Raw genomic sequence first — 54,759 nt, forward strand, 5'->3', positions numbered from 1 at the left:
TTTTTCGACGATTTCTTCCGCACTGCGACCTCGAGCGGGATCCGTCAGGCCGTCATCCTGGCCGCTGGGCTCGACGCGCGGGCTTACCGGTTGCCTTGGCCGGCAGGCACCGTGGTGTTCGAGGTGGACCAGCCCGAGGTGATCGTTTTCAAGGGCACCACGTTCGCTCAGATCGGCGCCGAACCGACCGCCGAACGCCGCGCGGTCGGCGTCGACCTGCGTGATGATTGGCCTACCGCCCTGCGCGACAACTTCTTTGACGCCACCGCCCCCACCGCGTGGATCGCCGAAGGCCTGCTGCCCTACCTGCCGCCGGATGCCCAGGACCGGCTTCTCGACAACATCACCGCGCTCAGCGCGCCCGGCAGCCGCCTGGCCACTGAAAACATCACTGACATGCGCGTGTTCACCGACGAACGCGCGCGGGCTTTCCGCAGCGGTTGGCGCAAGCACGGATTGGATTTCGACGTCGCCGACCTAGTGTGGGTCGGCGAGCGCCGCCAAGCCAGCGAGCATCTGACGGGTACTGGCTGGCGGGTCACGCAGTACCCCACCGAAGAGCTGTACGCCTCAAACGGGTTTGCCCTGCCCGATCATGAACTGCTGGCTGAGTTTCGGCGCACGATCAGCTACCTGAGCGCAGAACTGGGCTGAGGCGCCTCAGGCCGAACGCTTCTGGCTGGCAAGGTTTTCCAGGAGATCGGCGGCGTTTCCGACGCTCGCGTCGGGTTTGGTCATCCGAGTGGCGAACTCGCGGGACCGGGTGACGCATTCCGGGGTGAGAATCTGGCGCAGGTCGGCGACCAGCGATTCGCGGGTCGTGTTCGCAAATCGCCGGGCGGCACCGACCTTCAATCGGCTGACTCGAGCTCCCCAGATCGTCTGAACCAGGTCCATCGAGAGAATCAATGTGGGAACTCCAGCGCGCAGGCCTGCGGCCGTGGTGCCCGTGCCCCCGTGGTGCACGACCGCGCGGCACGCGGGAAAGATTGCGGCGTAGTTGATCTCGCCGACCACTTTGACGTTGTCGAACTGTGGCACGTCGCTGAAGTCACTCCAACCGGAGCACACCAACGCCCGCTCACCCAATTGCGCGCAGGCTGCGCCGATCATTTCGACCGTGTCGGCAGGAGATTCGACTCGCATGCTGCCGAAGCCGAAGCAGATCGGCGGGGTTCCCGCGGCAATCCATGACGCGACTTCCTCGTCGGCGTCCGTCGTCAATTCCATCGTCAGCGCGCCGACGAAGGGCCGCTGCCCATTCCATTTCGCCCATTCGGCTTCAAGCCCGGGGAAGCAGGCCTTGTCATAAGCCTGGATTTCCAGCGTTCCGCGATCGGCGATCCGGCGCGAGGCGGGACGCGTTGCCTTCGGAAGCCCTAATGCATGGCGCTGCGCGTCCTCGAGATGTTTTGTCATCCGCCACGTCAGCCAGTTGGACACGTTCATGGCGGAGCGGACCAACGGCGGCGGCATGCTCGGGACGAGCTGCCCGTTGGCACGTATCGGGACGTAGTGCAAGGTGGCCAACGGCATGTCGTGGTACTCGGCGACGTTGGCCGCGGTTTCCATGAAACTCTCGCCGGTGAACAGCACGTCGGCCCCGTCGGCCAGCGGCGTCAGTGTCGCGCTCATGTGCACCCAACTCCGGATGACGGAGTCGCGAAGTTCGCGCCACATCCTGATCAGATCGGGGATTTTCCAATAATTGTGGAAGGCAGCCGCCCAGAAGTCGCGGTAGGTGTCCAGCCATTCCTGCGTGTTCAGCCCATAGGCGACAGCGCTAAGGCCGGCCGTTTCGGCGAAGCCAACCAGGTCGGGCGAGACGGCCATATGCACGTCGTGCCCTCTGCGTAGCAGTTCCCGGCCGACAGCGACTGACGGCTCGATATCCCCCCGAGTTCCATAATTTGCCAAAACAAATTTCATTAAGGATCCCGGATCTTCAGTTGTGGTATGTCTGGCCGACCTCAGGGGGCATCGGGTGGGTGGCGCTGGCACAGCCTAGCGTGCCCCGGTAGCTCATTCGAGCGGGTCCGGAGTGTGCACCATTAATCACATCAGCACCACGAGCGTGGGAATCGCACTGAAGTATCCGCCTAAAGCCCCGCGCCGCGGGCAATGCGATCGGCACGCCAACACCACGCGCGCATCGGGATATCAACCGTGTCGGCACCGGGAAAGCGTGCCTGCAGCGCGGCGCGTGCGTCGGCGAAGGTCTGGGCGCGGTCGTCCGGCGAGGCGATGATGGCCCGACTGTAGGTCCCCAACATCGCGATGGCGTCCTCGACTGTCATCGTCCGCACAAACCGGAAGACTTCGCGCGCGATGTTGTGGAAGATCTGCGGCTCGGGAAGGTCGAAGTGCAGACGCTGCTGGAATCGGGCGGCCGATTGCACCTCTTCGAGGTCTTGGCTGGGCAGCCGGCCGAGGTCACGCACCCAGTCCACCTCGCGGTCTCGGCTCGTCCAGATCAGGCCGAGGCGGCCGCCGTCGCGCAGCACCCGACCGATCTCGGGAATGGTTCGATCGTGATCCATCCAGTGCCACGCCGACGAGACGAACACCGCGTCGGCGGCAGCATCAGGAAGGGGGATCGACTCGCCGCGCCCCTCGAGCGCACGGACTCCCGGGGATCGCTCCGCAAGTACCTTGCGCATTCGCGCATCGGGCTCCACCGCGATAACTTGTGCGGCTCTGTCCACCAGGGTGCGGGTGAACAGTCCGGTTCCCGCCCCTACGTCGACGGCCACCTCGCAACCGGGAGGCACCAGCCAGTCCACTGCTTCCTGCGGGGCCTGGGGCCGCAGCCCGTCATAGTCTTCCGCAATCGATCCGAAGGACATTGCGCGTTCTTGACGATCAGTCACACCGCCACGTTAAACGGCTTTCCTGTGTCGGAACTTTGTGATTTTGCTGCCTGCAGGAGTGGCCGGCGAATCCGGAACGCGATCGGGGTTCGCTGGAGCACAATGATGTGCACCAGCTGCTGGCTGGATTTTTCCGGGGAGGAGAACCGACATGACCAAGACAACCGCGGTGCCGACTCGCCGCCCAGCGTTGCTGCGGCGGTGCGCGGTTGGCGTGTTTGCTCTTGTGTTGGCGAGTTTGCCGACGACCGGGCTCGCCGCGCCGGCGGTCAGCCGGGCCGACGGAGAATGCGCGCCGGGGTGGGCCTGGAGCGTCGAGTTGAACCAATGCGTTTTCGTGCTGCCGGCCGCCAATGGGCCCGGAGGGCCGGGCGGTCCCGGGGGACCTGGCGGCCCCGGCGGTCCCGGGGGACCGGGTGGGCCTGGCGGCCCCGGTGGACCCGGGGCGCCGGGTCGGCACTAGACATTTCACATGACCGCACCGCGACGCCGGGGGCTCAACAGCGCCATCACCCGAGTGTGGAGTTTCCTAGCCCCGGTTTACGACCAGCCGATTTTGCAACAGTGGGTTTACCGCCCGCCGCACGACGAGGTGATCGCACGACTGCGTGACCACCAATCGCGCAAGATCGCTGACATCGCCTGTGGCACAGGCATTCTCAGCGACCGTATCGAGCGTGAACTACACCCCGAGGCGATCTACGGGGTAGACATGTCCGACGGGATGCTCGCCCAGGCCCGCGCCAGATCCGATCGGGTGCAGTGGTTGCGCGGCCCGGCCGAGCAGCTGCCCTTTGACGATGGCGCCCTCGACGCGGTCGTGACGACCTCGGCGTTTCACTTCTTCGACCAGCCTGCGGCGCTCCGGGAGTTCCATCGGGTACTGGCGCCCGGCGGACTGGCGGCCGTCTCCGCGCTGAGCACCCGGCAGACGCTGCTGCAGTCACGGGCAGCGAATAGGTGGAAACCGCAGCACAATGCGTCAGCGGCCGAGGTGCGAGCGATCTTCGAAAGCGCCGGGTTCACCGTGAGCGACCAGCACCGAATCCCTCGACCCGCATGGATCCGGTTCGTGTCCGACGTGATCACCGTCGGCATCAAGGGCTGAGGGCTGGGTCAGGAAATCAGCACGGCGGGGGATCGGCATCCCACTCGGTCAATGTCCAGCCTTCTGACGGATTTCCGGTGAGCACCACGTGGCCGACGTTCGGCAACGACTTGGTTTTCACCAGCGACGGGTCGGGATTGCGCACGTTCATCTGCACCCAAAACATGATCGCCGCGCTGTGTGAGAACGCCACGGGATTCTGCTGGCCGCTGTCGTAAATGCGTTGGACGGCTTCATCGAAGCGCGCGTCGAACTCGTTGCCGTCCACGGAGCCGGGGATTCGGGCGCTGCGGTCACCCTGCAGCCAACGCGTCGGGGCGGCGAAGTAGGTCTGCGCGATGGTGGCTTCGGGAGCGCCTTCGAACTGACCGGCCTCGATTTCGCGCAGCCCGGGCAGCACGGTAATGGGTTCGTCCAACGCCTGCGCCGTCGGTGTGGCCGTCTCCTGGGTCCGGATCATGCTCGAGGCGTAGACGCCGTCGTAGTGGTTCGGGGCCAATTGCGGGGCCACCAAAGTCGCTTGGCACCACCCCCTTGGTGAGAGTTCCGGACCGGGGGTCGAGGTGTCGATCAGGCCCGACGCGTTGGCCGCCGACTGCGCATGTCGCACCAGCGTCAGCGTGATAGTGCGCGGCCCGGCGGCCCGTGCCGGCGCGCAGCCCGCGGCCAGCATCGCGACGATGCCGATGGCGACGAAACGTCGTATGGTCACCGCGATTTCACCAGCGCGCGCAGACGCCGACAGTCATCCGCAGTTTCACGCCAGAAGTGTAAAGCGTTCCAGACAACTGCGCCGCGCGAGCCGCCGGGTTAGCACGACGCCCGCCTCGCCAAGCGGCGAAACGGGCGTCGTGATCAGTCGGGGTCAGCTATTTACAGCGGGATCCAGACTCCGAAGAAGTCGAAGCCCCACTGGTTGAATCCGGGATTCCACACGGGTGTTTCCTGGTAGCCCCAGTAGTTGATCGGGCCATTGTCCCAGCGTCCACCGGGCGGCGGGAGCGGCCGTCCCCAGTCCGGCCGGGGTGGCTCGCCGTAGCCCCAAGGGCCAGGTCCGTCGCCCCACGGGGCTCGGTTGAAGTAGCCACGCTGAGCATCGCCGTGCCAAGGACCGCCGGGTCCGCCCGGGCCACCGGGCCCACCGGGCCCACCAGGTCCACCCGGACCATTGAAACCGGGGCCGCCTGGGTGTCCAGGTCCGCCCGGTCCGCCGGGCCCACCGGGAGGTCCACCGGGTCCGCCCGGACCGTGCTCGCCAGGCCCACCGGGACCACCGGGACCACCGGGCCCGCCGGGTCCACCGGGAGGTCCACCGGGTCCGCCCGGACCGTGTTCCCCAGGTCCGCCGGGTCCACCTGGCCCACCCGGGCCGGGGCCACCTGGGCCGCCGGGTCCACCGGGTCCACCCGGATCATTTGGCCCGGTCGGCGCGTGCACGCCTCCGGACGCTGGCGCGCCATGGCCGGCCGGAGCCGGCGGCGGTGATCCTGGAGCGGCATTGGCCAAACCCGCGCCCATACCCAGCGCTGCCGCGCTAAAGGCGCCGGCGAGCGTTGCCGCCGCAATCAGTTGCTTGAGTTCCATATTTCCCCCCACCACTCATCTACTAGTGGACATATCGAATGCTGACCCCCAACTCGCTCGACACTAGATAGCTCACCTATGAGTTGGCTGTGACGTACCCGTGCGGACGCTTTGGCGATCCCTCAGCATTCGATGCGGCGCGAGCACCAGCGGCTCGACTTTGCGCGATGTGGCCGGCTGAGTCTGTGCGAACCGGTGTTCGGCGAAAGGCAATACTTCTGTGCGCGTGGGTGTTTGACACAAACCGCAGCCACGCATCGTATTGCTTGGAAGACGAACTGTAACATTTACTGTTGCTTACCTCAGAGGAGTTTCATGAAAGCCCTGTTCGTGTGGAGAGTCATGTGGTGACCGAGTCCAATATCCAGCCGGACGACGTGGATTCAACGGCGTCGAGACCGTACTTTCTGCGCGACGAAAGCCGTTACGTGCCAACGGCAATGGCGCGCGGTGGATGGGGCCCGTCAATGAGCGGACACGTCGTCGGTGGCATATTGGCCCGGGTGCTCGAAAGCACGGTCGATGACCCGCAGTTACAACCTGCGCGGCTGACGGTGGACCTGCCCGCACCCGCCGCGCTGGAGCCGTTCGAGGTGCACACCCGGGTGCAACACGAACGTCGGCGATTACGCCTGGTTGAGGCGCTTCTCATCCAGCGTGGCGAACCGGTCGCCCGGGCCAGCGCGCTGTTTTTGCGGCGCGGACCGCAGCCCGACGGCAGTGTCTGGTCACAGCCACTGCAGATGCCGCAACTGCCCATCGAGCATGACGGTGAATACCCGACACTGTTCCTGCGGACCTATGGCTGGGGCGGCGAGCTGCAGAATCCCGACTCCGACTGGGACACGACCGGACCGAAATACACGTGGCTTCATGAAACACGCCCATTGATCGACGACGAGCCTCTCACCGCATTCGCCCGCGTGGCGCTGTGTGCCGACGTCACGGCCGCAATCGCCAACTGGGGCACGAGGGCGTTGCAGTTCATCAACGTCGACTACACGCTCACCCTGAGCCGACTGCCCGAAGGGCCACATATCGGGCTGGCCGCACTCACTCACTACAGCGATGACGGGGTCGCCAACGGCTCAGCCGTTGTCCTAGACCATCTGGGGCCAGTCGGCAGCGCCGTGGCCGTCTCCATAGCGCACTCCGGATTTCGACCACCCTCGGACTTGCCGCCGGCCGGATGACGACCGGCAAGGACGTCACCTACTGGACGCTGATCGCCGATGCGGCTCAGCGCCAACCGAATCGGCCGGTTCTCGCCGACGACTACGGCCGGAGCCTGAGCGCACGTCAGCTTCACGATGCCGCATCCGCGACGGCCGCCGCGTTCGCCGAACGTGGGGTCGGCGCGGGAACGATGGTGTCCTGGCAGCTGCCGACCACGCTCGAGGCCGTGGTGGTCATGGCGGCGCTCACTCGACTCGGTGCGGTGCAAAATCCGATCATCCCGATACTGCGGGCACGTGAGGTCGGCTTCATCACCGAGCAACTGGCTACCGAATTCCTTGTGGTGCCCGAGCTTTGGCGGGGATTCGATCACGGTGAGCTTGCTCGGGAGTTGGCCTCGGTCAAGGGCTTCGAGGTTATCACCGTCGACCTGGCGACACCCCCGCTCGCCGGTGAGCTTCGGCTGCCTCGTGCCGGCGCTGATGCCCTCCCGCCCGCACCGGCACCCGACGGTGAGACCCAATGGATCTACTACTCGTCAGGAACGACCGCGGCGCCCAAAGGGATTCGTCACACCGACAGCACGGTGATCGCCGGCTCGCGAGGGCTGGTGACCGCGATGGGTATCACCGCCGGCGATGTGGATCCGATTGCCTTTCCGATCGCCCACATCGGCGGGGCCGCGATGGTGGCCGCCGCGCTGATGACCGGTATGCGCCTGGCGTTGTTCGAGGTGTTCGACCCGGTCGCGACTCCACTTGCCATCGCGGCACACCATCCGACATTCCTGGGCACGGCCACGCCGTTTTTCGTGGCCTTCCTGGAGGCGCAACGAGCCCATGGTGATCAGCCGCTCTTCGGTGCCCTGCGGGGTTGCATCGCCGGAGGCGCACCCATCACCGCCGAACTAGGGCGTCAAGTCCGCGAAACCTTCGGAACGGCCGGCGTCGCCAATGCGTGGGGGATGACCGAATTCCCGGTGGCGACCTCACCACCTCTTGACGCCGCGGCCGAGGTGCTCGACTACACCGTCGGCGCACCGGTACCGGGGGTTAGCGTCCGCGTCGTCGATGGTGAGCTACGGCTCAAGGGACCTCAATGCTTCCTCGGCTACGCAGATGCCGCGCTCGACGCCGACGCGTTCGACGAGGATGGCTGGCTGCGCACCGGCGATCTCGGCCTGATCGACGCCGACGGCAACGTCCGCGTCACCGGCCGAATCAAGGACGCGATCATCCGCAACGCGGAGAACGTCTCGGCCCTCGAGATCGAAAATGTGCTCGCCACCCATCCCTCCGTCGCCGACGTCGCGGTCATCGGCGTGCCCGACCACAGCGCAGGCGAGCGGGTGTGCGCGGTGGTGGTGCCCACTTCGGACGAGGGCGTGTCATTGGAATCCCTGGTGCAGCACTGCCATTCGCTAGGGCTGAGCCGCTACAAGCATCCCGAAAGCCTCGTCATCGTGGACACCTTGCCGCGCAACCAATTCGGCAAAGTCATCAAAAAGGATCTGCGCGAGACCTTCGGTCGACGCGATCTGTGACGTCAATTGGAATCTGCACACCGGACACATCGGTACCAAATAGGATGGGATGTAGATGTTTTCAAATGCGATATCGCATGCGCTAGCGCTTTTGAAGACGATGTGGCCCGGCGCTCTGCGATGCTGATGTGGCACGTGTGACTGGCGGACGCATGTCGGCGGTGCAGATCACGACGTCGACTACAAGCCCTTGGGCGCGTCGCGCACCGCCTGCACCGCAGCCGCGTCGCCGTCGAACTCGACCTGGGCCTGCCGCCCGACAGAGAACAGCAGCAGCTCCTCGGGCGCACCGGTCACCGTGACCGCCGGGCCACTGCCCGCGATCAGCACCGTCTTGCCCTCCAAGCTGCGCAACGCGACCCGGCCGGGCACCTTGCTGAGCGTCATTCGCGCCATCAACGGCAGCGTGCGGCGCAGGCTTTTGGCCAGGGCCGGTTCCAGAACGCGCGGCGTCCAGCTCGACTGCGCGCGGCGCACGTCCTCGTGATGGATGAACATCTCGCCGATATTGGCCACCGGGTCGAGCAGTTTCAATGGTGAGTAGACCGGCGGGCCGGACGCGACTTTGTCCAGCAGCGCATCCCAATCCGTCTGCCCGGCCACCTCGTTTTGCACCTTGGCGGTGTGGCCGGCGAAGCGCGGGATCAGGATGCCGGGGGAGGCGTCGAGACGATACTCACGAATCACGAGGTGGGCGGCCAAATCTCGGGTGGTCCAACCGTCGCACAAGGTGGGGGCATCCGGCCCGAGGCTGCGCATGGTGTCGACGAGGGCGGCACGTTCGCGTTGAGCAACAGACACCCGAATTCCCTTCACCGGCGGCCATGACCTCTACAGGGTAGAACCCGGCAAGAACCCTCGGGGCACCGGTGAGTCAGCACCTCGGTAGATTTGCATCCCATGAGCGCAGGTGTTGAGCAGTTGGAATTTCAGGCCGAGGCACGACAACTTCTGGATTTGATGGTCCATTCGGTCTACTCCAACAAGGACTCGTTTCTGCGGGAGTTGATCTCGAACGCCTCCGACGCACTGGACAAGCTCCGGCTTGAAGCGTTCCGCAACAAGGACCTCGACGTCGACACCTCCGACCTCCACATCGAGATCGACGTGGACAAAGGCGCCCGCACATTGACGATCCGCGACAACGGCATCGGCATGACCCGTGACGAGGTCATTGGTCTGATCGGAACCCTCGCCAAATCGGGCACCGCCGAGCTGCGCCAGCAGCTAAAGGAGGCCAAGAACGAGGCCGCCTCGGACGAACTGATCGGTCAGTTCGGTATCGGCTTCTACTCGTCGTTCATGGTGGCCGACAAGGTCGAGCTACTGACCCATAAGGCCGGCGAAAGCGAAGCCACCAGGTGGGAATCGAGTGGCGAGGGCACCTACACCATCGAATCCGTGGAAGACGCCCCGCAGGGAACCGCCGTCACCTTGCACCTCAAACCCGAAGACGCCGAAGACGAGCTGCACGATTACACCTCGGACTGGAAGATCAAGAGCCTCGTCAAGCAGTACTCGGACTTCATTGCGTGGCCGATCCGGATGCAGGTCGAGCGACGCACCCCCGCCTCCCAAGAAGGCGGGGAGGACGGTGGCGAAGAGGTCGTCACCATCGAGACCGAGACCCTGAACTCGATGAAGGCGCTGTGGGCCAGGCCTAAAGACGAAGTGTCCGACGAGGAGTACACGGAGTTCTACAAGCACGTCGCGCACGCCTGGGACGACCCGCTCGAGGTCATCGCGATGAAGGCCGAGGGCACCTTTGAGTACCAGGCCTTGCTTTTCATCCCGTCGCACGCCCCGTTCGACCTGTTCAACCGGGATGCCAAGATCGGGGTCCAGCTGTATGTCAAGCGGGTGTTCATCATGGGCGATTGTGACCAGCTCATGCCGGAGTACCTGCGGTTCATCAAAGGTGTGGTCGACGCACAAGACCTGTCGCTCAACGTCTCTCGCGAGATCCTGCAGCAAGATCGGCAGATCAACGCGATTCGTCGCCGGCTGACCAAGAAGGTTCTGTCCACGATCAAGGATCTGCAGTCCGAGCGTCCGGAGGACTATCGCACCTTCTGGACCCAATTCGGCAGGGTTCTCAAGGAGGGCCTGCTGTCGGACGCCGACAACCAGGACACCTTGCTGCAAATCTCCTCGTTCGCGTCGACGCACAGTGACGAGGAAGCCACCACCCTCGCCGAGTACGTCGAGCGCATGAAGGAGGGGCAGGAGCAGATCTTCTACGCCACCGGCGAGACGCGGCAGCAGATCCTGAAGTCACCGCACCTCGAGGCCTTCAAAGCCAAGGGTTACGAGGTCCTGCTGCTCACCGACCCCGTCGACGAGGTCTGGGTGGGCACTGTGACCGAGTTCGACGGCAAAGCGCTGCAGTCGGTGGCCAAGGGCGAGGTGGATCTCGACTCCGGCGAGGACAAGAGCGACGCCGAACGTGAGGAACAGGAGAAAGAATTCGCCGACGTGCTGACCTGGTTGAAGGAGACCTTGATCGACCACGTCAAGGAGGTCCGGCTGTCGACTCGCTTGACCGATTCGCCGGCCTGCCTGATCACCGACGCCTTCGGAATGAGTCCGGCGCTCGCGCGCATCTACCAGGCCTCCGGGCAAACCATTCCCATTGGGAAGCGGATTCTCGAACTCAATCCGGATCATCCGCTCATCACCGGGCTGCGCCAAGCGCATCAAGATCGGCCCGACGATTCCACAGTCGCCGAGACCGCGGAATTGTTATACGGAACCGCGCTACTGGCGGAAGGTGGCGCGCTGGACGATCCGGCGCGATTCGCTGAACTCCTCGCGAATCAATTGACTCGCGCGTTGTAAGCAGGCAAAACGCCCCCGTCGGTTGAAATTACGTGCGATTGAACCTCGACGCGAGGGGATAATCACATCGCATGGCCACGTTTCGAGCTATCGACCCGCATGGCGAGATAGTCGCAGCGAAGGATTTCGACAGCGCAGAGGCTGCACACGCATGGTTTATCGACACCATGGGGGATAGTTCTGAGCTGGGTTGGCGCATGGAAGTCGATGACAACGGCGCATGGGCGTTCTTCGATGACACCGGAGGTTTCACCGCCCCGGCGAGCCGTCGTCCTCCCAGCTAGTCACCGCTTGGCGGTGTCGCCGCCGTGTGTCAGGTGGACGGGGAACTGGTCGCCGGGCTCGGGCCAGGGCTGACGCGTCAACATGTCCTCGACGTTGACGTAGCCTTCCTCGATCACGCCGGTCTTGGCGTCCGCGATGCGATACCACTGCCGTTGGATGTGAATCGGTTGCCCTTCCAAGATGACCACCCGGACGTCGCCCTCGTCGAAGTGGCAGCGTCGCTGCAAGGCCTCCAACAGTTGCTCGTTGTGTAGATGGCCTTCGCCGAAGTTCCAGCCGACCAGGGGGCCGGCGACGATTTCGCCCTCGCGCATCCGGTAGTCGGCTTCGTTGTCGACGGCGCGAGGCAGCAGCCCATTGAGCGCGCGACCGTGAGTGTGCATCGATCGAAAGGCGCCGGCCTTGTCGATGGTGATCTCGGCAGTCGCCGGGTCGTAGAGCTTGGCCAGTTGCTTGGCGGTCAGCGCGGAGCTTTTCACGACGTTGGCTTCGATCTTTTCTTCGGCACCCGCACGGAAGCACCACACGCTGGTCGCCCAGTTTCCGGCGTAGTAGCGCATCGCGGGCAGGAACGAAAACTGCTGGGGGAAAAAGTTTCCCAGGATTGGCACCACGGCGAGCCCGAGCAGAAGGATGGCGAGCAATAGCGGTGACTGCAGGTCGGTCACGTGAATCGCACTGTAGTGCCCGAATAAATAGAACAGCGAGAAGATCAAGAACACGTTCCACTCCAACGGAACTCCCATCGGGAGGTTGGAAATGATGTTGAGGTGGAAGATCACCATGAAGGCGATCAGGTACCACGCCCAGTGGTGACCGTCCGCAAAGAAGACCAGAACCAAGGGCACCAGGAATTCGGCCGTGGTGCCGCCGACGTGCGCCATGGCCTTCGGCACCCACGAGGGACGCAGGTCGTTGACCGGGTCGCGGTAGAGCCGGTGTTTGACCCGGTTGAACAATTTGCTCCGCAGTAGTGGGTGGTTGCTCGTCATCACTGCCACGACGTACGGGAAATGATGGTTGAGCTTGGAGGTCGCCGCACCCCACCACAGTGCGAGCATGATGATCTTGAAGCTTGCGATCTGATCGGTGAAACCGAAGAAGAATACGAACAGGGTCAGCCAGTAGTGTTCGCCGCGGGCCGCAAGGAACACCGTTTTGTCGCGCAGGCCCAACACTGCCAGGGCGATGATCGCGGGCACCAGCAAAACCGGATTGAGCAGACCGACATCGCCGGCCGGGGTGACGGGGCCGCCACGTCCCGCGGACAGCAACGCCCAGGTGCCGGAGACCAGCACGATGACGTAGAGGGCCACGTCGATGATCGTGCGAGAATCGCCCCGCGTGAAGGGAACCACACGCGGCCAGGGTGGCAAGCGAATCGTCTTGGGCCGCAGCCAGAATAGGAAGCCGCCAATCGGAGGCCAGAACCTCGCCGTGAGTGGACCGGATCCGCAGCCCAGGCCGAGCACCTCGAACAGCAGGGTGAAGACGACGACCTTCTGATACACGATCGGCTGCGTCCACCACATCCCGATTTGATCCAGCCCGCCCAGGCCGGGGGTTAACGAGATGACCGCTGCGGCCCCACCCGCATATGCGGCGATCTTGAGCACATAGAGCAGATAGATCGCCGACGGGGTGCCGAAGCCGTGGTCCACCCAATGCCGGGTCACCACTTGCATCCTCGTGGACCGGGGCAAAGTGGGCCAAGTGTCGTGATCGACGTCTGGAAGGTCCGGCGTGATGAATCCCATGATGCCCCGTTCCGCGTTGAACCCAGTAGGCGAATTATCAATGTATCGCAGCACGTCGACGGCCAACATTGCCTTGCGCCGACGTCGCGAATCCGCGGCAGCCACTTCGCGTGGCGATCTGGACGAAGCGCGCAGAGGTGTCGTTTCGAGGATCAGCTTGCGGCAGAGTTAGATGGCGTGTTCGACGAAGAAACCCAGGCGAAAATGGCTGCGAACATACGCAATTGGGATGCTCGCGCCCCGATCCACGTGGGTAGTGACTTCTACGGAATCGGCGATCGTGACCCGATGAGCTGGTTTGCTCCTTTCGAGTGGAGTGATCTCGGAGAGCTGCAGGGGCGCGAAGTCCTCCACCTGCAATGCCATTTGGGCACGGAGACAATGGCATTTGCGCTCAAAGGTGCTCGCACCACCGGGCTGGATTTCTCGGGTGCCTCCGTGCACGAGGCGCAACGCATCGCGGGCCAGGCCGGCCTACCAATCGAGTACATTCACGCCGACGTTTACGACGCCGTTGCGGCGGTGGGATCGCAGCGGTTCGACATTGTCTATACCGGCAAGGGCGCCCTGTGCTACCTACCGGATCTGGCGGTATGGGCCCAGACGATATCCGGCCTGCTGAAACGCGGCGGCTTCCTGTACCTGGTGGAGTTCCATCCGCTGTTCAATGCGCTTGGTCCTACTCGAAAGCCTGGTGTGCCAGACTATTTGATCATCAGGCACGACTACCTTGGTGGGCGTGGGGTCGTCGAGCGCGACAGCACTCACAGCTACACCGACGGTCCAGCGCTAGCTGGTGACACCGTGCACTACGAGTGGTCACATGGCTTGGGCGAAGTCATCACCGCGATCACGCAAGCCGGTCTGGCCGTCGAAAGCCTGACCGAGACGGAACTGCTGCCTTGGCGCCGCTGGGCGCTGATGGTGCAAACCGGTGACGGGTGGTGGGCAATGCGCGAGAACGAGCCCCGATTTCCGGTCATGTACGCCCTCAAGGCAAGCAAACCTCGTTGATGCCCCCGCATCAGGCGACGGGCGGGCCAAGGATCAGGCAGCCGAATTGCGCAGCGAGCTCGGGGATCTGCGCAGCCGGGGTGTCTTTTACTCGGTAAGCAATCTGTTCAAACCCTCCCGGTGTGAGGATGGCCAGGAGTCTGCTTTCCGCCGGGTCGACGTTCCTCCAGCTGTGCGGCGAATTACGGGGCACCGTGATGCGGGTCCCCGGAGTCGCATCAAAGAGTTCGTCGTCGACAGCGATTCGATATCGCCCGGAAATAATCAGGAAGTGCTCGTCCTCGTTGCGATGCAGGTGGGTCGGGACCGCGCACCCCGGGGCGGCCACCGACTCGATGATCGCGTACGCACCACCGGTGGTGCGGCTGTCGACGCGAATTGCTTGTCGCTCACCCTCGGCACCGTCGAGCCAGATATCAGGATTCATTGGCGGATTAGTTCCCCTCGGAAAGGAAACGATAGAGCAGTTCCCCGGTATCGAGCAGATGAGTGGTGACCAGCGACTGCGCTGTCTCAATGTCGTTCTGGCGCACGGCTTTAAGCAGCGCGGCGTGTTCGCGGTCGGATCCGCGCTTGTACGACGGCAGTCCGAACTTGAGCCGGAGATAGCGTTCGCCGCGCCCATGCAGCGTTGCGATCATTTCGAGCAGTTGGGGCCGCGCGGCGGGAACGTACAGGCTCAGATGAAAGACCTCGTTGCGGGCAACGTACAGCGACGGATCCGTTTCCTCTGAGGCCGCCTTACAGAGCGCTGCGGCGTGCCGCAGCGAGGCGGGCGTGTGAGCGGGTATGGCCAGTCCAATGGCGAGGCTCTCGAGCGCGGCGCGAATCTCGTAGATTTCTCGCGCTTCACCGGCAGACAGCGGCGCAACGGTGGCACCCTTGTTGATCTCGGCCTTTGCCCAACCTTCGCTTTCGAGCTGGCGCAAGGCCTCGCGGACCGGTATCGCACTGACCGAGAATTGCCGCGCGATCGCATCCTGGCGCAACGGCGTGCCTGGTGCGAGGGTGCCGTCGACGATCGCCGCGCGTAGCGCGTTCGCGATCATCCGCGACGTGCTGCCCCGCTCTGCCAACGACACCGACGCCGGTAGCGCAGCCGCCGGCTTCGGCAGGGAGGAATGGCCCGTTGCGTCTCGCATCACTATATTATATATAATGTGACGCACGGCATCGGGACAATCGCAAAGAAAACCGGGCTCGGCGCCGCCGCGAGTTTATGAGCAACTGTCTGCCGGTCGGAGGCGCGAGATGAGTTCAACCACAGAGCAGGCGGTGCCCGTGCGCCATCGGACGCCGCTCAATCGTTCTCAGATCGTCGGATTCTGGGGGGCTTGGACCGGCTGGACCCTTGATGGCATGGATTCGTTCATCTACGCGCTGGTGCTCACGCCCGCGCTGACCGAACTGTTGCCGCACTCGGGGTTCGCCGCAACCCCGGCCAATGTCGGGCTCGCGGGATCGATCCTGTTCGCCCTGTTCCTCGTGGGCTGGGGTCTTTCATTCATCTGGGGCCCGATCGCCGACCGCTTCGGGCGAACCAAGGTGCTCGCGGCGACGATCTTCATCTTCGCGATCTTCACTGGCCTTTCGGCCATGGCACAAAACGTCTGGGAGCTTGGCAGCTTCCGTTTCATCGCGGGTATTGGGATCGGCGGGGAATGGGCGCTCGCGGGGACTTACGTGGCTGAGGCGTGGCCGGAGGACCGGCGCAAGATGGGCGCGGGATATTTGCAAACCGGCTATTACGCCGGCTTCTTCTTGGCCGCGGCACTCAACTACACGATCGGCGTCCAATTCGGCTGGCGTGCAATGTTTTTGACCGGCGCGGTGCCGGTTGTCGTGGCGATTCTGATCCTGCTGCGAGTGAAGGAGACCGAGAAGTGGCAGCGGGCCGAGGAGGACCGCACGCCACGGGTAAACCCGTTGCGCGAAATCCTCGGCGCGCGCTACCGGCGTCGCACGTGGGTGGCATGCGCGCTGGTGACGATTGCGATCGTGGGCTTGTGGGCGGGCACGGTATACGAACCGACGGCCGTGATTCAGCTGGCGCAGAAAGCGGGTCTGGGCAAGAGCGACGCGACGAAAACCGCGTCGTTTGCCACCGGCCTGTTGTCGATCGGGACCATCCTGGGTTGTCTTGTCTTGCCCGTGATCGCGGAGCGGATCGGACGCAGGAAGACGGCCGCCTTCTATTTCGCGGGGATGGCGATAGCGATCACGGGCAGCTTCGGCTGGGCGTTCTACCTGCCCCATGGCCTTGCGCCGTTTATCGCGTGGTTGTTCGTGCTCGGCTTCTTCGGCGGCAACTTCGCGCTCTTCAGCCTCTGGTTACCCGAACAATTCGAAACGCGGGTGCGTGCAACGGCGTTTGCGTTCTGCACGTCGTTCGGCCGTTTTGTCGGTGCCGGCGTGAACTTCTTACTCGGCGCGGCAGTACTGCACACACATACGCTGGGCTGGCCCGTTGCGCTGACGGCGGTCGTTTTCGTGATCGGGATCTTCATCATTCCGCTGGCGCCGGAGACCCACGGCGAGGTGCTGCCACCGTAGGGGAGTCGTCGGCATACTGGGTGGGCCAATCGGAGGTCAGCGCATGGGTTGGCACCTTCGCTCCGGTTGCGCGGGTGACGCCGGTCCACTCGGCGAGCGCGTCGTCGGCCCAGCGGGCCCAGCGGATAACCGCCTGGTATTGGCCCATAAGCAGCTTGCCGCCGATCGCGGCGACGGGCAGGCGGTCCGGGAATGGGCCGCCGGTGGTTTCGAATTCCTTTGTTCTACTGAGAATTTCAGCGAGCCGGGCCTCGGCGTCGGTCCGGATCTCCTGTACCGTCGCGCGGAACTGACTTACGTCGCCGGCGTCGGCGAAGGCCACCTTGATCATCGCTTCGAACTCCAACCGCATCCCAGTGGCGGGCGTATCCAGCCAGTCGCGTAGCGCGGTGCGTCCGGCGTCGGTGATTTCGTACACGGTGCTCCGCCGTTTACCCGTGAAGGTGACCTGCGAGACGGCCAGGCCGGCGGACACCAGCTTCTTCGGCTCCTCGTAAATCATGCTGGCGGCCCGGGGCCAGAACCAGCTCAGCGTCCGCTCCATCTGTTGCGCGAGTTCATAAGTCGTGAATGGCTGGATAGAGAGCAGCCCGAGTATCGCGAAGGATGTCGGGCTCGGATGCTTGGGAGACATGGGTTGACAATACTCCAGATCGGACTACAGTGAACTATACTCCGATATGGAGTATAGAGGGGAGAAGCCATGCCTGACTCGTCTGGCGATTCGGCAATCGACGGCGACCATCCGGGCGCGGTGGTCGTGCCACCAGAGGCGCCCGCCCTGCAGACCCGGTTGACCCGCGAATATGGCCTCCGGTATCCGTTCGTCGGAGCCGGTATGGGGTTCATCGCGTACGAGCGGCTCGCCGCGGCGGTCACCAATGCCGGCGGTTTGGGGATGCTCGGAGCATCCCCGGATCCGGCCGAAAGCCTGGCGGTCATGGTAGAACGATTGCGCGCCTTGACGTCTGGGCCGTTTGGCGTAGACCTCATCTGTGCCGACACCGGCCTCGGCCCGGCCAGCACAGACGCACACATCGACGAATGCATCCGGCTGGGGGTTCCGCTGGTCGTATTTCACCATGATCCACCGCCGGCCCGCTGGGTCAGCGCTCTGCGCGCGGCGGGAATACGCGTGTGGATGCAGGCTTCCTCGCCGGAAATCGCCGCGACCGCAATAGGATTCGGCGTCAGCGGAATAGTGGCCCAGGGCAGTGAAGCCGGTGGTCATGCCCGCGGACGCATACCGTTGCACGCGTTACTGCGGATGATTCGCCGCAACTGGCCCGACATGCTGCTGCTGGCGGCAGGTGGCATATCCGACGGCACCGCCGTAGCCGCGGCCTTACGGGCGGGCGCCGAAGGAGTGTGGGTAGGCACCGCCTTGGTCGCGGCCGAGGAAGCCAACGCTCATCCGGAGTACAAGCGTCGACTCGTCGATTCGCCCGGCAAGACGTTGCGCACCAATGCCTTCGGGCCCGAGTGGCCCGACCAGCCCTACCGGCTTCTGGCGACGCCCGCGGTGCACAGCGCTGAGGGAAGTACCGACCAGCCCAGGCACGACACAATCGGTCAAACGCGGTTGTTTCCTCATTCGGCAAATATGGCGTATGACATGCCGCTCAGGTCGGCGTTGCCGCCCACACCCGAAACCAGCGGTGATTGGGAGTCTATGGCCTACCCGGCCGGCCAAGGGGTGAGCGCGGTTCGAAGCATCGCACCCGCCGCCGAGATCATCCGGCAGATGATGAGCCAGGCGTGCGTCATACTCAGGACGGAACACCCGTCGACCCCATTGACCGGATGAACTCGACGCCGAGCCAGTGCCATCTCGACCAGAGTTCAGGGGTTTCAATGCCAAATTTCAGCAGGGTGTCGCATATTTCGTTCTCCGTGCATGACGCCGAGGCCAGCGCCCGATGGTGGGCCGCGCTGCTCGACCTCACCGAAATCGACCGGTCCGCCGGCGACGGGTGGCGGGGTATCTTGCTGCTGCATCCGGGGACGCGGACCATCGTCGAGTTCCAGCAGCACGACACAAATCAGGGCGAGACGTTCGATCCGCGACGTACCGGGTTGGATCACATGGCGTTCAAAGTCGACACGCGTGGCGAACTCGACGAGTGGCTGGCACATTTCGAGCGGCTCGGCGTCAGTCACAGCCCGATCGCCGAGCGCGAATACGGTGCGGTCCTGACGTTCAAGGACCCCGACGGCATTCAGTTCGAAATGTTCTTCAAGCCCGACCATCCGTAAACGATGGCCGATCACACCAGCGGATCGGATAGCTATGTGGGGACCACGGTTCGGTCGTTGGTCTGCACACTTGCTCTGCTGGCCGTACTTGTTGTGGCAGTGGTGTCGGTGTGCGGTGTGTCCTGATCTGGGGGAGTAGCCCTGCCGAGCCGTCAGCAGCGGACGTCGCGGTTCGGGCGCCGGGAGTTCTTGATGTGATCGGCGGCTTTTTCGGCGATCATGATCGTTGCGGCGTTGGTGTTTCCACTGATGATCGCGGGCATCACCGAGGCGTCGACGACCCGAAGTCCCTCGACGCCACGAACTTTGAGATCGGGATCGACAACTGCTCGTTCGTCGACACCCATCGCGCAGGTGCCAACCGCGTGGTACTCGGTCTGCGACCAGTTTCGCGCATGATCGGCGAGGGCGGCCCGGTCTGGGTTCGACTCGGCGGGCAGGTTCACGCCCTTGACGAACTTTCTGAACGACGACTGCTGTGCGATCTCGATGGCCGCGCGCAAGCCCGTGACGACGTCGTCGAGGTCGGCCGGGTCGGCGAAGTAGGACGGGTCGATACGGGGAGGCTTTTGCGGATCGGAGGAGTCCAGCCAGAGCCGGCCGCGACTGCGCGGGTGAGTCGCGGCAGCATTCATCGTGAAATTGGGCAGCGGTGGGCTGAAGCGGCCATGATCAACGAATGACGTTGGTCCGCCGATGAATTGGATATTCGGGATGGCGTCGCCGTTGGTGGACACGAACCCTCCCACTTCGCCACCGTTGGATGTGAAGGGACCGCCGCGCCGGTTCTGCCAGAGCGAGAGGTTTTCCGGGTTGGCCATCTCCAACAGATCCGTAGAGTCCTGAGTCGCCCAGACAATCGGGGTTATCGTGTGATCGTGCAGGTTCTCCCCAACACCCGGGAGGTCTGCGTTGACGTCGATGCCAAGTGCGCGCAACTGATCGGCCGGACCGACACCCGACAAGAGCAGCAGCTGTGGGGAGTTGATGGCCCCACCGCAGAGAATCACCTCGGCCCCGGCATAAGCGGTCGCCTCCGTGCCGTCGTGCACGTAGCAGACACCGGTCGCGCGGCCTGCGTCCATAAGAATCCTGGTCGCATGGGCGTTGACCTGCACGGTGAGATTGGGTCGCGCGAGCGCTGGCCGCAGATAGGCATCGGCACTCGACCACCGCCATCCTTGATGGCAGGTGACTTGGTAAGCCCCCGAGCCGATCTGGGATGCGCAGTTGAAGTCCTCGGTGCTGCCCAGGCCCCATTCACTCGCCGCGCCGACCCAGTTGAGCGAGAGGTCATGCGTGAACATCCTGTCCTCAACGTGCAGGGGACCGTGCTGACCGTGCAACGGTTCACCTAGTCGGCTGTTGTTCTCGGCTTTGATGAAGTACGGCAGCACGCTGTCGTAATCCCAGCCAGCGCAGCCGCGTTCACTCCACCCGTCGAAGTCAGCGCGGTTTCCGCGGATGTAGACCATCAGGTTGATCGACGAAGAACCACCCAGCGTCTTACCGCGGGGGTAGATCATCGATCCCTGATAGTGCGTCTGCTGTTCGAGGCGATAGTCCCAGTCGACTTCCGACCCGAACAGCGAGCCGAAGATGGCCGGTACCCGAATGGCGTCCAGCGTGTCCTCGGGGCCCGCCTCAAGCAGAAGCACCTGAACCGACGGGTCCTCGGACAGCCGATTAGCCAGCACGCATCCCGCGCTACCGGCACCGACGACGACGTAGTCGAACGAGTCGTGTGTTGAGAGTTTTGATGAAGATGTCATGCGCTGAACCGTACAACTATCTGAGGGCAAATACAATCAGATGATGAGTGTCCTCACATTGTGAGGACACAAGTACGCAGGTTGGCCTACCATTCAGGATGGTGGGACACGTGCAATCAGAAAGCGTTGAATGAGGGATTACGACGGCAAGACCGCGGCTGAACGGGTCGCCGAGCGCCGCGCGCGATTGGTCGGCGCAGGCATCGAGTTGTTCGGCGAACATGGCTACGCCGGCACATCCATCCGCGCTGTGCTGCGTCAAGCGGGTCTGCGCGATCGGTATTTCGGTGAGAGCTTCGCCGACCTGGACGCGCTGCTGGCGGCTGCCTACGACCAACTCATCGACGAGGAAGTCAGTGCTTGCCGCGTCGCGATCGACGCCACCACCGGCGCCTCGGACGGGGCGCGGGCGATGATCGATGCCATCGGCCGCTTGCTGGAGGGCAATCGCGGCCACGCGCGCATCAAGCTTCGCGAGGTGTTTTCCGGCGGCGCAATGGTTCGAGTCCACCGCCAAGAAGGGCTTCGCAAGTTGGCCCAGCTCGTCGCCGACCTGCTGCCCGAGGCGGACGGCGCCGATGACCGTGACCGGCTGCTGCTCGGCCTGGGCGTGGTAGCCGCGGGCGACGTATATCTACTGGCTTGGCTGGACGGTGAATTGGATGTGTCGCGCCAAGAGGTGGTCGACCTCGTGACGCAGGTATTCGATTCGGTCGCAGCCGGTATCGCGGTCAGGCCGTCGCGGTAGCCGTCAATAGCCGATCGATGCCAAGAAGGACCCGCGTGGCTCTTGGTAGTACCCGAGTGTCATCAAGTTCAGCATGTAGACGATCCGCAAGCCCTGGTCGAAACACCATCGCAAGAGTTCGGCGTTGCGCAACGGGACAAGGAATCCATTCCAGGAGAACTCGTCGGCGCTGGCGATCAGCGCCGTCAAATCTTCGTTGCTCACCGCAACGGAGTGGCCGGTGAAGCCGACCCCGGTCGTGTATCCGGTTATTTGGCCGTCACGCACGACGATCCTGGCCGATCCGTGAGCGATCGCATCACGCAATTCGCCACTTCGGTCGTGACCGTGCACCTGTAAGCAGAGCTTGTCGCACTCGGCCAAATCCGAGCTTTGAGCATTGCGCACATCAAACCCGTTGAGGCGCATCGATAGTGGCTTGCCCTGGATTGCCGCGAGTGGTTCACGGGTCTGAAAGCCGAGTTTGGTATACAGGCTCATCGAACGGTTGTGATACGCGACCTGCACAAGGCGCACCCCTAATGCCTGCCGCTGGGTGCTTCGGTCCAACACGGCCTGCATCAAGGCGCGGCCGACGCGGCCGTCCTGTACGTCGGAAGCCACGCTGACCGGGCCCACGCTGAAAATGGCCGAACGTTCGTCGAGAAAGTTGCTGCCGATGACCCGATCATCGGATTCAGCGACGACGCTGAAATATTCGGGGTGCGACTGCAACGCCTGGACGAGCTCGTGAGCATGTTGTACCGAGGGGAAATCCGACGGGAAGTTATGTCGGGCGGCAATCGCGTTGAAGGCTTTGTAGCAGATAATCGCGCACTCGTTGGTGTCTGCCGGTGTCATGGTGCGTATGCGGGCCATCTGGTGTTCCTTATCCGTCGCCGTCACTCACGACGTAGATTACCCACCCGCTGACGATCAAATACCCTCTGACTGAGAGTCTCTCGTTCATACGAAAGAGCCGGCGCCTAACCAGGTGGGTGCGGCACCACGAGTGTTTAGCTGCCCGGCCCGATCACGAAACAGCGACCGGTATTCGTGGTGAGCAGTACCTCTTGCACCGACGACTTATCGATCGTCGGGAATTCGAAGCGATGCGTTTGTTGGCCGGCTTCGATGTTGGCGTCCTGGGACTCGTTGGTGCCGTCCTTCTTACGCACTACCGCCGTGACCTTGTCGGGCTTCGAAAGGTTCTGCGGCTCATGGAAATACCATATTTCTATCCCGGTTCCAGCTGAATTGGCCTGCCAGCCATCGGAGTAGTAACACCCTGGATTGCCCTCGGCATCCGGCGGGGGAGGCGGGCAGATCGATAATCCAATGCATGCCGGCGTGCTGCTGGTCGCCGCCGGCGAAGCGGCCGTGCTGGATGACGGGCTGGCAGAAGCGGTCGTGCTGGTGGTGGTCGATGGTGCCGTGGAGCTCGAACCGGATGTGTTTGAGGGCGACGGATGTGGCGAGCCGCATGCTGCAACGCTGACGCAGGCCATCGCGGCGAGCGTGATCAGTCGGAACATGAAAGTCCTCATCAGTGGCACACTTCGCAGGCGATGCCGTCATTGTCGCGGTCCAGCGGGGGGCGATAACCCGGCTGCCCGCGGTAGATCGGAGCTGCCCCGGCATCACATGCCGCCCGGCAATTCGGGTAATAGACGTTCGAACCCGTGGTCGGTGCCGGCGACGGGGTGGTTGTCGACGGGGCGGCATGGGCCGTCGGCGATCCCGCAATCCCCAATGCAATTGCTCCCACCGCGAACACACGACGAATCATCGGTTTAAGCCTCCGTTTAGTGAAGCGGCGTTGGTTGCTGACGACTACAGAGCTAACACCTCGACGCGTTCGTATGGCAAGGGGCAGGTGGTCAGGCGTTTTCGGCGATCCAGCTGGTGGTAAAGCGTTGTACCGCGGGAATGCTCTGGGCCAATCCGGCTCCGAGCGTCTTCTCGAGTTTGCCGCCCACCAACGGGATTTTGACTTCCACTCGCACGGTGAAGCGCAATTGCGTCCCGCTGCCGGCGGGCTCCAGCCACGCCTCGGAGCGGCCCGATCCCACGCCGGGGGAAGTCGTCACGTCGACCTGCCCGCGTACCCGACCGTCAGCGGCCGCTTTCCACGTCTCGCTATGCACGAGTTTCAGGTTGCCTGGCGCGAATCTGGCGACCGGGCCGGGCAGTAGCTGGCGACCCAGGTGCTGAGTGACGCGCACGGTTGCCGTGCCGTCGGCGTCGACGATCAGCGAATCCAGTGTGGTGGTGGCGGCGTTCCCCAAGGCGATTCGGGCCAGCCAGTAGTCCTCGCGGCTGAACGCGGCGTGGATCTGTTCAACGCTGGCGGGCGATTGGGTCACGACGTCGAATGTGCGCGGCATAGCACAACATTCTTACCAAAGTCGCGACCGTCGGGGTCGCGCTTATCCCGAATGCCCTCCGACGCTCAGGCGGACTCAGCGGCTGAGCTGGATGGCTTTGACCACCAGCAACAGCGCCCCGACGACCAGGTAACCACGCAGTGCGATCATGCCGAGTCGAGTGCCCGGCGACCAGGTGACGGGCTCTAGCAGGGCCAGGGGTGGCATCCGCCAGGTGTTGCGGTCGACGGGGCGCGCCGGGCGTGTTGCCACCGGCGGCGCGGGTTGGCGGCGGGCCATCCAGCGCAGCATTGGTACTGCGGCGGCGGCAAGTAGGGCCAGGGCCACGGCCAGATAGGTGGCTACAGCGACTACGTCGATGTCGGGAAACAATGTGGTAGTCATCAGGATCCCGGACAGCAGCAGCAGGGTCGCGACGATCAGCCCGGCGAGCCAGTTGAGCCAGGTCCGATTAACCCACGGCCCCAACACTTCCGGGTCGTTGCATAGCAAGAGCAGAAACACGCTGGCGCTGGGCAACAGCAGACCGGCGAGGGCCTGCACCCCGGTGGTGATCAGCCCGAGCGGTGCGCCGGGGATTAACACAATCGCCGCGGCCAATGCCACCATCGCCGCGTAGGACACATAGAACTGTTTGGCGTCGGCAAAACCACGGTGTAGCGAATGCTTGAGACCGAACACGTCGCCGAACGCGTAGCTGGTCGCCAGGGTCACTGCGGCGGCGCCGATGATCGACGCGTCCAGCAGCACGATGGCAAACAGCGAGCCCAGCACCCCGCTGTGTTGGCCGAGCAGGTGGGCGATGGCGCCGGCGTCGGTAAAGTTCCCCACGGTGTTGGTGGAACGCGCCGCCCAGTCACCGGTCATCAGCAACGCCGCGGCGCCGACCACCACGACGAAGGCGCCCAAGACGGTGTCGGCGCGTTCATAGGCCATGAACCGGGGTGTGATGCGTTTGTCGACGATATTGGACTGCTGAAAAAACAGCTGCCAGGGTGCCACCGTGGTGCCGACGATAGCGATGATCAACAGCACGGCATCTGAGCTCACGCCACCCGAAATGCTCGGCACCACAAAAGACTTCGCCGCATGCACCCACTGCGGGTGTGACATCAGCAGCATCGGGATCTGCGCCAAGGTGATGGCGATGAAGATGAACATGGCGCGTTCCCAGCGCCGGAAGCTTCCGCTTGCCATGATCGCGACCAGCGCCACCGCCGATATTGGCACCACAAGGTATTTGGAGACACCGATGTAGTCGGCGGCCAGGCTGATACCGATGAACTCGGTGACGATCGTCAAGAAGTTCAGCAAGAACAGGTCGCCGACGGAAAACCAGCCCCATCCGCGACCGAAGCGTTCGTTGATCAACCGGGCGTGCCCCACCCCGGTGACCGCGCCGAGTCGCACCACCATTTCCTGGTTGACGATGAGTACCGGGATCAGCAACAACAGCACCCACAGCAGCGAATAGCCGTAGTTTTGGCCGGCCTGGGCGTAGGTGGCCACCCCACCGGCGTCGTTATCGCCGACCATCACGATGATCCCGGGGCCGACGATAGCCAGCAGGGTCAGCAGCCGGGTCTTCAGCGTTCGAGGGTGCTCAGCGTCGCTGAGTTTGATGCGACCGAACGCGCCTTCGATATCACCCAGGTGCGCGGAGTCGAGCACCGCGGTGCGCTGTGGCGCCTCCTGTTCCACCGGCGCCTCGGCGCTGCCGGTGTTGTCGTCGCCCGAGGTCACCGCGCTTCACCTCCCGGCACACGGGCGTTGCGGTCATCACCGGGTTGGGCGATTTCGCGGATCGGACGTGGGGCAGGTTCGCGGCGGCGCCAGTCCTCGGGGATGGTGGCCTCGAGCACGTCGTCGACGGTGACCACCCCGAGCACGCGATCCTGGTCGTCGACGACGGGGATCGAGTAGAGGTTGAAGTCGGCCATCAGCAATGCGATGTCCGTCAGGTCGGCATCGGCGCTGACCCGCACCGGGTCGGAATCCATCAGCGCCCCAACGCTTTCGCCGGGCTCGGAGTGCAGCAGTGCGATTATTGACACCACACCGGCGAGGTGTTTGTCGTCGTCGAGAACATGCACCTTGATCAGCGCCTCCGGCTGTATGGCGCGGGCGGCAACGATCAGCGCCAGCGCCTGGGCCGCGGTCGCGGTGGCGGCGCAAGAGACGAAGTCGACGTTCATCAGCCCGCCGGCACTTTCCGGATTGAACCCCATCAAGGTGATCACCTTGGTGCGCTGCGGTGCGGGCATCAGATCCAGCACGCGACGGCGGCGCGACTGGCGCAGGTCTGCGATCGCGTCGGCGGCGTCGTCGGCGCGCATCCGGCCCAGCAACGCGGCGACCTCGTCGTCGGGCATTCCGTTGAGCAGCCGGCTGGCCTTCTCCGGGTCGAGTTCTTCGAAGACATCGGCTTCCAACTCCGGGTCGCTGCGGACCCGGTCGAGGATCTCGCCCCCTTCGGCTTTGTCGGCTTCCTCGAGAAGATCGGCGATCTCGGCGGGCTTGAACCCGCCGAACCGATCGGACAGGCGGCGCACGGCATCGGTGTGTGCATGACCGATCAGCGGCTCGAATGCCTTCCAATCGCGCCCCGCATGCCCCGCGGAACCCTTGATCAGCCCGAACAACCTCGGCGGGCGACGCGTGTCCAGGCGCGCAAGAACCCACCCGCCGCCGGTATCTTCCAGTTCGACGTCATAGCCGCGCACCAGCTCGACCGCCGCCACATCAATCAACCGGTGGCCCAGCACGTCGGCGCGCAGCAGCACCTCACCGTCGCGGCGCTCGAAGCCACGAAGATCAATCTTGTTCTTGGCCAACACAATCCGGTCGGCAGCATACTCGTCAATGGATACGCTGCCGATAAAGACCTGCCGGGTACCGACCTCGGCCACGATCCCGGTCACCAGCGGATACTCGTCGGCGCCGCGTAGCCGGACAATGACGTCATCAACCCGGCCCACCGTCTCGCCGGAGCGCGCCAGCACCGGAGCGTGCAGCAGCTCGGAGAGATGGATTACTGGCCAGCCGTCATGCTCGGTGGTCGTCTCTGATGTGCTCACTGGTCCTCCTCAACGCTGTGCCGTGGGCGCCCGCGCGCGGACACTCCAGGTAATGCGAGGCTATTTGTGAGTTCGGCCTAAAGCCAGGCTTCGGTGAGCTAGAACCCACAGGTAAACGACAGATGGCCGTCGGGGATACAACAGGTTTGGCCGCCCGCGATCTAAACCTGTTGTGCGAGTGGCTAAATCGTGGGCTTGGCGACGGAAACGGCTACTGTTTGTCGACTTTGCCGGCGATCTGATTGGCGACGCTGATGCCCGCGTCACCCGGATCCTTGCGGCACGCCTCGGTGTCAATCACGACGTTGTTGCGTACGGTGAGCGCCCGTTGACAGCTCTGGGACATGCTGTCACCGCCCTTGCTCAGCGACACGCTTACGGTCGTGCTCAATACGCCGTTGGCGTTGGTTACCGGCCCCACCTTCCACTTAATTTCGGGACCGTCCGGTTCGGGGGGCACGGTTTCCTGGCGGTTAGCGCAGGCCGGCCAGCGCTGCGATGACGTGGTGAAGAAGGCACTTGCCTGCTGGGCGGTGGGAAACAACACCACAAATTGGGTTATCTCCGGGTCCGGGTCACTCGACGCGGGAGCAGCGGCAGTGTCACGTTCGCCGTGCACCGTGGTATTGCCGCTGCCGGCATAAACCGGCGTCAAGCCCTCGCCGGTGATGTACAGGCATTCGGCAGGAAACTTGTATCCCTTGGGGAACACGTCGGTGGTTTTGTCTTCTTGCAGCGTCTCAAACGTTTTGTCGTTCTTGGAACCCGTGACCCCCAGCGCAGTGTCGACCTCGGGCAGAGTCAGCAACAGACTCGGTAGCGCGGCCTGTGCGACGGGAGGCTTCGACGAAGTCGTGGTTGTGGTCGACGACGACGACGGGGTGCCGCCACCGTTGCTACCGCCGCAGGCGGTGACCAAAATCCCGGCAGCGGCGACGGCGACGGCGGCTGGTAGCTGACGCATGATTGAGTGCCCTTCTGATGGAGTCGGGTGGAGCATACGACAGCAACGCAGGTCGCGGGGCGTTTGTAGACAGCGAACGACGACCGAGCGACATCGCCCTGGATCGCTGCCGCCGACTCGGCTTCGATACCCGCGGCGTCAAACCGTTCGATACCGCTTACGGTTTAAGGGGATTCGACTAGCTGTTGCGGCGGATCTTCAGCGCCGTGGTGATCATCGGGACCTGCAGCGGCAGGCGCGCCAGCGCGACGATGCGCATCGGCCACGACTTGCTCCACCACAGCCGGCACATGTTGACGTTCGCGGGGAAGACCCCGACGAACAGCAGGGCAGCCAGTGTCGCCGCCATCCGACGGGTTCGCCGGGGCACCAGCAGCGCACCTGTGGCGATCTCGACGACCCCAGAGGCGTAGGTGTAGAAGCGCGCGTCTCCCGGCAGCTCGGCGGGGACGATGTCGTCGAACGGCTTGGGCGCCAGGAAGTGGACGGTACCGATGCCCACCAGCATGGCTGCGATGCGGTATGCGGTGGTCTGGACTTCGCGCTGAGCTAGGGCTGTGGTGGTCATGTCCCCATTGTGCTCATGCCCGGCGAACGTCGGGGAACTACCGTCCCGTCGAGGGTGGGATGTTGGGGTTTTTGGCGAAGATGTTCTCCGGGTCGTATCTGGCCTTGATGGTCTTCAGTTTTGCGTACTTGTGCTCGCCGTATACGTCCCGTACCCGATGGTCATCGTCGACAGCCATGAAGTTGGAGTAGAGACCGCTGGTCTGCCATGACTTCGTTGCTGCGAAAGTCCCACGCACCCAGTCGATATAGGGCTGCCCATCCCCGCCGTCGTTCCAGCGGGTAAGCACGTTGATCGAGTGATCGGCGTGCCGGTCGGGGAAGGCGGCGTCACGTTCATCGAGCCGATCCTGCGCACCGTGCTGATACGTGACCTCGATTACCGAGGGCGTGGAGGGCATGATCTTCGCGGACTCGATCAACGATTCGATACATCCCTCACTGAGGCGCCCGAGGTAGCCCCCTTTGGTGTAGTTGCACGCACCCGCTGCCAGTGTGGTGTCGTTCATCGACTGCAACTCCAGGTACGGCATCGTCTGGAGGTCGCCGGACAACTTCGGTGCACCCCTCCACAACTCCTCGTTGACGGCGCGGGCATCCCGGGGGTCGCCGGTCCAGACGCTGACTAACACGCACACCGGCGCCTCGACCTGATCCTGCGGCCCGACCGCCCGTTGCAAGAAAACCGTCGCCTTGAGGTCGTCGGTAGAACAGCGCATGGTGCGCTCGTAGTGGGCGATCGCGGCCGCGGCCTCCTCGATGCTGAACATGGCGACGCCGACAGGCATGGCTGTTCCTACTGGATGTGCGGCGAACTCGAACTCGGTCACCGCCCCGAAATTGGCGCCGGCGCCGCGTAACGCCCAGAAGAGGTCGGGAGTTTCCTGGGCGTCGGCGGTGACCACGCTGCCGTCAGGCAGTACCAACTCAGCGGCGAGCAGGTTGTCGCAGGTGAGACCGAACTTGCGGGTCAGCCACCCCATCCCGCCACCGAGTGTGAGGCCGCCGACGCCGGTTTGGGACATGACACCCGCGGGCGTCGCCAGCCCAAAGGGCTGTGTTGCGCGGTCCAGATCGGCGAGCAGGCAGCCGCCCTGCACTCGTACCCGCCCGATGTCGGGTTCGACCTTGACCCGCCGCATCGCGCTGAGGTCGATGACCAGTCCATCATCGATCACCGAGTGTCCGGCGAGGCTGTGTCCACCGCCCCGCACCGCAAGTTCGACGCCATGTTCACGGGCGAACGTTATGGCGACGGAGACATCGCTTTGGTTTGCGCAGCGCACCACCGCAGCCGGGTATCGGTCGATCATGTGGTTCCAGATACGACGTGCGCGTTCGTATTCCTGACACGCTGGGGAAATGACGTCACCCGTCAACTGAGAATTCAGCTGGGCGATTTGCCGGTCGGTAAGGATTGCGGATTGACCCGCGGCGCGTTGCGCCATCTAGCCACCACCTGCCAGTGCGAGCGATTCCGTTGGCTGTGGGAGCCACAGACTAATACTAAGTACGTTGTGCCCCAACATATTTCCATGTTACACAGCGACTCAGCCGCGGGTGGGGATGGAAGCCGAGATGCTTACCTGCGGTCGGCGTCGGTGAATCGGATGATGCCGCGGATATTTCGTCCCTCGAGCATGTCGCGGTAGCCGTCGTTGATCTGGTCGAGGCGGTATTCGCGAGTCACCATGTCGTCGAGATTGATGTGACCCATCTGGTAGAGCGCCAGTATCGCGGGGATGTCGTATTGCGGGTTGCCGCCGCCGAATATGCTGCCCTGCAGGCTCTTCTGCAGCAGTGACAGCCCCGTGAGGTTCAAAGTGCATTCGTTGGCCATCACGCTGGCCATGCCCGTCAGGACGCATTTGCCGCCCTTGGCCGTCAGCCCCATCCACGACTCGACGTCCTTGCCCTCCACGTGGCCGACGGTGACGATCACCTTCTGGCACATGAGACCTCGCGTCGCCTCGGCAATGCCGGCGGCCGCGCCGGCGACGTCGGCAAAGGTCTCCGTCGCGCCGAACTTGAGCGCCTGCTCGCGTTTCCATTCGTAGGGGTCGACGGCGAAGATACGTCGGGCCCCGGCGATGCGGGCGCCCTGCAGCGCGGCGACGCCGACGCCGCCGATCCCGATGACCGCCACGTCGTCACCCGGCGTAACCGCGGCGCTGCGCACCGCAGAGCCGTAGCCGGTCGTCACCCCGCAGCCCACCAGGCAGGCGACGTCGAAGGGGATGGTGGGGTCGATCTTGACCACCGAGGTCTGGTGCACGACCACGTACGGCGCAAAGGTGCCCAGCAGCGACATCGGAATGACGTTGCGGCCCTGCGCGGTGACCCGAAACGACCCGTCGGACACCGACTGGCCGGACAGCAGGCCCATACCCAGGTCGCACAGGTTGCGCAGTCCGGTCTGGCACGGCTGGCATGTTCCGCAGGACGGGATGAATGACATCACCACGTGATCGCCGACGGCCAGATTCTCGACGCCCTCGCCGACCTCGGTAATGATCCCGGCGCCCTCGTGACCACCCAGCACCGGATAGCTCGGGATGGGGAAGTCGCCGGTCATCAGATGGTGGTCGGAGTGGCACAAGCCGGCCGTCTCCAACTGGACGGTCACCTCACCGCGACGGGGATCGCCGATCTCGATCTCGTCGATCGACCACGGCTCGTTCAATTCCCAGACCAGCGCACCTTTTGTCTTCAACGGTTGGCCTCCGCCTTTACCCGGACCGCTTAATTGTTAGCGCCGTCACAGAGCCCCGGCGTACCGAACTTAGACCATTACTATTGCCAATACAGTATTTGATACGATTCGCGTCGTCTGACCGCCCACCGCAGTGAGGTTGAGAACATGGCTACACCCGTAATCGTCGGAGCCGCCCGGACCGCGATCGGCCGTTCGTTCAAGGGGACGCTGGTCAACACCCCGCCCGAGACGCTGATCACCGCGGTGCTTCCTGAGATCGTGCGCAGGTCGGGTGTCGACCCGTCGGACATCGACGACATCATCTTCGCCGAATCGCATTACGGCGGCGGCGATTTGGCCCGCTATGCGGCCACCGCGACCGGCCTGGACCACGTTCCGGGTCAGTCGGTCAACCGACACTGCGCAGGTAGCCTCACGGCCATCGGCAACGCGTCGGCACAGATCGGCTCCGGCATGGAGCGGGTCCTCATCGCCGGCGGCGTGCAGTCGCTGTCGATGACGCCGCTGACCAACTGGCGCATCCCGGGCCCCGAGCTCAAGTTCGAAGAGCGCTGGATGCCGCCGACCCACGTCGAGACCCCGGACGCGCCCGCTAAGGACATGTCGATCACGGTGGGCTGGAACACCGCGCAGGCAGTCGGCATCACCCGCGAGGAGATGGACGCCTGGGCGGCCCGTTCACACGAGCGTGCCATCGCGGCCATCGACGCGGGCAAGTTCGTCGACGAGATTCTCCCGTTGAAGATCACCCAGATTGACGGATCGGTGGTCGACTTCTCCGTCGACGAACACCCTCGGCGCGACACCACCATCGAGAGGCTCGCCGGACTCAAGGTGCTGCACCCCGAGATCGAGGGCTTCTCGATCACCGCCGGGAACAGCAGCGGCACCAACGACGCCGCCGCGGGCGTGGCGCTGGTGGACAAGGATTACGCCGCCGCTAACAAACTGAATGTGCTGGCGACCGTCAGGGCCTGGGCCGCCGCGGGCGTGGCGCCCAGGGACTGCGGCCTGGGCGCGGTGAAGGTCATCGGCAAGGTGCTACAAAGGGCCGGTTTGTCGCCGGCGGATGTGGCGCTGTGGGAGATCAACGAGGCGTTCGCGTCGGTGCCGATCGCGGCCTGCCGCGAGTACGGCCTCGACGAAGACAAGGTCAACTTCTCCGGTAGCGGCTGCAGCCTTGGCCACCCGATCGCGGCGTCGGGCGCCCGCATGATCACCACACTGGTCTACGAGCTGGCCCGCCGTGGCGGCGGCATCGGCGTCGCGGCCATGTGTGCCGGCGGCGGCCAGGGCGGCGCCGTCATCATCGAGGTCTAATCTTCGTCACGCCGAACGTGCTCTCACGGCGAGTTTTCAGCGATTTTTTCGCACTGAGAGCACGTTCGGCGCGCCTTAGATGCAGAAATCTCAGTTGCAAAAGGTGTAGCCGATGAATTCGGTGTCGCCGGTAGTGCTGGGCGAGTAGTCGACGTAGTGCACCGCCGGCATCCCTTTGTACTGGGTGTCCATTTTCTGGGCGGTCGGTGGCGGGGCACCTTGCGGAAAGGCCAGGATCATGTCGTTAAAGATCTTGAGGCCGACCTGGCAGATGGCGTCACGGCGCGGCGGCTGCGCATTCCACGCATGAACGACGACCGGTTTGGTGATCTGGGAGCCGGTGGCGCAATTCGGATCGCACAACTTGAAAACTGCCGTGCCGCTCCCATCGGCGCCCTGCGGGCCCCACGAACTCCATGACATGTCTTGCAGCGCAACGGCAACGCTCGCGCAGCCCAGGACATTGAGCTTTTTGGGACGCTCGCTCGGTTGGGCGCCCGGGTTGTAGCAGCCCGGAATGGCGTAGCTGTCGGGTGGGGCCGGTGGTTGGCTGGTGGATTGGGCCGCCGTGTTGTGCTGACCGCCGGTCAGTTTCACACCGGCGAAGATCAGCGCACCGACCACCAGAAGGGCCACGACGATGACGATCACTGTTAGGCGCCCCCGCCGCAGCCCGCTCGATAACGAGACGTTGCCGCTCACGTTCTCCAGGTTATGTCAGAAGTCGTATGTGGGGCGCCGACCGCGCTGAGTATCGCGGCACGGTAAATTTGGTCAACGCTACCAACATAGGGAAGTATCGAGACCTCGCGACGTGTTAGGAGTAACCGATGAATGACCACGCACTGGCCGCGCGGTTGGCCACCGAGGCGGGGCAGCTGTTGCTCGGCGTGCGCGACGAATTCGCCGATGCCGAGGCGAGCGAGCGGAAGGCGGCGGGGGACAAGCGATCCCACGACTTTCTGATGCAAGCGTTCGCCAGCGAACGGCCCCAGGATGCGGTGCTGTCCGAGGAGGGCGCCGACGACCCGGTGCGATTGCGTTCCGAGCGGGTGTGGATCGTCGACCCGCTTGACGGCACGCGCGAATTCTCCGAGCTCGGGCGCGACGACTGGGCAGTGCACGTCGCGCTCTGGCAGGCCGGTGAACTCGTGGCCGGTGCCGTAGCGCTGCCGGCCCAGGGCGTCACGTTGTCGACCCCCCAGGTTGATGCGCCTCCCGCCGCGCCGGCCAAACCACGCATCGTCGTATCGCGCACCCGGCCACCGGCTATCGCGTTGGCGGTTCGCGACGCGTTGGACGGCACGCTGGTCGAAATGGGTTCGGCCGGAGCCAAGGTCGCGTCAATCGTTCAAGGCTTGTCCGACGTGTACGTCCACGCCGGCGGCCAATTCGAGTGGGACTCGGCAGCACCGGTGGCGGTGGCTCGCGCCGCTGGTTTACACACCTCGCGGATCGACGGTTCGGCTCTGGTTTACAACCGGCCAGATCCTAAGTTGCCAGATCTGGTGGTCTGCCGTCCAGAGCTCGCCGCAGCTGTTCTTGCCGTGACGGGCGGCTGACTCCGACCGGCTGGCGGTCGAAGCTGTATCGATCGAGATCGCCAGGCGTGTAATAGATTCCGGTCACCCTTTCCGGCTACGTGGTCGGCGCCGGCGGCCCTTTGCCTCATCCGTCCACTCCCTTTCGACCCGTCCGATCTCCAGCGAGAGCAGCATCAGAGTCGGATTATCGCAGTGGACTTCGTGAGCATTGCGGAACTTTGCCGCGTCGCCGGTGGCGGGCAGGTGCGGCCGCAAGCCCTCGAACCACTCGTCGCCGACGACATTCGGTGGATCACCAGCGCGAGGTCCGCAGCCCCACTGCCGGTATGCGTCTCGTGCCCCGGCCAAGCCGGCTCGCCACTGTTGGACTGCGTCGCAACGCTGTGAATGCAGGTGGATCCTCATCTGATGCCTATGGTTCGTCTTTTCCGCCATCCCGGGGAGCAGGTTGTCGGCGGCCGACTTGGCAACGCCCGCCACGCCCACGGCCCCTGCGCCCACGACCGTGGCCATCAGACCCATCGTCATCATGTCCATGCGCTGATCGTTCCACTCAGGGGCAAGCGATGGCCAGGGAATGCCCCATTCAGTCGACGTGGGCGTTAGCATCTGGTCCACACAGTGACGGGAACTCAGGGGGCCGGGATGCTGCGAATCGATACTCACCACCACGCCATCCCCTCCTTCTACCGAAAACTGCTGGTTGACAAGCTGATTGGCGAAGCCGGTGGGCGCCTCTTTCCGGAATGGAGTCCGGAGACGTCGCTAGCGACAATGAGCGAACTCAACATCGGTACGGCGATCCTCTCGGTTTCCACGCCGGGCACCGCTTTCCTGTCGAGCACCGCCGATGCCGTTGCGCTTGCACGCGACATCAACGACTACCTTGCCGATCTCGTTCAGGTCCAACCTGATCGGTTCGGGTTCTTCGCGACCATTCCCTTGCCGCATATCGCGGAGTCCGTCGACGAGGTCGTCCGGTCGCTCGACGAGCTAAACGCCGACGGCGTCGTGCTGCTCGCCAGCAACGCTGGGGTGTACCTCGGCCAGGACGGACAAGACGATCTGTTCGCCGCGCTGGATGCGCGTTCGGCGGTGGTGTTCATTCACCCGGCCGAGCTGCCCGGACCCGGTGTGGACGGCATTCCACCGTTCGCCGTCGACTTCCTGCTCGATACCACCCGCGCTGCGTATCTGCTTGTGCGCAACGGGATCTGCCGCACGTACCCGCATATCAAATTCATTCTCAGCCACGCCGGTGGATTCGTCCCCTACGCGTCGCATCGGATGGCCGTCACCATCATGGGCGACACCGGACGCAGCCTGACCGACATTCTGGATGACTTCACCGGTTTCTACTTCGACACCGCGTTGTCCTCGAGCGCCGCGGCGCTGCCGAGCCTGCTCGCATTCGCCAAGCCCGGGCATGTGACCTTCGGTTCCGACTGGCCATTCGCCCCGGTCGCGGCCGGAAAATTGTTCGCCGCCGGCTTGGAAACCTACCCCGGACTCAACACCGGCGACCGCACGGCGATCGAGCGCACTAATGCGCTCGGGCTCTTCCCCCGTCTCGGGACGGCGGCACCGCCGGCCGCCGGGTCAGCGGTCGATCAGGTGCGTCACGCGGTCAGCAGAGCCGTCATGCGTGGCGTCGCGCGACTAATCAACACCCGGTGACGGTCAAAGCAGGGCCTTCTGCCAGGAGAGGACGCGTTCGGCCAGTTCCGGTCCGCTGTCCTCCTGGATGAAGTGACTCGCCTTGATGCGAGCGTGCGGTTGGCCGGCCGCGCCAGGGACGTGCTCGATCAGGGGACGGTCGGCTTGCCCCAGGATCGGGTCGTGAGCTCCGAAGATGGCCAGAAAGGGCTTCTCCCACCGGCCCAAGGCGTCCCAAGCCGCCCGATTGGCCGGAACGGCCGGATTGTCGGGTGAGGTCGGCACCAACTGCGGAAATGCACGGGCCCCGGCTTGATACGTCTTGTCCGGGAATGGCGCGTCATAGCCGGCCCGCACTTTGGGCGGAACCCTGCGGACCGTTCCGGCCGAGACGATGCGACCGGCAGGCAGCACGGGGGAGTAGCGCGCAAAGGCCCGCCACGCCACGAACCCCGGAGAGGGCCGCCGCTGGGCCGCGGGCAGAAAACCATTCGCCACCACCACGCGCGCGATCCGATCGCTCTGCTCGGCGGCGATGCGCAGACCGATCAGCGATCCCCAGTCCTGGACGAACAGCGTGACTTCCGTCAGCCTGAGGCGCTCGAACCACGCCGTCACCCACTCGACATGCCGCAGGTAGGTGTAATCCTCGATCCGGCTGGGCTTGTCGGAGCGGCCAAAGCCGATCAGGTCCGGCGCGAGCACGCGGTTTCCGGCCTCAGCCAGCGGCGGGATCATCGTGCGGTACAGGTAGCTCCAGGTGGGTTCGCCGTGCAGCAGCACGATCGGCGGGCCATCGTCGGGTCCCTCGTCGAGAAAGTGCATCCGCACCGGCGGCGAGTCGCTTGCCGTCACGTCAATGTAGTTCGCTACGAACGGATAGCCTTCCAAGTTTTCGAATCGGGAGTCCGGGGTTCGCAGCACATCCATATTCAGCTCCTCCGGTGAACGGGCACCCCTGCAAGCCTCTCCCCGCAGAGCGCCTTTCGTCCAGTACGAGATTTCATTGGGGAAGAACCAGGTAGGCCATTAAACTAGCGAAATCATGGCCATCCGTCGCGCCGTCCTGCTGATTGCCGACATCGGCGGCTACACGGCCTACATGAACTGGAACCGGATGCACCTGGCGCACGCCCAGCAGACGGTGGCGCAGCTGCTGGAATCGGTCATCGACGCAGGTAAGGGCCTGAAGCTGGCGAAGTTGGAGGGTGACGCCGCGTTCTTCTGGGCGCCGGACGGTAATGCCAATGCGCTGGTGTGCGATCGGCTCTGGCGCATGCGCGAATCGTTCCTCGTTTGCCGGCAGCGGATCAAAGCCGACATCGGCTGCGAGTGTGCGAGCTGCGCTCAGCTCGACAGCCTGTCGCTGAAATTTGTCGCGCACGAAGGGGAAGTGGCCGAGCAACGGGTCAAGCGTCACGTCGAACTGGCCGGCGTCGACGTGATCCTGGTGCACCGGATGCTCAAAAACCTGGTACCGGTGCCGGAATACGTGCTGATGACCGATCCGATAGCCGCGTGTCTGGACGTCCCGATCCGCGAGCTTTCGAGGCCGCTGACGCACGATTTCGACGGCATTGGGGAAACGTCGACGCATTACATCGACCTCGCCACGTCGCAGGCGCCACCGGCACCGCCACGGCGCGGTTTCTTTGGGCGGCTGGGTACGACGACGAAGTTCGAGTTGAGCACGGTGCCGTTCCTGCTTGGCTTCAAGAAGCCCGCCGAGGGCTTCCGCAATCTGGGTCGCGGCGCGGAGGAAATCCCCGCTTAGCCGAAAAGCCTTGTGATCCAGGGCTACTGAGCATTGACGAGCGCGCGGCCCATGCGCGATATGGCCTCGGTGAGAATGGCTTGCGAAGTAGCGAAATTCAGACGCACATGACCGGCTCCGCCGGTGCCGAAGACGTGGCCGGAGCTGAGCGCGACGCGGGCATGGTCGAGAAACCAGCGAGCCGGCCCGCTCAGATCGCTTACCACCGCAAGGCCGTCGGCGGCCTCGTCTTCGAAGCCAAGCTGTCGGCAGTCGAGCCAAGCGAGGTAAGTGCCCTGCGGGCCTTGATATTTCACCTCCGGAAGATGTTCAGCGACCAGGCCACCTAGCAACGCCCGGTTGGCGTCCAGGCCCTGCAGCAGCGTGTCGAGCCAGTCGTCGCCACTTCGGAATGCCTCGGCGTGCGCGATGAGGCCCAGGTGGCTCGGTCCGTGGCCGACCTCCTCGGGCATCCGGTGAAGATCTGCTGCCGCCTCGGGGCCGGCAATGGCCAGGGCCGCCTTCAGCCCGGAAAGGTTCCACGCCTTCGAGGCGGAAATCAGGGCGAACGCGTCCTCGGCGCCGGGGACGCTCAGGTAGGGAGTGAATCGCGATCCCGACAAGACCACCGGGGCGTGAATCTCGTCCGCCACCACCCGGACCCGCGACCGCCGGGCGCATTCGGCCACGCCGCGCAATTCGTCGAAGGTGTGCACCGTTCCCGTCGGGTTGTGCGGATTGCACAACAGGTACGCGACCTTTCGGCCCGATGCACGCCCACGCGTGAAGGCTTCCTCCAACGCGTCCAACGAAATTCGTCCCTCGGAATCAAGCGGCGCCTCGATCACTCGACGGCCGGCGTGCGATACGAAAGCGTAAAACGGCGCGTAGACCGGCGGGTTGACGACGACCGCGTCACCCTCGCCTGTGACAAGGCGCAGCGTCTCGACGATTCCGAGCATGACGTCCGGAACGATCGCTGTGCGGCCGACCTCGAGGTCGTGCCATTGCCAACGCCGCGAAGCGAATTCACCGACCGCCTCGGCGAGCGCGGTGCCCGACGGATAGCCGGTGTCGCCGATGTCGATGGCTCTACGCAAGGCGTCGGCAACGGTTGGTGGCAGCTGGACGTCAATCTCCGCAACCCACAACGGCAGCACGTCGGCAGGATGCGCGCGCCACTTCATGCTGGTGCGGAGCCGCAGCTGCTGCAGAGTGAGTTCCTCGAGTGGATTAAGCGTCACTCCCGCAGACTAAGCCGCGCATGCCGGGTGCGGACTCACCCGGTCGCAAACGCGCCCTTCGGGATGGTCAAGGGCAAGTCAACGGAACTCAACAGTCCGGGCTCCGCGGCAACGACATACGGCACGGCATTCACGACGCGCATAGCGGTGGCGACCATGGCGCCCGCTCCGGACGTCATATCCCCGACCCCGGCCTTGCGCGGATCCTTCAGCGTGGCTGCCAGGGTGCAGTCGATATCGGGGTCGCCAAAAATCTGAACGCGGTAGGACAGATCGCCGATCCCGGTTGGCCATTCGGGCGCGACGTCATGGGCGAGCCGGGTGATGTGCTCGATGACGATCGCTTCGCGGCCGTCGACCACGCCGGTCGCCCGCATGCGCAGCGCCCCGGCCGTGCCGGCCTCGACGGTGCCCATGGCGACCTCCAGCGTCCGGTTGGTCACCGCGCGGTCGAAATGCTCGCGGACTTCCTGGACTTCGACCCCGAGTGCGTCCCCGATCAACCGGATCTGCCCCGACCATTCGCCGGCGATGGCGCCGGCAAAGCCGATCCAGGGTTGGTAGTCCAGCGCCCGGCCGAAGCCCAGCGCGTCGCTCATGATGTCGGGAACGCCGTAGTCGTCGTACAGGCCGATCTCCCACGAGTGGATCTTCTCGATGGACGACGATTGGGTGGACAGCACCAACGGCAGGTAGTCGGCGGCGAAGCCCGGCTCAATGCCCGACGCGTACAGCGATACCTGGCCTTGTTTGGCCGCCGCGACCAGTTGGTCGCGCCACTCCGCGGGTTCGTAGGCGTGCGGATTGACCAGTCGCGTGGTGCTGGTCGTGACGACGTTGATCCCGGCTTCGAGCAGCCTGACATAGTCCGGGATTGCCAGCGCGTCGCGTTCCGGGCCGCTGGCCGCGTAAATCACGCAGTCGGGTTTCAGGGCGATCAGCGCGTCGGCGTCGTTGGTGGCTTTCAGACCGATCGGCTCACCGTTGGCGAGTTCGCCGGCGTCCTTGCCGTCCTTCTCGGGGGAGTGCACCCACACGCCGACCAGATCCAGATTGGGCCGCCGCTGGATGGCGCGGATCGCGATCGAGCCGATGCCGCCCGTCGCCCACACAACTACCCGCTGAGCCGTCATCTTGTTCCTCCTCAGTTGCGGACGCGATGAAAGCTGAGGCGGCCGTTGCCCTTACACCGACAGTTACCCAACGTTCGATTCGGAAGCTAACAGCCTTCAGCCTGTACGGTCAAGGGGTTAAGAGAGCAAGTACTATCCTAATGAACAAATCTTAGGTTAATCTGCGGGGTGTGCGGGTCGACCGGCGTTTTGCCCACCTCCGAGCGACAACTCGCTACTGGGTTGTCGCTGTGAGGCGGGCAAAACATCAAATCCCCAGAGCCGTTGTCGGCGGGCCTGATGTTCACCCTTAGGTTCGATATGCGCGCCCTGGCGTGGGCCGGGCCGGCCGCCGATCTTTATGCCGCGGCCATTGACATGTGCGCGTGGGCCGAGACCCGGGGTGCCGTACTCGCGGTGCTGTCCGAACACCACGGTGCCGACGACGGACATCTGCCCGCACCGCTGATGCTGGCCTCGGCGATCGCGGCCAGGACGAGCAGCCTGGCGATTCTGCTGGCCGCCGTGCCGATTCCGCTGTGGGATCCCGTCCGGCTCGCCGAAGAGATCAGCGTGCTGGACCTGATCAGCCGCGGACGGGTGTCATATGCGTTCGGCGTCGGACATCGAATTCAGGAATACGACCACTTCGGCATCGACATGAGCACGCGCGGCCGGGTCGCTGACGAGATGCTGACCGTGCTCGGCCCGCTGGTACGGGGTGACACCGTCGAATACCGGGGCCGCCAGGTTCGCGTCACCCCGCCGTGTGCGTCGCCCAACGGGCCGATGATGTTGATCGCCGGTGGCAGCAAGGCCGCGGCCCGGCGGGCCGGCGCCCACGGGCTGGGGTTCATCTCCCAGACCGCCTCGCCCGGCTTGAAGGAGTACTACGAGGCCCAGTGCCGTGCCCATGGACACGAACCCGGGGCCATTCAGTTTCCCCAACCAGGGGCTCCGACAGCCATTTTCGTCGCCGACAATGTCGACACCGCATGGGCTGAGCTTGGGCCGCACCTGTTGCACGATGCGAAGACAGCGGCGTCCTACCGGCCGCACGACGACTCGGTCGCCAGTATCACCCGTGCCGACAGTGTGGCCGCGCTTCGCGAAGGCAGCGGTCCCTACCGCATCTTCACGTCCGACGAGGCGACGGACTTTGTGCGCAGCGGACAAATCCTGCCGTTGCATCCGCTGTGCGGCGGCGTTGCACCCGATGTGGCGTGGCCGTATCTCGAGAGGGCCGCGGCCGCCGCCGCGCGAGCCCACGACCAATGAGGAGCGAGGCTGTGCCGACCCGACTACGTACCGTCGTGTGGTCTACCGGAGGCGTGGGGACGAACGCGATCGATGCCATCCGGCGTCGGCCGGACCTGGAACTCGTTGGCGTTTGGGTACATTCGCCGGACAAGGTCGGCAAGGACGCCGGCGAGCTGGCGGGCGGTGAGCCGCTGGGTGTGTCGGCCACCAATGATGCGGACGCACTGATCGCGCTGGCGCCCGACTGTGTGGTGTATGCGGCAAGTGGCCCCGAACGTGACGGCGCCGCCGTACCGGATTACCTGCGTCTGTTGACGGCGGGCATCAACGTCGTGTCGACGTCGTCGACGAGTTTGGTGTATCCGCCGTCGTACTTTGCGCCGCACTTGCGCGACGAGCTCGAGGCGGCGGCCAAGGCCGGCGGGGCGTCGTTCTACGTGTCGGGCATCTTTCCCGGCTTTGCCTCCGATCAGCTCGCGTTGCTGATGACGACACAGTCAAAGAGCATCTGTCGGATCACCGTCAGCGAGGTTGCGCTCAACGACCACTATCCGGTGGCCGACGTGATGATGGACGGGATGGGCTTTGGCCGGCCGCTGGATTTTGAACCGATGCTCAAGACGCCCGGCTTCATCGAAATGGCTTGGAAAGCACCGATATACCTCATCGCGGCGGGTCTCGGCGTTGAGGTGGACGAGGTGCGCGGTTCACTCGATCGTGAGTTGACCGACCGGGACATCGAGGTTGCGTTCGGCACGGTCAAAGCAGGCACCTGCGGTGCGGTACGCACCAGGGCGGCAGGGGTCGTCCATGGTCGCGAAGCCATCGTCATTGAGCACATCATCCGGATGGCCCGCGACGTCGCACCCGCGTGGCCGACGTCGGACTCCGATGCGACCTATCGGGTCGACATCGAAGGCGATCCCGACATTCACTGCGTGCTGACGTTGGGCGAAGCCGAAGGTCATGCGGCGGGGCACGCCGCGATGGCGTCCACGGCGATGCGGGTCGTCAATGCGATCCCGTACGTCGTCGATGCCGCCCCGGGCCTCTTGAGTTCGCTGGATATCCCAACTACTTTGCCGCGGCACGTGTTCGACTGATTTCGGGATGCTTCACGCTCCGCCGATAAACCGACGAATCCGGTCGGCCGTCCAGTGCGGGATTTCCAGCATTGGTGAATGGCCGGAATCGGCTGCCAGCTCGACAGTCACAGTGGGCACCGCCCGGTAGCGGTCAGCTGAACCCTCAGCGCGGTAAACCTGATCTTTCTCTCCAAACAGGACCAGAGTGCGCATCGGGAGGGATCTGAGTCGATCGTCTAGCGGCTGATCATCGACGTATCGCTCTTTTTCCCGCTGTGTGCCCCGGAAACACGAATGCTTGACTGCGCGCACGTCCCACACCGGCTGCTGGGGTGAGTCAAACGCTGAGGTTAACGGAAAGTCGGGGGCGAAAAACGTTGCCACTGCGGCACGGACAGCAGCATCGGGAAGGCTGCGGTAGAGGAGCGGACCAATCCCGGGCGCGCGCAGCAGGGTATTCACCGCGGACCCGTTAACAAGTGTGTAGTCAGGTCCCTCATTGATGATGACGAGATTTTGGGTCCTCAGGCCTTGTTCGACGGAGGAGATGGCTGTATCGCCCCCCAGGGAATGGCCGACAAGGGTCGCAGCTTGAACACCGAGCTGATCCAGCAGCGAGTTCAGTACTCGCGCCTGCTGCTCGGGCGCATACCCACTGTTGTTGTCGCTCGACGCCCCGTGCCCGATCAAGTCTGTGCGGATAACTCGAAAATCTTTGGCCAACAATGGTATCAAGCGGTCGAACCAATGCAATGAGCCGAGGAAGCCGTGCAGAAGAACGATCGACGGGGCATTCGGCGGTCCGTCCTCCCGCACATGGACTGTCTCGACGCCCACCGGAACCAAACGACCCACCGGACTTCGCGCGCTGAGATTTCCGGTTGCCTCATGCGAAGCTGGCATATCGAGAATTGTAGCGCCCACGGTTGTCCATGCCTTGGGACCTGTTGCAGCACACCGATTAATCAGACCGATCAGCACAATCGGCAAAGCCGCGTCATCGCTTCGAGATCGCGACCGCCGTCACAGCCAGCAGTGCCAAGTTCAATACGATCATCCCCGGTTCGCGCCGGCGCGCGTGTACCGCTGCTGCACCTAGCATGACGATAATCAATCCCGCTGTCCCCACCTTTACCGCCGACGGCGACGAAATCTTGAGCACCGGGGGTACGAGCATGGCCAGACCGCCCGTAATCTCCGTTAAGCCCACGAATATCACTGTGCCCGAGCTGAAGTCGTTGACCCATCCCGAACCCTGCAGTGCCAGGATCCGTTTGGGGACGACCAACTTTACGGCGCCGGATGCGGCGAAGACTAGGGCCACCCCAATGCTGACAACCCAGAAAGCCACGTCGACTTCTACGTTCGCGCTGGTCATTTGGTTCATCCACGGGAAAACCTGTTGTACGGCGACGACGACGAACCTGCAACGTGATCGGCATCGCTCTGCCTCAAGCAACACGGTGAGCTGCGGTAAGAGCCGCGGCCACCTTGCAAGGAGGATGGCGGTCCTGGCAGCGGAGGCCGTGTCGAAGACACCATGGAGTCGAGCCAGGGAACCACGGCTCGTGCGGCGGCCGGGGCCGGTCGGGTCACGAGCAACGACCTGCTAGTTCAGTAATCCGTCAACTAGGTCCGTCGCCGATGGGTGATGGGCTGCCAAAAAGGGAGCGTGAACACGATGATTTCTACCGCGGCGGCGGCGGCCCTTCTCACTGCAGGTTTGGGTGTCATCGGTTTGGGGGCGGCGCCGGTACCGGCCGCGCCAGGAGTGTTCCCGGAGTACCACTGGTGTCCTGGTGAGGCGTGGAATCCAGGGTGGGGATTTAACTGGAACGGCGGTCATTGTCACGATGACTCCTACAACGACGGTGATCTGCACGACTCAGGCCACTGGCACGGCCAGGGCCCTTGGCACCCCTGACGAACACGTTGGATCTCCGGATGACCCCCGGTAGCCGCTTTAGGGGCTAGGGAGTTAAACCTCACGGCGCGTTGCATTGAGCGTTGACGCAGCTCGCGGGCCGCACGTACGGTACGTGCACAAAGATTAGCCCGTCTAGGAGTCGCCGTGTACACGTTGCGCTTTGATATGCGTGCCCCGTCCTGGGGTGCGCCCGCCACCGCGCTGTACGCCGCGGTGCCCGAGATGTGCGCCTGGGCCGAAGATCACGGCGGCCTGGCCGCCGTGCTGTGCGAGCACCATGGGTCTGAGGACGGCTACCTACCGTCGCCGATGATCCTGGCGCCGGCGATTGCGGCGCGCACGCAGCGGTTGGCGATGAACCTGATTCTGATTCTGCCGTTCTATGACCCGGTGCGGCTGGCCGAGGACATGTCGGTCCTCGACATCATCAGCGGTGGGCGGGCCATCTACACGCTGGCTCTTGGGTATCGGCCCGAGGAGTACGAGCACTTCGGCTTGGCCATCAAAAAGCGTGGCCGGATTGCCGACGAGAAGCTGGGGCTGTTGCGCCGACTGCTGGCCGAAGGAACCGTCGAAGAAGACGGGCGCCGGATCAACGTGACGCCCGCGCCGCTGACCGCGGGCGGTCCGTCGATGATGTGGGGCGGCGGCACGTTGGCGGCGGCCCGTCGGGCCGGCAGGTACGGCCTGGGCATGCTGGGTAACGCCAACGCCCCCGGCATTCGCGAGGCTTACGAGGAGGCGTGCCGCGAGCACGGTCATGAGCCCGGGACGACGATGTTTCCCAGCCGCGACACCCCGTCGGTCGTGTTCGTCGCCGACGACGTGGATCAGGCGTGGAAAGAGATCGGCGAGCACCTGCTGCACGACGTGCGAACCTATGCCGCATGGAATCCGGGGGACGAGACGACGGCCGGCTTCAGCCACGTGAAAACCGTCGAGGAGCTCCGTGACAACCCTTCCTCACACGTGATTATCTCTGTCCCCGAAGCGGTTTCGCGGGTTAAAGCGGGTCAGATGCTGAACCTGTCGCCGTTGTGCGGCGGGCTGCCACCGGAAATCGCATGGCCGTACCTCAAGCGCGTCGGCGAAGTCGTGCTGCCGCAGGCTCTGTCGTAACGACCCTACTTGGGTTGGTTCGGCACACCGGGGTACAACTGCTCCGTCGGCCCCACCGTCACCAGACCGGCGAGTTTCGTCATGAGATGGGGCGCGAAGACCGCGCCGTATAACAGGTTTCCGAAGACGATCACGGTGACGACGGACAGCACCGACGATTGCACGCGACTCTTCGTTCTTTTGTCAGCCCACGCCTCAACGATATTTCGTCCCTCGGAATCGGTCCGCCCCAGCAGATAGGTGAAGACCATCATCTGGATGCCCATGGCGAGGGAGTCGTAGAGCGGGTACTGGTGCTTGGTCCCCTCGAAGATGGCGAGGCCCGGAATCACGTAGCCGTAGTAGAAGTTGCCGAGCTGGGCCCCCGTGAAGGCGTTGAAAAACAACGCCCAGCTGACACCGACGGCGAGGCCGACCAAGAGGAGGGTGATTGGCCTGCGCCAGCCGAACTTTGCGCTCAGCCAACGTCCGAGGGCGGCGCCGGTCAGGCCGGGAATCACGAAGTAGGAGACGTAGCCGATGGGCACCGAGGAAGGCAGCCCGCCCCAGGTGACGTTCATCGGCCACCACGACGGCATGCGGGGCAGCGCGGGCGGAAATTGGGCGTACATCGCCCAGTCGTATGGTGACTCGATCCAGGAGAACGAGATCGCCGCGAGGCTGAGCAGCAGCAGGGGGTGGATGCGCCGGCGACGGTAGCTCAGATAGATCCCGACGAGCAGGAACACGGTGCTACTGGCGTAGGCAAAGTACATCGCTCCCGCCATTGCGGGCGTCATTTGGGTGTTCACTGCTGGCTCTCTTCGCCCGGCCCGCGGCGAGCCTCGGGGTCGAAGCGAAGTACCAGCCCGAAAATCAAGGCGATCAGCCCGAACAGTGTGCCGAGCATGATGACAGCGCCCATGGTGCCACCCTCCGATGCGTGTGCTTGTTTAAGATAGTGGATACTATCCTCTTTAGGTAGTGGATACTATCCCCAAGATGGTCGGCCGTAAGGCTGTTTGGGAGGAGTGGATATCGGTGCCCCAGCGAGCAATTAAGCAGCCGATACCGGCGACGGTCGCGCGTCGTCCGCGCGGTGAGCCGCGCCGACTGCTGCTCGATGCCGCCCGGACGCTCTTCGCCGGTCAGGACTATCGCAGCACCACCACGCGCGAGATCGCCCAGGCCGCCGGCGTCACCGAACACCTGCTATTCCGCAACTTCGGTTCGAAGGCAGCGCTGTTCCGCGAGGCGCTCGTGGTGCCCTTCGTGAGCTTTGTCGACGAATTCGGCCGCACCTGGCAATCGTTGGTCCCCGAGGAGACCGACGAGCAGGAGCTGACGCGGCTTTTTGTGTCGCGGCTCTACGACGTGTTCGTCGAGCACCAGGGTCTGCTACTGACGCTGATGGCATCCGAGACTCTCAGCGACGAGGAACAAGCTGACGCCGGTATTGCCGAGATCCGGCGGGCGATAACGGTGCTGGGTCAGATCAGTGTTGAAGGTATGCAGTTGCGGGGGCTGCGGTCGGACCATCCCGATCTGCCTGCGCATTCGACGGTGTCGATGATCGCGGGCATGGCCGCTTTGCGTTCGACTTACTTCGGCAACAAACAACCGCCCAGGGAGGTGATCGTTGAGGAACTCGTTCAGGCCCTCTTGCACGGCTTCTTGCACCGAAACGACTGACTTAGGGATCCGACGATGACAAGCCCCAGCGCCGTTGAGTTGTATTACGACCCATTCGATGTCGAGATCGACTCGGACCCGTATCCGGTGTGGAAGCGGATGCGTGAGGAAGCGCCGTTGTACTACAACGAAAAGTACAACTTCTACGCGCTGAGTCGCTACGTTGACGTGGCGCGTGAATTGCATAACTGGGAGACGTATCGGTCCGGTCGCGGGACCACCGCTGACATCCTATTCGCGAATATCGAAGTGCCACCCGGCATTCTGCTGTTCGAAGACCCCCCGTTGCACGATCTGCATCGCAAACTGCTGTCCCGGGTCTTCACGCCCCGGCGCATGTTGGCGGTAGAGGAGATGGTGCGTGGATTCTGTGTCCGCGAGCTTGATCCTCTGGTTGGCGAGCGTGGATTCGATTTCATCGCCAACCTTGGCGCGATGATGCCGATGCGCACCATCGGATACCTGTTGGGCATCCCCGAAGAAGATCAAGAGAAGATCCGGGACCGCAGCGTCGCCAACATCGAGATGACCAAGGACAGCGACCCCGCCGAGGTCGATGCGAATGTTTTTGCGAGTTCCATTGCGCTGTTCGCCGAGTACATCGAATGGCGGGCCAGTCATCCATCCGATGACCTGATGACCGAACTGCTGCGGGCCGAGGTCGACGAGCCCGACGGCACGAAGCGCCCGCTGTCACGCACCGAGGTGCTGTCCTACACCGCGATGATCGCGGGCGCCGGCAACGAAACCACCGCTCGCTTAATCGGTTTCATGGGACAACTGTTGTCGGATCATCCGGATCAACGGCGCGAACTTGCCGCCGACCCGTCGCTGATCCCCGGCGCGATCGAGGAGACCCTGCGCTACGAACCGCCGTCGCCGGTGCAGGCACGCTATGTCGCCAAAGAGGCCGAGCTCTATGGTCGCGTGCTTCCCGAGGGGTCGTACATGCTGTTGCTGAATGCATCGGGCAACCGCGACGAAAGCCAGTTCACGGATCCTGATCGCTACGACATCCACCGCGGCGGCAGCCACCTCAGCTTCGGGCAGGGGCTGCATTTCTGCTTGGGCTCGGCGCTGGCCCGGCTGGAAGCTCGGGTGGCCTTTGAGGAAGTGTTGAAGCGCTGGCCCGACTGGGAAGTCGACTATGCCAACGCCCAACGAGCGCACACCGCGAGCGTGCGCGGGTGGGCACGCTTGCCTGTCGTCGTGGGGTGAAGCAGACGGCGATCATGCCCTCGCCGGGCGCAACATGCCCGAGGCGATGACCGCGAACACCATCCACGCGGCCGCATAGCCGAAGGCAACCGCGGGCGAGGCGACCGTATAAAGCACGCCAGCGACGATCGTCGCAACCACGTCGCCGGTGGCCTGGACGGCACCCAGAACGCCGAATCCGCTGCCGCGCAAGCGATCCGGCAGTAGCTGGGACACCAAGGCCGATTGGGTCGGCTCGGCAAGTCCGATGCCCGCCCCGGCCAGCGCGAAGCCGAATGCGATGACCAGCGCACTGTGCGTGCCGGCGGCAAAGACCAGGTAGCCAAGTACGTAGACGGCCGCACCGGTGGCGAATACCGCGCGTGGCCCGGTCCGGTCATACCATCGCCCCGCGGCCAGTGACGCCGCCGTCGCTACCGCATTGTGGGCCGCGTATATCAGGATCGCCAGCGACGTCGCCGCGGTCACTGTCCGTTGCGGCGAGGTAAGCAACTCGGTAGACCGCAGGATCAGCAGAGTCGTTGCGACATTGCCGAATTCGAACAGCGCCACCGGCAGCAGCGCCCTGAGCATGCCCGCATCGCGCAGCGCGCCGAACTCGAATCGCCGCCTGACCGGACGGTCGCCGGCCTGGTTCCGGCGACGGGCTTCGCGGGCGGCGATCAGGATCGCTACGGCCGCGAACAAACCCGGAATCGCGGCCAGGCAGAGGGCGGGCCGAATGCCCAGCCACGCCACCAGCCCGGCCGCCAGCAGCGGGCCCACCACCGCGCCGAGGTTGTCGCCGGCGCGCTCGAGCCCGAATGTTCTGCCGCGCGCCCACTCTGGGCTCAGGGACGCCAGCAAGGCGTCGCGCGAGGGCGACCGCACGCCGCGAGACATCCAGGCCAGCGCGCGAAAGACGCCGGCCTGCCATACCGTGACCGTCACGCCGATCAGTCCGGTCGCCACGGCCGTGGCCAGGTAACCGCCGGACGCGATCCGTCCGCGCCGTTCGGGGTTGTTCGCAGCTGGTCCGCCGACCAGCTTCATGACGCCGATGAGCGCTTCGCTGAGTCCGTCGATGATGCCGAGCGCCGCCGCGGACGCCCCCAAGGTGCCAGTGAGGAAGGAAGGTAGCACCGAGGTGGTCACTTCGTGGCCCGCGTCGGAGAAGAAGCTTGTCGCTCCGACGGCTCCAACGCCGCGAGTCAGCCAGCGTCGGTCTGCAGAATCTGCGGTCACACCGTGACATAACCATGGTTCGGCAAAACCGGCGAGCGTAATGCTTAGAGAATGCTTTGATCGACGAGAACCGCGCCGTCGGGCTGGTGCCCGAGTGTCTGCAGCGAAATGTCCTCGTCTTGGACAGTGAGACGAACGATCTGGGCTAATTGCCGGGGAGCGTCGCACTGAACATAGTGATCGGCGCCCGGCACCACCCAGTAGCGGTTTCGACCGGGCTTTTCCTTGAGATATGTCTGCCAGACGTGGTTGGGGACGCGCAGCGGCGCGATGTTGTCGTGCAGTCCCCACACCACGGTGGTGTTCACCTGGCTGTTGGAAAGCGCCTCAAGCCAACTGGTTTCGTCCGCGGCGCGCTCGTTCAGATACTGGATCGTGTCGGGTAGCACCCGGATTCCGTCGTTGTGCGCAAAGCTTTTGGCCAGCGCGGCGATTTCGGGGTCCGTCAATTTTCTTCTCGGCATGAAGGTACTGGCGCCCATGCCGGCCGCCAGGGTCTCCGGTGTGGTCGCTTCCGCGGTGGCTCGACCTGTTTCCGGGTCGAGCAGCGCGGTCTGGAACAGCGTGAGATTCGCCAGTGGGAGATAGATGTTGGCGTTCGTCAAGATGAGGTCGAGCGGGACCGCCGGCGGGTCCAGCGCCGCCAACATGCCCAGCACGACCATGCCGACACTGCTGCCGCGATCATGGGTGAGCATTCGAAATCCGGTCAGCTTCCACACGTCGGTGATCGCGTGCACGAGCAGCCGTGCGTCGTCGTACAGCGAATAGACGTAGGGCTCCGGTGGCTTGTCGGACATTCCGTAACCCGGAAAGTCCAACAGGTAAATGTCGAAATCGGAGCTCAGTTCATGCGCCAACTCGAAGTAGTCGATGCTCGACGTCGGAAAGCCGTGCACAAGCACGAGTGGCGGTGCCCCGGGTGTGCCGCAGCGGCGGCTGAACACCGCGACTTCCTGCCCACTGTTGGCGGCGGTAGTCGACCGCCAGCGAAGTTCGATACTGCCTTGTTGCCACTCCGCGAAGATGTCCAAGCTGCCAGCATCTCAGAGGCGAGCGTCGTTAGACAACCAGCGTTTGGCCAAGCGGGTGTTCACGGGCAGGTCAGGTGTATCCCGAACGTGACTTGTCGCATACCGCTTTGGCCGGGTGTCGTCCCCTGACCGCTGCCGGTGATCGTGTAACTCTTGCCCTCTTTGGTGACCACCACCTGGTTCGCGGATTGGGTCGGTTGATAAGGCAGCTGGTACTCACCGTTTCCGAGCTTGAGTGAAATCGAAAAGCCGTCAACGTTCGGCGGTCTTTCGTCAGACACGGCGAATGACACCGACGCTGAATCGTCGTGGACGCTGATGCGCGTCGTCAGATCTCCCGACTCCGGTGGCGTTGCCTTCGGTGCTGAGGCCGCACTAGTGCAGTCCACTTTCGAGGTCATCGTGTGCGAGTGCTGGTCCAGCATGACGGTTGTGCTCGAGGGAGCGGGACTCGAGCTCGCGGGCGATGCGGGTCCACCACCCTTGCTGGAACAGCCCGTCAGACCGGCCACCAACACGACTATGCCGAGCCCGGCAACACGGAGGCCGAGTCGCCGCCGAGCGTCCGGATTCTTCATCGCAGGTCCTCCCAGAAGGTCGCCCGGGCCGTTGCGGGTGCGCACCGCCCCGTGCCCACCGTAGCCGCGGGAAGGCGCTGTACAGCACGCGCATCGAGTTACGGCCAAGCTTCCCAACTGATCATGGTGCGCAGCGGACCGGCGAATACGGGTCGCACCGCCTGCGATCGCCAGCGCTCTTCGACGAGCGGGGCCAAGGCGGCCGTCGTGGCGAGTGGGTCGTCGTCGAGGTAAACGACGGTGATGTATTGGTGATCGGTTCGCCAACCGCGGGGTAGATGACTCCATCCGGTGCTCGAACCGAATGTCCATGCGCCCGCGGTGCCGGGTGTGGCGAGCAGGGCCGGAAAGTGTTCGGCGTGCAGCCATTGCAACCATTCGTTCGAGCGGCCATCGGTGGGGTCTTCCACGATCAACAGGATTCCGCGGTGCGGCCGGAACGGCACCACCTCAGCCGAAATGAGCGCGTGCGGCGAGGAGTGCCACTGCAGTAGGCGTAGCCCCGCGATTTGCAGTAGCGGCCGGGCGACGGGAAAGCGACCGTTCTCGCGCAGTGCGCGCCCAAGTGTCACGAAGTCGTCGAAGGTTTGTTCAACGGGGTCACGGACCAGGTAATGCACGACATTGCCGATCTCACCCAGCGGCCCGTCGGCCGCAAGACGATGGTCGCGGTAGTCACCGTCTGCGATCCAGCGCAACCCGTGCACGATGCCGGGGAGTTGGAATTGCTCGGGCATGTGGTCGAGCAGGTGCCAACGCAGATAACCGCTTTCATCGTCGGCTGGTTCGGTGAGGCTGAAAATACCTGCCCTGACTGGGATCACGCGGAGTCTGCACCGTCAGGTGGGTGAAGTTCGGCGAGGGCCTGCAGGTTTTCCAGGTAATGCTGCAGCGAGGTATGAGTGAACACGGCCCTGACGTTGGTGACGCCGTGCGCGGCGCTATCGGCGAGGATGTCGCGGGTGCGTTCGGGTTCATTGATCGGATCCAGTAGTGCCGGCGCCATTACCACCTCGAACCCGGTCGGAAGGTCGAAGCGGCTCAGCCATTCTCGGGCCTGCTGCAGCGTCACACTGAAAGGGGCCCACCCGTCGGCCAGGGTCGCGGCCCGGCGCAGCGACCGCAGCGTGCGCCCACCAACCCAGATCGGGACGTGCTCCTGGATCGCGCACGGGTCGACGACCATGCCGCCGAACGAATAGAACTCGCCGTGGTAGGCGGGTTCGGGAACCGACAGCGACGCCCGCAGCGCTCGGAGCGCGTCGTCGCCGCGCGGTCCGCGGTCGTCGAAGGGAGCGCCGAGGAGGTCGAATTCTTCCCTGAGACGGCCCACACCGACCCCCAGAATGAGCCGGCCATTACTGATCTTGTCCAGCGTGCCGAAGCGCTTGGCGATCTCCAGCGGGTGGTGATAGGCGAGCACCAGCACGTTGGTGGCCAACCTTATTCGCTGGGTGCGTGCGGCCAGGTAGCTCAGCGTCGCCAGCGGATCCCAGTACCGGTTGCGCTCCTGCCCGGCTGCCGGCAGCGCAATGTGTTCGCTACAGGTCAGGTGGTGGTAGCCCAGCCGGTCTGCGGTTTCGGCGATCTGAGTCAGGTCCTCGATCGAGGCGTCCAGCTCCCAGCTGCCGCTCTGGGGCAGCGTGATCACCACTGGCGTTGACACCGACAGCTTTGCGCGCGGGGTGCTCATCCCTGCATGTACCCTCCGGCGTCGACAGGGATCGATTGCCCTGTGATGGTTCGGCTCTCGTCGCTGGCCAGGAACAACGCCAGGTTGGCGACATCGTCAGGTGAGGAAATGTCCTGTAATGCGACGCCTTTGAGAGACTTCGCGCGCAAGTCCGCGATGTCAATCCCCTGTTCGTCGGCGGTGCGTTGCAGCCATCGGTGAAACAGCTCGGTGTCGATGACGCCCGGCACGATGCAATTGCAGCGGATGCCGTGCGGACCGACCTCTAGCGCAACGGATTTAGTGAACGCGCGAAGTGATGCCTTCGCGGTGACGTAGTGGGTCTTGCGGACCATCCCGGTGTATCCGACGGTGGAGGAGAAGTTCAGGATGACGCCGCGGCGGCGTTGCAGCATCGACTGGTTGAGCACTTCGCGGGTGCACAGCATCGCGGCGGTGACGTCGATGGCGATCGTGGCGTTCCAGTTGTCGAGCGTCTGCTCCCAGATCCAGCGGTCCTGTCCTGGTGCGGCGGCGTTGTTGCACAGGATGTCGACGTGTCCGAACTCGGCGACCGCGCGTGCCACCATGGCGGCCACGTCATCCTCGTTGGTGACGTCGGCTCGTATCGCGATGGCGCCGTTCCCGGCGGCCGCTGCGGCTTCGCGGACCAGCTCTTCGCGTCGGGCGGCGAGCAGCACTCGGGCCCCTTCGCGGGCGAACACCGAGCCCAGTACCGGTCCCAGGCCGGTGCTCGCCCCGGTGATGATCGCCACCTTGCCCGCTAACCGGTCCGTCATTACGCAGATATTACTCAGCGGATGTTTGGTTGCGGCGGCCCGATACCGGGTAGATTCTAACGATGCTCGAATTGCTTTCGAACAATGATCGAATCTGACGGGGGAGTGATGTTGTGGTAGCCACGGGGAATCAGGTCGCGACGCTGACCGGTGCGCGCCGCGCGTACGGCGGACTCGATCGCGACGAGGTGGTGGTCGCCTTGCGTGATCTGGCGCGGCGCGTGGGCGTGCAGCGCGTGACGATGCGCGAGCTCGCCGTCGAACTCGGAGCCGCCGTGCCCTCGGTGTACTACCACGTTCCGAGTAAGCAGGCGGCTCTCGAGCTGGTCGCCGAGTCGATACTCGCGGAGATCCCGCTACCCGAAACCGGACCGTGGGACACCAGGCTCACCGACCTCTACTGTGCTGCCAGGGAAATAATCCTGGGTGTTCCCGGCGTCGCCGGCATCCTGCAAAACAGCGTCGGGAATGAGCCTGCCCGTCGGCTCGATCGGCACAGCCGCTCCCTGCTCGTTGAGGCGGGACTCGCGAAAGGGGCTGCAGCGGCGGCTCATACGGTTTTGTACACGTATCTGCTGGGCTCGATAGCTCTGGAAGAAACACGCGCCGCTGCCGCCACACCCCGCGCCAGACGCCAGACCGCGACCCACTTTCGCGCCGGACTGGATGTGGTCGTTGCCGGAATCAAGTCAACCTCGCGGGAGGACGAGTGAGCCGATGAACATTCCGAAGCCCAATGTGTTGGGATCCCTGGTCGTCGAGAACCAGCAGACGGCTTCCGATCGCGATGCCGCGGCGGTGCTCGACCCCGACACGTTTGTCCACGGTGCCCCGTTCGACGCGTTAACCCGGTTGCGGGCCGATGCACCGGTGCACCCGGTGCAGTTACCCGGGCTACCCAAAGCGTGGCTGCTGACAAAGCATGCCGACGTGCGACTCGTCAGCCGCGATACCGACACCTTCACCAGCAGCAAGGGCAACACGTTGGTCGAGGTCGAGGCGGGCCCGAACTCGGCGCTGCTGCCCGGTATCGACCCGCCACGTCACGTCCATTACCGCAAGCTGATCAACCAGGGCTTCACCGTGCGCAATGTGCAGCGACTGGAACCGCGAATGCGGAAAGTCGCCCGCGACATCGTCGCCGACATCACCGCCAAGGGCGAATTCGACGCCGTGCCAGACATTTCGGCGGAGATGTCGCTGCAGGTGATCGCGGACGTGCTCGGGGTGCCCGCCGAAGACCGGATGGAGGTCTTCCGGTGGAGCAACGCCATCGGAAGCCTGGGCATCGAAGACCCCGACTATGCTCCGACCCCGGAAGCCCTTGGGCAGGCTGCCGCCGAAATGT

Annotated in this window: 59 protein-coding genes (2 of these 59 running past the window's edge); 24 read left to right on the forward strand and 35 right to left on the reverse strand. The window is 64.2% G+C overall.

All coding sequences use genetic code 11. The features are described from left to right. A protein-coding gene (locus tag ACTXG5_RS15805; RefSeq protein ID WP_445159702.1) for a class I SAM-dependent methyltransferase crosses the window boundary here: on the forward strand, positions 1–654 show its 3' portion. It extends 270 nt beyond the left edge of the window; 654 of the gene's 924 nt are visible here — the last part of the coding sequence; its start codon lies off the left edge, out of view; its stop codon occupies positions 652–654. Positions 655–660: 6 nt separating this feature from the next. On the opposite strand, the gene ACTXG5_RS15810 is transcribed toward ACTXG5_RS15805, so the two are convergent. Both ACTXG5_RS15810 and ACTXG5_RS15815 read right to left on the reverse strand, forming a co-directional pair. Then, positions 661–1,929: a glycosyltransferase gene (locus tag ACTXG5_RS15810; RefSeq protein ID WP_445159703.1), complete on the reverse strand. Its 1,269-nt coding sequence runs from the start codon at positions 1,927–1,929 to the stop codon at positions 661–663. A 170-nt stretch (positions 1,930–2,099) separates the two neighbouring features. Beyond that, the gene (locus ACTXG5_RS15815; RefSeq protein WP_445159704.1) at positions 2,100–2,870 is read right to left on the reverse strand and encodes a class I SAM-dependent methyltransferase; all 771 of its coding nucleotides are present in this window, start codon (positions 2,868–2,870) and stop codon (positions 2,100–2,102) included. Between the two features lie 151 nt (positions 2,871–3,021). On the opposite strand from ACTXG5_RS15815, the gene ACTXG5_RS15820 reads away from it, so the two are divergent. Further along, entirely contained in the window at positions 3,022–3,333 is a 312-nt protein-coding gene (locus tag ACTXG5_RS15820) for a hypothetical protein (RefSeq protein WP_445159705.1), read from the forward strand. Positions 3,334–3,342: 9 nt separating this feature from the next. Then, entirely contained in the window at positions 3,343–3,978 is a 636-nt protein-coding gene (locus ACTXG5_RS15825) for a class I SAM-dependent methyltransferase (RefSeq protein ID WP_445159706.1), read from the forward strand. A 16-nt stretch (positions 3,979–3,994) separates the two neighbouring features. Here ACTXG5_RS15825 and ACTXG5_RS15830 read toward each other — a convergent pair whose 3' ends face one another. Both ACTXG5_RS15830 and ACTXG5_RS15835 read right to left on the reverse strand, forming a co-directional pair. Continuing rightward, a complete protein-coding gene (locus tag ACTXG5_RS15830) occupies positions 3,995–4,651 on the reverse strand; it encodes a histidine phosphatase family protein (RefSeq protein ID WP_445164443.1) in 657 nt (218 codons plus the stop codon). A 200-nt stretch (positions 4,652–4,851) separates the two neighbouring features. Continuing rightward, positions 4,852–5,562 carry a chitin-binding protein gene (locus tag ACTXG5_RS15835; protein ID WP_445159707.1) on the reverse strand — a complete coding sequence of 237 codons (711 nt, stop codon included), beginning with the start codon at positions 5,560–5,562 and terminating at the stop codon, positions 4,852–4,854. Positions 5,563–5,909: 347 nt separating this feature from the next. Here ACTXG5_RS15835 and ACTXG5_RS15840 point away from each other — a divergent pair, with 347 nt between their 5' ends. Together ACTXG5_RS15840 and ACTXG5_RS15845 are read left to right on the forward strand one after the other, a co-directional pair. Then, complete coding sequence (locus ACTXG5_RS15840; protein ID WP_445159708.1) at positions 5,910–6,755, forward strand: acyl-CoA thioesterase domain-containing protein; 846 nt, start codon at positions 5,910–5,912, stop codon at positions 6,753–6,755. After that, positions 6,752–8,281, forward strand: a complete 1,530-nt coding sequence (locus ACTXG5_RS15845; RefSeq protein ID WP_445159709.1) for a class I adenylate-forming enzyme family protein — start codon at positions 6,752–6,754, stop codon at positions 8,279–8,281. Before ACTXG5_RS15840 ends, ACTXG5_RS15845 begins: the two co-directional genes overlap by 4 nt. 180 nt (positions 8,282–8,461) lie before the next feature. On the opposite strand, the gene ACTXG5_RS15850 is transcribed toward ACTXG5_RS15845, so the two are convergent. Further along, positions 8,462–9,082: a TIGR03085 family metal-binding protein gene (locus tag ACTXG5_RS15850; RefSeq protein WP_445159710.1), complete on the reverse strand. Its 621-nt coding sequence runs from the start codon at positions 9,080–9,082 to the stop codon at positions 8,462–8,464. A 99-nt stretch (positions 9,083–9,181) separates the two neighbouring features. Between ACTXG5_RS15850 and htpG the strand changes: the two genes are divergently transcribed. Further along, a complete protein-coding gene (htpG, locus tag ACTXG5_RS15855) occupies positions 9,182–11,119 on the forward strand; it encodes a molecular chaperone HtpG (RefSeq protein ID WP_445159711.1) in 1,938 nt (645 codons plus the stop codon). Between the two features lie 71 nt (positions 11,120–11,190). Further along, the gene (locus ACTXG5_RS15860; RefSeq protein ID WP_445159712.1) at positions 11,191–11,403 is read left to right on the forward strand and encodes a hypothetical protein; all 213 of its coding nucleotides are present in this window, start codon (positions 11,191–11,193) and stop codon (positions 11,401–11,403) included. Here the strand turns inward: ACTXG5_RS15860 and ACTXG5_RS15865 are convergent, their stop codons facing one another. Further along, positions 11,404–13,161 (reverse strand): DUF3556 domain-containing protein, encoded by a 1,758-nt coding sequence (locus tag ACTXG5_RS15865; protein ID WP_445159713.1) that lies wholly within the window; start codon positions 13,159–13,161, stop codon positions 11,404–11,406. Here ACTXG5_RS15865 and ACTXG5_RS15870 point away from each other — a divergent pair. Further along, complete coding sequence (locus tag ACTXG5_RS15870; protein WP_445159714.1) at positions 13,123–14,175, forward strand: class I SAM-dependent methyltransferase; 1,053 nt, start codon at positions 13,123–13,125, stop codon at positions 14,173–14,175. The genes ACTXG5_RS15865 and ACTXG5_RS15870 overlap by 39 nt on opposite strands. Before the next feature lie 10 nt (positions 14,176–14,185). Here the strand turns inward: ACTXG5_RS15870 and ACTXG5_RS15875 are convergent, their stop codons facing one another. Next, on the reverse strand, positions 14,186–14,602 hold the full coding sequence (locus ACTXG5_RS15875) for a cupin domain-containing protein (RefSeq protein ID WP_445159715.1): 417 nt from the start codon (positions 14,600–14,602) through the stop codon (positions 14,186–14,188). Between the two features lie 7 nt (positions 14,603–14,609). Further along, complete coding sequence (locus tag ACTXG5_RS15880) at positions 14,610–15,317, reverse strand: GntR family transcriptional regulator (protein ID WP_445159716.1); 708 nt, start codon at positions 15,315–15,317, stop codon at positions 14,610–14,612. Positions 15,318–15,426: 109 nt separating this feature from the next. On the opposite strand from ACTXG5_RS15880, the gene ACTXG5_RS15885 reads away from it, so the two are divergent. Beyond that, positions 15,427–16,728: an MFS transporter gene (locus ACTXG5_RS15885; protein WP_445159717.1), complete on the forward strand. Its 1,302-nt coding sequence runs from the start codon at positions 15,427–15,429 to the stop codon at positions 16,726–16,728. Here the strand turns inward: ACTXG5_RS15885 and ACTXG5_RS15890 are convergent. Further along, the gene (locus ACTXG5_RS15890; protein ID WP_445159718.1) at positions 16,682–17,362 is read right to left on the reverse strand and encodes a PadR family transcriptional regulator; all 681 of its coding nucleotides are present in this window, start codon (positions 17,360–17,362) and stop codon (positions 16,682–16,684) included. The genes ACTXG5_RS15885 and ACTXG5_RS15890 overlap by 47 nt on opposite strands. A 69-nt stretch (positions 17,363–17,431) precedes the next feature. Between ACTXG5_RS15890 and ACTXG5_RS15895 the strand changes: the two genes are divergently transcribed. Together ACTXG5_RS15895 and ACTXG5_RS15900 are read left to right on the forward strand one after the other, a co-directional pair. Further along, complete coding sequence (locus ACTXG5_RS15895; RefSeq protein ID WP_445159719.1) at positions 17,432–18,535, forward strand: NAD(P)H-dependent flavin oxidoreductase; 1,104 nt, start codon at positions 17,432–17,434, stop codon at positions 18,533–18,535. 47 nt (positions 18,536–18,582) lie between these two features. Next, positions 18,583–18,984, forward strand: coding sequence for a VOC family protein (locus ACTXG5_RS15900; protein WP_445159720.1), 402 nt, complete (start codon positions 18,583–18,585; stop codon positions 18,982–18,984). Between the two features lie 152 nt (positions 18,985–19,136). On the opposite strand, the gene ACTXG5_RS15905 is transcribed toward ACTXG5_RS15900, so the two are convergent. Continuing rightward, positions 19,137–20,756, reverse strand: a complete 1,620-nt coding sequence (locus ACTXG5_RS15905) for a GMC family oxidoreductase (RefSeq protein ID WP_445159721.1) — start codon at positions 20,754–20,756, stop codon at positions 19,137–19,139. Positions 20,757–20,886: 130 nt separating this feature from the next. Here ACTXG5_RS15905 and ACTXG5_RS15910 point away from each other — a divergent pair, with 130 nt between their 5' ends. Next, complete coding sequence (locus tag ACTXG5_RS15910) at positions 20,887–21,504, forward strand: TetR/AcrR family transcriptional regulator (RefSeq protein ID WP_445159722.1); 618 nt, start codon at positions 20,887–20,889, stop codon at positions 21,502–21,504. 3 nt (positions 21,505–21,507) lie between these two features. Here ACTXG5_RS15910 and ACTXG5_RS15915 read toward each other — a convergent pair whose 3' ends face one another. From ACTXG5_RS15915 to ACTXG5_RS15965, 11 genes are all read right to left on the reverse strand, one after another. Beyond that, positions 21,508–22,362 carry a GNAT family N-acetyltransferase gene (locus ACTXG5_RS15915; protein ID WP_445159723.1) on the reverse strand — a complete coding sequence of 285 codons (855 nt, stop codon included), beginning with the start codon at positions 22,360–22,362 and terminating at the stop codon, positions 21,508–21,510. Positions 22,363–22,499: 137 nt separating this feature from the next. Further along, positions 22,500–22,661 (reverse strand): hypothetical protein, encoded by a 162-nt coding sequence (locus tag ACTXG5_RS15920; RefSeq protein WP_445159724.1) that lies wholly within the window; start codon positions 22,659–22,661, stop codon positions 22,500–22,502. A gap of 40 nt (positions 22,662–22,701) precedes the next feature. Then, positions 22,702–22,968 carry a hypothetical protein gene (locus ACTXG5_RS15925; protein WP_445159725.1) on the reverse strand — a complete coding sequence of 89 codons (267 nt, stop codon included), beginning with the start codon at positions 22,966–22,968 and terminating at the stop codon, positions 22,702–22,704. Between the two features lie 61 nt (positions 22,969–23,029). Then, a complete protein-coding gene (locus ACTXG5_RS15930) occupies positions 23,030–23,272 on the reverse strand; it encodes an excalibur calcium-binding domain-containing protein (RefSeq protein WP_445159726.1) in 243 nt (80 codons plus the stop codon). A 91-nt stretch (positions 23,273–23,363) separates the two neighbouring features. Next, positions 23,364–23,870 carry a DUF2505 domain-containing protein gene (locus ACTXG5_RS15935; RefSeq protein ID WP_445159727.1) on the reverse strand — a complete coding sequence of 169 codons (507 nt, stop codon included), beginning with the start codon at positions 23,868–23,870 and terminating at the stop codon, positions 23,364–23,366. 75 nt (positions 23,871–23,945) lie between these two features. Further along, on the reverse strand, positions 23,946–25,613 hold the full coding sequence (locus ACTXG5_RS15940; RefSeq protein ID WP_445159728.1) for an NRAMP family divalent metal transporter: 1,668 nt from the start codon (positions 25,611–25,613) through the stop codon (positions 23,946–23,948). Then, positions 25,610–26,902: a magnesium transporter MgtE N-terminal domain-containing protein gene (locus ACTXG5_RS15945; protein WP_445164444.1), complete on the reverse strand. Its 1,293-nt coding sequence runs from the start codon at positions 26,900–26,902 to the stop codon at positions 25,610–25,612. The genes ACTXG5_RS15940 and ACTXG5_RS15945 overlap by 4 nt, the downstream gene beginning before the upstream one ends. Positions 26,903–27,158: 256 nt before the next feature. Beyond that, a complete protein-coding gene (locus ACTXG5_RS15950; RefSeq protein WP_445159729.1) occupies positions 27,159–27,911 on the reverse strand; it encodes a sensor domain-containing protein in 753 nt (250 codons plus the stop codon). Between the two features lie 178 nt (positions 27,912–28,089). Beyond that, complete coding sequence (locus ACTXG5_RS15955) at positions 28,090–28,479, reverse strand: DoxX family protein (protein ID WP_445159730.1); 390 nt, start codon at positions 28,477–28,479, stop codon at positions 28,090–28,092. Positions 28,480–28,516: 37 nt separating this feature from the next. Beyond that, positions 28,517–29,926 (reverse strand): FAD-binding oxidoreductase, encoded by a 1,410-nt coding sequence (locus ACTXG5_RS15960; RefSeq protein ID WP_445159731.1) that lies wholly within the window; start codon positions 29,924–29,926, stop codon positions 28,517–28,519. Positions 29,927–30,060: 134 nt separating this feature from the next. After that, complete coding sequence (locus ACTXG5_RS15965) at positions 30,061–31,191, reverse strand: NDMA-dependent alcohol dehydrogenase (RefSeq protein WP_445159732.1); 1,131 nt, start codon at positions 31,189–31,191, stop codon at positions 30,061–30,063. Between the two features lie 147 nt (positions 31,192–31,338). Between ACTXG5_RS15965 and ACTXG5_RS15970 the strand changes: the two genes are divergently transcribed. Further along, on the forward strand, positions 31,339–32,514 hold the full coding sequence (locus ACTXG5_RS15970; RefSeq protein ID WP_445159733.1) for a thiolase family protein: 1,176 nt from the start codon (positions 31,339–31,341) through the stop codon (positions 32,512–32,514). A 90-nt stretch (positions 32,515–32,604) separates the two neighbouring features. Here ACTXG5_RS15970 and ACTXG5_RS15975 read toward each other — a convergent pair whose 3' ends face one another. Then, the gene (locus ACTXG5_RS15975; protein WP_445164445.1) at positions 32,605–33,162 is read right to left on the reverse strand and encodes a hypothetical protein; all 558 of its coding nucleotides are present in this window, start codon (positions 33,160–33,162) and stop codon (positions 32,605–32,607) included. 182 nt (positions 33,163–33,344) lie between these two features. Between ACTXG5_RS15975 and ACTXG5_RS15980 the strand changes: the two genes are divergently transcribed. Next, on the forward strand, positions 33,345–34,076 hold the full coding sequence (locus ACTXG5_RS15980; protein ID WP_445159734.1) for a 3'(2'),5'-bisphosphate nucleotidase CysQ: 732 nt from the start codon (positions 33,345–33,347) through the stop codon (positions 34,074–34,076). 63 nt (positions 34,077–34,139) lie between these two features. On the opposite strand, the gene ACTXG5_RS15985 is transcribed toward ACTXG5_RS15980, so the two are convergent. Further along, on the reverse strand, positions 34,140–34,595 hold the full coding sequence (locus ACTXG5_RS15985) for a hypothetical protein (protein WP_445159735.1): 456 nt from the start codon (positions 34,593–34,595) through the stop codon (positions 34,140–34,142). 108 nt (positions 34,596–34,703) lie between these two features. Here ACTXG5_RS15985 and ACTXG5_RS15990 point away from each other — a divergent pair, with 108 nt between their 5' ends. Beyond that, positions 34,704–35,735, forward strand: a complete 1,032-nt coding sequence (locus ACTXG5_RS15990; RefSeq protein WP_445164446.1) for an amidohydrolase family protein — start codon at positions 34,704–34,706, stop codon at positions 35,733–35,735. A gap of 3 nt (positions 35,736–35,738) precedes the next feature. On the opposite strand, the gene ACTXG5_RS15995 is transcribed toward ACTXG5_RS15990, so the two are convergent. After that, positions 35,739–36,644 (reverse strand): haloalkane dehalogenase, encoded by a 906-nt coding sequence (locus ACTXG5_RS15995; protein ID WP_445159736.1) that lies wholly within the window; start codon positions 36,642–36,644, stop codon positions 35,739–35,741. 115 nt (positions 36,645–36,759) lie between these two features. On the opposite strand from ACTXG5_RS15995, the gene ACTXG5_RS16000 reads away from it, so the two are divergent. After that, positions 36,760–37,488, forward strand: coding sequence for a DUF2652 domain-containing protein (locus ACTXG5_RS16000; protein ID WP_445159737.1), 729 nt, complete (start codon positions 36,760–36,762; stop codon positions 37,486–37,488). 23 nt (positions 37,489–37,511) lie between these two features. Here the strand turns inward: ACTXG5_RS16000 and ACTXG5_RS16005 are convergent, their stop codons facing one another. Together ACTXG5_RS16005 and ACTXG5_RS16010 are read right to left on the reverse strand one after the other, a co-directional pair. Further along, on the reverse strand, positions 37,512–38,711 hold the full coding sequence (locus tag ACTXG5_RS16005) for a MalY/PatB family protein (RefSeq protein ID WP_445159738.1): 1,200 nt from the start codon (positions 38,709–38,711) through the stop codon (positions 37,512–37,514). A 35-nt stretch (positions 38,712–38,746) separates the two neighbouring features. Continuing rightward, the gene (locus ACTXG5_RS16010; protein WP_445159739.1) at positions 38,747–39,844 is read right to left on the reverse strand and encodes an NAD(P)H-dependent amine dehydrogenase family protein; all 1,098 of its coding nucleotides are present in this window, start codon (positions 39,842–39,844) and stop codon (positions 38,747–38,749) included. A gap of 279 nt (positions 39,845–40,123) precedes the next feature. Here ACTXG5_RS16010 and ACTXG5_RS16015 point away from each other — a divergent pair, with 279 nt between their 5' ends. Next, positions 40,124–41,101, forward strand: a complete 978-nt coding sequence (locus ACTXG5_RS16015; RefSeq protein ID WP_445159740.1) for an LLM class flavin-dependent oxidoreductase — start codon at positions 40,124–40,126, stop codon at positions 41,099–41,101. Next, positions 41,098–42,186, forward strand: a complete 1,089-nt coding sequence (locus ACTXG5_RS16020; protein WP_445159741.1) for an NAD(P)H-dependent amine dehydrogenase family protein — start codon at positions 41,098–41,100, stop codon at positions 42,184–42,186. The genes ACTXG5_RS16015 and ACTXG5_RS16020 overlap by 4 nt, the downstream gene beginning before the upstream one ends. 12 nt (positions 42,187–42,198) lie before the next feature. On the opposite strand, the gene ACTXG5_RS16025 is transcribed toward ACTXG5_RS16020, so the two are convergent. Together ACTXG5_RS16025 and ACTXG5_RS16030 are read right to left on the reverse strand one after the other, a co-directional pair. Beyond that, positions 42,199–43,071, reverse strand: a complete 873-nt coding sequence (locus ACTXG5_RS16025; protein ID WP_445159742.1) for an alpha/beta fold hydrolase — start codon at positions 43,069–43,071, stop codon at positions 42,199–42,201. A 94-nt stretch (positions 43,072–43,165) separates the two neighbouring features. Next, on the reverse strand, positions 43,166–43,546 hold the full coding sequence (locus ACTXG5_RS16030; protein WP_445159743.1) for a DoxX family protein: 381 nt from the start codon (positions 43,544–43,546) through the stop codon (positions 43,166–43,168). A gap of 303 nt (positions 43,547–43,849) precedes the next feature. Here ACTXG5_RS16030 and ACTXG5_RS16035 point away from each other — a divergent pair, with 303 nt between their 5' ends. Together ACTXG5_RS16035 and ACTXG5_RS16040 are read left to right on the forward strand one after the other, a co-directional pair. Further along, positions 43,850–44,092 carry a hypothetical protein gene (locus tag ACTXG5_RS16035; RefSeq protein ID WP_445159744.1) on the forward strand — a complete coding sequence of 81 codons (243 nt, stop codon included), beginning with the start codon at positions 43,850–43,852 and terminating at the stop codon, positions 44,090–44,092. 147 nt (positions 44,093–44,239) lie between these two features. After that, on the forward strand, positions 44,240–45,214 hold the full coding sequence (locus ACTXG5_RS16040; protein ID WP_445159745.1) for an LLM class flavin-dependent oxidoreductase: 975 nt from the start codon (positions 44,240–44,242) through the stop codon (positions 45,212–45,214). 5 nt (positions 45,215–45,219) lie between these two features. On the opposite strand, the gene ACTXG5_RS16045 is transcribed toward ACTXG5_RS16040, so the two are convergent. After that, complete coding sequence (locus ACTXG5_RS16045) at positions 45,220–46,005, reverse strand: spirocyclase AveC family protein (protein WP_445159746.1); 786 nt, start codon at positions 46,003–46,005, stop codon at positions 45,220–45,222. Positions 46,006–46,195: 190 nt separating this feature from the next. On the opposite strand from ACTXG5_RS16045, the gene ACTXG5_RS16050 reads away from it, so the two are divergent. Together ACTXG5_RS16050 and ACTXG5_RS16055 are read left to right on the forward strand one after the other, a co-directional pair. Next, a complete protein-coding gene (locus ACTXG5_RS16050; RefSeq protein ID WP_445159747.1) occupies positions 46,196–46,885 on the forward strand; it encodes a TetR/AcrR family transcriptional regulator in 690 nt (229 codons plus the stop codon). Between the two features lie 15 nt (positions 46,886–46,900). Next, positions 46,901–48,103, forward strand: coding sequence for a cytochrome P450 (locus ACTXG5_RS16055; protein WP_445159748.1), 1,203 nt, complete (start codon positions 46,901–46,903; stop codon positions 48,101–48,103). 12 nt (positions 48,104–48,115) lie between these two features. On the opposite strand, the gene ACTXG5_RS16060 is transcribed toward ACTXG5_RS16055, so the two are convergent. The 6 genes from ACTXG5_RS16060 to ACTXG5_RS16085 all read right to left on the reverse strand — a co-directional run bounded on the left by ACTXG5_RS16060 (position 48,116) and on the right by ACTXG5_RS16085 (position 53,411). Beyond that, positions 48,116–49,327, reverse strand: coding sequence for an MFS transporter (locus ACTXG5_RS16060; protein ID WP_445159749.1), 1,212 nt, complete (start codon positions 49,325–49,327; stop codon positions 48,116–48,118). 44 nt (positions 49,328–49,371) lie between these two features. Next, the gene (locus ACTXG5_RS16065; protein WP_445159750.1) at positions 49,372–50,361 is read right to left on the reverse strand and encodes an alpha/beta fold hydrolase; all 990 of its coding nucleotides are present in this window, start codon (positions 50,359–50,361) and stop codon (positions 49,372–49,374) included. Positions 50,362–50,420: 59 nt separating this feature from the next. After that, the gene (locus tag ACTXG5_RS16070) at positions 50,421–50,939 is read right to left on the reverse strand and encodes a lipoprotein LpqH (protein ID WP_445159751.1); all 519 of its coding nucleotides are present in this window, start codon (positions 50,937–50,939) and stop codon (positions 50,421–50,423) included. A 98-nt stretch (positions 50,940–51,037) separates the two neighbouring features. Further along, positions 51,038–51,760 carry a hypothetical protein gene (locus tag ACTXG5_RS16075; RefSeq protein WP_445164447.1) on the reverse strand — a complete coding sequence of 241 codons (723 nt, stop codon included), beginning with the start codon at positions 51,758–51,760 and terminating at the stop codon, positions 51,038–51,040. After that, positions 51,760–52,632, reverse strand: a complete 873-nt coding sequence (locus ACTXG5_RS16080) for an LLM class F420-dependent oxidoreductase (protein WP_445159752.1) — start codon at positions 52,630–52,632, stop codon at positions 51,760–51,762. Before ACTXG5_RS16080 ends, ACTXG5_RS16075 begins: the two co-directional genes overlap by 1 nt. Then, positions 52,629–53,411: an SDR family NAD(P)-dependent oxidoreductase gene (locus tag ACTXG5_RS16085; RefSeq protein ID WP_445159753.1), complete on the reverse strand. Its 783-nt coding sequence runs from the start codon at positions 53,409–53,411 to the stop codon at positions 52,629–52,631. The genes ACTXG5_RS16080 and ACTXG5_RS16085 overlap by 4 nt, the downstream gene beginning before the upstream one ends. 113 nt (positions 53,412–53,524) lie before the next feature. Here ACTXG5_RS16085 and ACTXG5_RS16090 point away from each other — a divergent pair, with 113 nt between their 5' ends. Next, on the forward strand, positions 53,525–54,124 hold the full coding sequence (locus ACTXG5_RS16090; protein WP_445159754.1) for a TetR/AcrR family transcriptional regulator: 600 nt from the start codon (positions 53,525–53,527) through the stop codon (positions 54,122–54,124). A gap of 4 nt (positions 54,125–54,128) precedes the next feature. Then, positions 54,129–54,759, forward strand: partial view of a cytochrome P450 gene (locus ACTXG5_RS16095; RefSeq protein ID WP_445159755.1) — the 5' portion only. 629 nt of this gene lie beyond the right edge of the window; 631 of the gene's 1,260 nt are visible here — the first part of the coding sequence; the start codon lies at positions 54,129–54,131; its stop codon lies beyond the right edge, outside the window.

This window comes from Mycobacterium sp. Dal123C01 (assembly GCF_052566995.1).

What these genes read in the sequence shown, in the direction of transcription:
- ACTXG5_RS15810 (WP_445159703.1), bottom strand. Translation starts at nt 1,929, where the DNA reads ATGAAATTTGTTTTGGCAAATTATGGAACTCGGGGGGATATCGAGCCG.
- ACTXG5_RS15820 (WP_445159705.1), top strand. Translation starts at nt 3,022, where the DNA reads ATGACCAAGACAACCGCGGTGCCGACTCGCCGCCCAGCGTTGCTGCGG.
- ACTXG5_RS15825 (WP_445159706.1), top strand. Translation starts at nt 3,343, where the DNA reads ATGACCGCACCGCGACGCCGGGGGCTCAACAGCGCCATCACCCGAGTG.
- ACTXG5_RS15830 (WP_445164443.1), bottom strand. Translation starts at nt 4,651, where the DNA reads ATGCTGGCCGCGGGCTGCGCGCCGGCACGGGCCGCCGGGCCGCGCACT.
- ACTXG5_RS15835 (WP_445159707.1), bottom strand. Translation starts at nt 5,562, where the DNA reads ATGGAACTCAAGCAACTGATTGCGGCGGCAACGCTCGCCGGCGCCTTT.
- ACTXG5_RS15845 (WP_445159709.1), top strand. Translation starts at nt 6,752, where the DNA reads ATGACGACCGGCAAGGACGTCACCTACTGGACGCTGATCGCCGATGCG.
- htpG (WP_445159711.1), top strand. Translation starts at nt 9,182, where the DNA reads ATGAGCGCAGGTGTTGAGCAGTTGGAATTTCAGGCCGAGGCACGACAA.
- ACTXG5_RS15860 (WP_445159712.1), top strand. Translation starts at nt 11,191, where the DNA reads ATGGCCACGTTTCGAGCTATCGACCCGCATGGCGAGATAGTCGCAGCG.
- ACTXG5_RS15865 (WP_445159713.1), bottom strand. Translation starts at nt 13,161, where the DNA reads ATGGGATTCATCACGCCGGACCTTCCAGACGTCGATCACGACACTTGG.
- ACTXG5_RS15875 (WP_445159715.1), bottom strand. Translation starts at nt 14,602, where the DNA reads ATGAATCCTGATATCTGGCTCGACGGTGCCGAGGGTGAGCGACAAGCA.
- ACTXG5_RS15880 (WP_445159716.1), bottom strand. Translation starts at nt 15,317, where the DNA reads ATGCGAGACGCAACGGGCCATTCCTCCCTGCCGAAGCCGGCGGCTGCG.
- ACTXG5_RS15885 (WP_445159717.1), top strand. Translation starts at nt 15,427, where the DNA reads ATGAGTTCAACCACAGAGCAGGCGGTGCCCGTGCGCCATCGGACGCCG.
- ACTXG5_RS15890 (WP_445159718.1), bottom strand. Translation starts at nt 17,362, where the DNA reads ATGTCTCCCAAGCATCCGAGCCCGACATCCTTCGCGATACTCGGGCTG.
- ACTXG5_RS15895 (WP_445159719.1), top strand. Translation starts at nt 17,432, where the DNA reads ATGCCTGACTCGTCTGGCGATTCGGCAATCGACGGCGACCATCCGGGC.
- ACTXG5_RS15900 (WP_445159720.1), top strand. Translation starts at nt 18,583, where the DNA reads ATGCCAAATTTCAGCAGGGTGTCGCATATTTCGTTCTCCGTGCATGAC.
- ACTXG5_RS15905 (WP_445159721.1), bottom strand. Translation starts at nt 20,756, where the DNA reads ATGACATCTTCATCAAAACTCTCAACACACGACTCGTTCGACTACGTC.
- ACTXG5_RS15910 (WP_445159722.1), top strand. Translation starts at nt 20,887, where the DNA reads ATGAGGGATTACGACGGCAAGACCGCGGCTGAACGGGTCGCCGAGCGC.
- ACTXG5_RS15915 (WP_445159723.1), bottom strand. Translation starts at nt 22,362, where the DNA reads ATGGCCCGCATACGCACCATGACACCGGCAGACACCAACGAGTGCGCG.
- ACTXG5_RS15925 (WP_445159725.1), bottom strand. Translation starts at nt 22,968, where the DNA reads ATGCGGCTCGCCACATCCGTCGCCCTCAAACACATCCGGTTCGAGCTC.
- ACTXG5_RS15930 (WP_445159726.1), bottom strand. Translation starts at nt 23,272, where the DNA reads ATGATTCGTCGTGTGTTCGCGGTGGGAGCAATTGCATTGGGGATTGCG.
- ACTXG5_RS15935 (WP_445159727.1), bottom strand. Translation starts at nt 23,870, where the DNA reads ATGCCGCGCACATTCGACGTCGTGACCCAATCGCCCGCCAGCGTTGAA.
- ACTXG5_RS15950 (WP_445159729.1), bottom strand. Translation starts at nt 27,911, where the DNA reads ATGCGTCAGCTACCAGCCGCCGTCGCCGTCGCCGCTGCCGGGATTTTG.
- ACTXG5_RS15955 (WP_445159730.1), bottom strand. Translation starts at nt 28,479, where the DNA reads ATGACCACCACAGCCCTAGCTCAGCGCGAAGTCCAGACCACCGCATAC.
- ACTXG5_RS15960 (WP_445159731.1), bottom strand. Translation starts at nt 29,926, where the DNA reads ATGGCGCAACGCGCCGCGGGTCAATCCGCAATCCTTACCGACCGGCAA.
- ACTXG5_RS15970 (WP_445159733.1), top strand. Translation starts at nt 31,339, where the DNA reads ATGGCTACACCCGTAATCGTCGGAGCCGCCCGGACCGCGATCGGCCGT.
- ACTXG5_RS15980 (WP_445159734.1), top strand. Translation starts at nt 33,345, where the DNA reads ATGAATGACCACGCACTGGCCGCGCGGTTGGCCACCGAGGCGGGGCAG.
- ACTXG5_RS15985 (WP_445159735.1), bottom strand. Translation starts at nt 34,595, where the DNA reads ATGGACATGATGACGATGGGTCTGATGGCCACGGTCGTGGGCGCAGGG.
- ACTXG5_RS15990 (WP_445164446.1), top strand. Translation starts at nt 34,704, where the DNA reads ATGCTGCGAATCGATACTCACCACCACGCCATCCCCTCCTTCTACCGA.
- ACTXG5_RS15995 (WP_445159736.1), bottom strand. Translation starts at nt 36,644, where the DNA reads ATGGATGTGCTGCGAACCCCGGACTCCCGATTCGAAAACTTGGAAGGC.
- ACTXG5_RS16000 (WP_445159737.1), top strand. Translation starts at nt 36,760, where the DNA reads ATGGCCATCCGTCGCGCCGTCCTGCTGATTGCCGACATCGGCGGCTAC.
- ACTXG5_RS16010 (WP_445159739.1), bottom strand. Translation starts at nt 39,844, where the DNA reads ATGACGGCTCAGCGGGTAGTTGTGTGGGCGACGGGCGGCATCGGCTCG.
- ACTXG5_RS16015 (WP_445159740.1), top strand. Translation starts at nt 40,124, where the DNA reads ATGTTCACCCTTAGGTTCGATATGCGCGCCCTGGCGTGGGCCGGGCCG.
- ACTXG5_RS16020 (WP_445159741.1), top strand. Translation starts at nt 41,098, where the DNA reads ATGAGGAGCGAGGCTGTGCCGACCCGACTACGTACCGTCGTGTGGTCT.
- ACTXG5_RS16025 (WP_445159742.1), bottom strand. Translation starts at nt 43,071, where the DNA reads ATGCCAGCTTCGCATGAGGCAACCGGAAATCTCAGCGCGCGAAGTCCG.
- ACTXG5_RS16030 (WP_445159743.1), bottom strand. Translation starts at nt 43,546, where the DNA reads ATGACCAGCGCGAACGTAGAAGTCGACGTGGCTTTCTGGGTTGTCAGC.
- ACTXG5_RS16035 (WP_445159744.1), top strand. Translation starts at nt 43,850, where the DNA reads ATGATTTCTACCGCGGCGGCGGCGGCCCTTCTCACTGCAGGTTTGGGT.
- ACTXG5_RS16050 (WP_445159747.1), top strand. Translation starts at nt 46,196, where the DNA reads ATGGTCGGCCGTAAGGCTGTTTGGGAGGAGTGGATATCGGTGCCCCAG.
- ACTXG5_RS16055 (WP_445159748.1), top strand. Translation starts at nt 46,901, where the DNA reads ATGACAAGCCCCAGCGCCGTTGAGTTGTATTACGACCCATTCGATGTC.
- ACTXG5_RS16070 (WP_445159751.1), bottom strand. Translation starts at nt 50,939, where the DNA reads ATGAAGAATCCGGACGCTCGGCGGCGACTCGGCCTCCGTGTTGCCGGG.
- ACTXG5_RS16080 (WP_445159752.1), bottom strand. Translation starts at nt 52,632, where the DNA reads ATGAGCACCCCGCGCGCAAAGCTGTCGGTGTCAACGCCAGTGGTGATC.
- ACTXG5_RS16085 (WP_445159753.1), bottom strand. Translation starts at nt 53,411, where the DNA reads ATGACGGACCGGTTAGCGGGCAAGGTGGCGATCATCACCGGGGCGAGC.